The organism is Candidatus Eisenbacteria bacterium (genome assembly GCA_018831195.1).
GTDB lineage: Bacteria > Eisenbacteria > RBG-16-71-46 > CAIMUX01 > JAHJDP01 > JAHJDP01.
The window spans coordinates 1-41,661 of sequence record JAHJDP010000035.1; the positions used below are offsets into that span (position 1 = coordinate 1).

General features: G+C 56.6%; 39 protein-coding genes. 31 read left to right on the forward strand and 8 right to left on the reverse strand.

Annotation, left to right across the window (positions count from 1 at the left end; genetic code table 11):
* A partial coding sequence (locus KJ970_07305; protein ID MBU2690720.1) for a recombinase family protein occupies positions 1 to 1,099 on the forward strand: 1,099 nt, incomplete at its 5' end.
* Positions 1,100 to 1,144: 45 nt separating this feature from the next.
* Here the strand turns inward: KJ970_07305 and KJ970_07310 are convergent.
* The gene (locus tag KJ970_07310) at positions 1,145 to 2,320 is read right to left on the reverse strand and encodes an AAA family ATPase (GenBank protein ID MBU2690721.1); all 1,176 of its coding nucleotides are present in this window, start codon (positions 2,318 to 2,320) and stop codon (positions 1,145 to 1,147) included.
* 700 nt (positions 2,321 to 3,020) lie between these two features.
* On the opposite strand from KJ970_07310, the gene KJ970_07315 reads away from it, so the two are divergent.
* From KJ970_07315 to KJ970_07340, 6 genes are all read left to right on the forward strand, one after another.
* Positions 3,021 to 3,455 (forward strand): hypothetical protein, encoded by a 435-nt coding sequence (locus KJ970_07315; GenBank protein MBU2690722.1) that lies wholly within the window; start codon positions 3,021 to 3,023, stop codon positions 3,453 to 3,455.
* A 43-nt stretch (positions 3,456 to 3,498) separates the two neighbouring features.
* Complete coding sequence (locus KJ970_07320) at positions 3,499 to 3,732, forward strand: 4Fe-4S binding protein (protein MBU2690723.1); 234 nt, start codon at positions 3,499 to 3,501, stop codon at positions 3,730 to 3,732.
* 68 nt (positions 3,733 to 3,800) lie between these two features.
* Positions 3,801 to 4,874, forward strand: coding sequence for a 3-methyl-2-oxobutanoate dehydrogenase subunit VorB (locus KJ970_07325; GenBank protein ID MBU2690724.1), 1,074 nt, complete (start codon positions 3,801 to 3,803; stop codon positions 4,872 to 4,874).
* Between the two features lie 3 nt (positions 4,875 to 4,877).
* Positions 4,878 to 6,329 carry a 2-oxoacid:acceptor oxidoreductase family protein gene (locus tag KJ970_07330; GenBank protein MBU2690725.1) on the forward strand — a complete coding sequence of 484 codons (1,452 nt, stop codon included), beginning with the start codon at positions 4,878 to 4,880 and terminating at the stop codon, positions 6,327 to 6,329.
* A 90-nt stretch (positions 6,330 to 6,419) separates the two neighbouring features.
* Positions 6,420 to 7,793 (forward strand): sigma-54 dependent transcriptional regulator, encoded by a 1,374-nt coding sequence (locus tag KJ970_07335; GenBank protein MBU2690726.1) that lies wholly within the window; start codon positions 6,420 to 6,422, stop codon positions 7,791 to 7,793.
* Positions 7,794 to 7,806: 13 nt separating this feature from the next.
* The gene (locus KJ970_07340; GenBank protein ID MBU2690727.1) at positions 7,807 to 9,153 is read left to right on the forward strand and encodes a PAS domain S-box protein; all 1,347 of its coding nucleotides are present in this window, start codon (positions 7,807 to 7,809) and stop codon (positions 9,151 to 9,153) included.
* On the opposite strand, the gene KJ970_07345 is transcribed toward KJ970_07340, so the two are convergent.
* Positions 9,129 to 9,677 (reverse strand): hypothetical protein, encoded by a 549-nt coding sequence (locus KJ970_07345; protein MBU2690728.1) that lies wholly within the window; start codon positions 9,675 to 9,677, stop codon positions 9,129 to 9,131. The two genes, KJ970_07340 and KJ970_07345, sit on opposite strands and share 25 nt — an antisense overlap.
* A gap of 360 nt (positions 9,678 to 10,037) precedes the next feature.
* Here KJ970_07345 and KJ970_07350 point away from each other — a divergent pair, with 360 nt between their 5' ends.
* From KJ970_07350 to hflX, 9 genes are all read left to right on the forward strand, one after another.
* Positions 10,038 to 11,462 carry a sigma-54 dependent transcriptional regulator gene (locus KJ970_07350; GenBank protein MBU2690729.1) on the forward strand — a complete coding sequence of 475 codons (1,425 nt, stop codon included), beginning with the start codon at positions 10,038 to 10,040 and terminating at the stop codon, positions 11,460 to 11,462.
* 333 nt (positions 11,463 to 11,795) lie between these two features.
* Complete coding sequence (groES, locus tag KJ970_07355; protein ID MBU2690730.1) at positions 11,796 to 12,098, forward strand: co-chaperone GroES; 303 nt, start codon at positions 11,796 to 11,798, stop codon at positions 12,096 to 12,098.
* A gap of 96 nt (positions 12,099 to 12,194) precedes the next feature.
* A complete protein-coding gene (gene groL / locus KJ970_07360) occupies positions 12,195 to 13,826 on the forward strand; it encodes a chaperonin GroEL (protein MBU2690731.1) in 1,632 nt (543 codons plus the stop codon).
* A gap of 250 nt (positions 13,827 to 14,076) precedes the next feature.
* The gene (locus tag KJ970_07365; protein MBU2690732.1) at positions 14,077 to 14,862 is read left to right on the forward strand and encodes a hypothetical protein; all 786 of its coding nucleotides are present in this window, start codon (positions 14,077 to 14,079) and stop codon (positions 14,860 to 14,862) included.
* 305 nt (positions 14,863 to 15,167) lie between these two features.
* Positions 15,168 to 15,914 carry a hypothetical protein gene (locus tag KJ970_07370; GenBank protein MBU2690733.1) on the forward strand — a complete coding sequence of 249 codons (747 nt, stop codon included), beginning with the start codon at positions 15,168 to 15,170 and terminating at the stop codon, positions 15,912 to 15,914.
* A 303-nt stretch (positions 15,915 to 16,217) separates the two neighbouring features.
* Complete coding sequence (locus KJ970_07375; GenBank protein ID MBU2690734.1) at positions 16,218 to 16,841, forward strand: hypothetical protein; 624 nt, start codon at positions 16,218 to 16,220, stop codon at positions 16,839 to 16,841.
* Between the two features lie 23 nt (positions 16,842 to 16,864).
* Positions 16,865 to 17,641 carry a hypothetical protein gene (locus KJ970_07380; GenBank protein ID MBU2690735.1) on the forward strand — a complete coding sequence of 259 codons (777 nt, stop codon included), beginning with the start codon at positions 16,865 to 16,867 and terminating at the stop codon, positions 17,639 to 17,641.
* Between the two features lie 114 nt (positions 17,642 to 17,755).
* A complete protein-coding gene (locus KJ970_07385; GenBank protein ID MBU2690736.1) occupies positions 17,756 to 19,168 on the forward strand; it encodes a sulfatase-like hydrolase/transferase in 1,413 nt (470 codons plus the stop codon).
* 229 nt (positions 19,169 to 19,397) lie between these two features.
* The gene (gene hflX / locus KJ970_07390; protein MBU2690737.1) at positions 19,398 to 20,639 is read left to right on the forward strand and encodes a GTPase HflX; all 1,242 of its coding nucleotides are present in this window, start codon (positions 19,398 to 19,400) and stop codon (positions 20,637 to 20,639) included.
* Here the strand turns inward: hflX and KJ970_07395 are convergent.
* Positions 20,636 to 21,514: an MBL fold metallo-hydrolase gene (locus KJ970_07395; GenBank protein MBU2690738.1), complete on the reverse strand. Its 879-nt coding sequence runs from the start codon at positions 21,512 to 21,514 to the stop codon at positions 20,636 to 20,638. The two genes, hflX and KJ970_07395, sit on opposite strands and share 4 nt — an antisense overlap.
* A gap of 58 nt (positions 21,515 to 21,572) precedes the next feature.
* On the opposite strand from KJ970_07395, the gene KJ970_07400 reads away from it, so the two are divergent.
* The 4 genes from KJ970_07400 to KJ970_07415 all read left to right on the forward strand — a co-directional run bounded on the left by KJ970_07400 (position 21,573) and on the right by KJ970_07415 (position 25,531).
* Positions 21,573 to 22,811 (forward strand): endonuclease/exonuclease/phosphatase family protein, encoded by a 1,239-nt coding sequence (locus KJ970_07400; protein ID MBU2690739.1) that lies wholly within the window; start codon positions 21,573 to 21,575, stop codon positions 22,809 to 22,811.
* Positions 22,812 to 22,829: 18 nt separating this feature from the next.
* The gene (locus tag KJ970_07405) at positions 22,830 to 23,276 is read left to right on the forward strand and encodes a TrkA family potassium uptake protein (GenBank protein MBU2690740.1); all 447 of its coding nucleotides are present in this window, start codon (positions 22,830 to 22,832) and stop codon (positions 23,274 to 23,276) included.
* A 1-nt stretch (position 23,277) separates the two neighbouring features.
* A complete protein-coding gene (locus KJ970_07410) occupies positions 23,278 to 23,946 on the forward strand; it encodes a TrkA family potassium uptake protein (protein ID MBU2690741.1) in 669 nt (222 codons plus the stop codon).
* A 73-nt stretch (positions 23,947 to 24,019) separates the two neighbouring features.
* The gene (locus KJ970_07415; GenBank protein ID MBU2690742.1) at positions 24,020 to 25,531 is read left to right on the forward strand and encodes a TrkH family potassium uptake protein; all 1,512 of its coding nucleotides are present in this window, start codon (positions 24,020 to 24,022) and stop codon (positions 25,529 to 25,531) included.
* Here the strand turns inward: KJ970_07415 and KJ970_07420 are convergent.
* The 3 genes from KJ970_07420 to KJ970_07430 are packed head-to-tail and all read right to left on the reverse strand — an operon-like array spanning position 25,514 to position 28,809.
* Positions 25,514 to 26,404: a DMT family transporter gene (locus KJ970_07420; protein MBU2690743.1), complete on the reverse strand. Its 891-nt coding sequence runs from the start codon at positions 26,402 to 26,404 to the stop codon at positions 25,514 to 25,516. The genes KJ970_07415 and KJ970_07420 overlap by 18 nt on opposite strands.
* 49 nt (positions 26,405 to 26,453) lie before the next feature.
* Positions 26,454 to 27,017, reverse strand: coding sequence for a PH domain-containing protein (locus tag KJ970_07425; protein ID MBU2690744.1), 564 nt, complete (start codon positions 27,015 to 27,017; stop codon positions 26,454 to 26,456).
* A gap of 43 nt (positions 27,018 to 27,060) precedes the next feature.
* Entirely contained in the window at positions 27,061 to 28,809 is a 1,749-nt protein-coding gene (locus KJ970_07430; GenBank protein ID MBU2690745.1) for an HD-GYP domain-containing protein, read from the reverse strand.
* Positions 28,810 to 29,103: 294 nt separating this feature from the next.
* Here KJ970_07430 and KJ970_07435 point away from each other — a divergent pair, with 294 nt between their 5' ends.
* The 5 genes from KJ970_07435 to KJ970_07455 are packed head-to-tail and all read left to right on the forward strand — an operon-like array spanning position 29,104 to position 34,644.
* Entirely contained in the window at positions 29,104 to 30,465 is a 1,362-nt protein-coding gene (locus KJ970_07435; protein MBU2690746.1) for a peptidylprolyl isomerase, read from the forward strand.
* Positions 30,466 to 30,470: 5 nt separating this feature from the next.
* Entirely contained in the window at positions 30,471 to 30,782 is a 312-nt protein-coding gene (locus tag KJ970_07440) for a hypothetical protein (protein MBU2690747.1), read from the forward strand.
* Entirely contained in the window at positions 30,779 to 31,480 is a 702-nt protein-coding gene (locus KJ970_07445) for an ATP-binding cassette domain-containing protein (protein MBU2690748.1), read from the forward strand. Before KJ970_07440 ends, KJ970_07445 begins: the two co-directional genes overlap by 4 nt.
* A complete protein-coding gene (locus KJ970_07450; protein MBU2690749.1) occupies positions 31,449 to 33,488 on the forward strand; it encodes a permease-like cell division protein FtsX in 2,040 nt (679 codons plus the stop codon). The genes KJ970_07445 and KJ970_07450 overlap by 32 nt, the downstream gene beginning before the upstream one ends.
* 4 nt (positions 33,489 to 33,492) lie before the next feature.
* Positions 33,493 to 34,644 carry a hypothetical protein gene (locus tag KJ970_07455; protein ID MBU2690750.1) on the forward strand — a complete coding sequence of 384 codons (1,152 nt, stop codon included), beginning with the start codon at positions 33,493 to 33,495 and terminating at the stop codon, positions 34,642 to 34,644.
* On the opposite strand, the gene KJ970_07460 is transcribed toward KJ970_07455, so the two are convergent.
* Entirely contained in the window at positions 34,641 to 35,378 is a 738-nt protein-coding gene (locus KJ970_07460) for a hypothetical protein (GenBank protein ID MBU2690751.1), read from the reverse strand. The genes KJ970_07455 and KJ970_07460 overlap by 4 nt on opposite strands.
* 242 nt (positions 35,379 to 35,620) lie before the next feature.
* On the opposite strand from KJ970_07460, the gene KJ970_07465 reads away from it, so the two are divergent.
* The 6 genes from KJ970_07465 (at position 35,621) to KJ970_07490 (ending at position 41,120) form a co-directional block, all read left to right on the forward strand.
* The gene (locus tag KJ970_07465) at positions 35,621 to 36,400 is read left to right on the forward strand and encodes a TatD family hydrolase (GenBank protein ID MBU2690752.1); all 780 of its coding nucleotides are present in this window, start codon (positions 35,621 to 35,623) and stop codon (positions 36,398 to 36,400) included.
* Positions 36,397 to 37,290 carry a ribosomal RNA small subunit methyltransferase A gene (gene rsmA / locus KJ970_07470; GenBank protein MBU2690753.1) on the forward strand — a complete coding sequence of 298 codons (894 nt, stop codon included), beginning with the start codon at positions 36,397 to 36,399 and terminating at the stop codon, positions 37,288 to 37,290. The genes KJ970_07465 and rsmA overlap by 4 nt, the downstream gene beginning before the upstream one ends.
* A gap of 153 nt (positions 37,291 to 37,443) precedes the next feature.
* A complete protein-coding gene (locus tag KJ970_07475; GenBank protein ID MBU2690754.1) occupies positions 37,444 to 37,551 on the forward strand; it encodes a transposase in 108 nt (35 codons plus the stop codon).
* Between the two features lie 98 nt (positions 37,552 to 37,649).
* Positions 37,650 to 38,075, forward strand: a complete 426-nt coding sequence (locus KJ970_07480) for a GNAT family N-acetyltransferase (GenBank protein MBU2690755.1) — start codon at positions 37,650 to 37,652, stop codon at positions 38,073 to 38,075.
* 311 nt (positions 38,076 to 38,386) lie between these two features.
* Positions 38,387 to 39,394 carry a hypothetical protein gene (locus KJ970_07485; protein MBU2690756.1) on the forward strand — a complete coding sequence of 336 codons (1,008 nt, stop codon included), beginning with the start codon at positions 38,387 to 38,389 and terminating at the stop codon, positions 39,392 to 39,394.
* Between the two features lie 169 nt (positions 39,395 to 39,563).
* Positions 39,564 to 41,120, forward strand: coding sequence for a T9SS type A sorting domain-containing protein (locus KJ970_07490; protein MBU2690757.1), 1,557 nt, complete (start codon positions 39,564 to 39,566; stop codon positions 41,118 to 41,120).
* A 127-nt stretch (positions 41,121 to 41,247) separates the two neighbouring features.
* Here the strand turns inward: KJ970_07490 and KJ970_07495 are convergent.
* Positions 41,248 to 41,661, reverse strand: a 414-nt coding sequence (locus tag KJ970_07495; protein MBU2690758.1) for a hypothetical protein, incomplete at its 5' end; no start/stop codon positions are given.

Genomic DNA, 41,661 nt, shown 5'->3' on the forward strand with positions numbered 1-41,661 from the left:
CATCACCAGGCACTTAACGGACCTCGGTATCCCCCCAGCCTATGTCAAGGACGGCCGCAAGGTCGCGACGAGAGGCAAACGGAAGCAAGGTACCGCTGGGGTCTGGTGGCCGGGAAGGGTCGGATTGATCATCCGCAACACGACCTACAAAGGTGTCCACTACTTCGGCCGCCGGGCGAAACGAATCAAGGAACCTATCAAACGCCAGGTCCCCGCTATTGTAAGCGAGGAAACTTGGGACAAGGCTCAAAAGACCCTCAAGAGGAACCTCATGCGTTCCCCCCGCAACGCCAAGAATCGTTACCTGCTCAGGTCACTGATCAAATGCGGGATATGCGGCCTCAACTTTGGTGGCCTCAACGACCACAATGACACGCCATACTACCGCTGCGGAGGTAAGAGGAAACTGCGCGGCATCTATGGCAAGACCGGAGAGCCCTGTCGATCAAAATACGTCCCCCTCGCAATTGAGGATATGATCTGGGCCGACCTGGAAGAATTTCTGCGGAACCCGGGCGATGTGCTGAAGACGCTGGCCGAGAATATGGACGGCCTGGAGGATGATGACTCAATCGCCAAGAGAGAACTCGAACTGATCCAGGAGCAGCTCAAAGAGAAAGATATTGAAAGAGGACGCATCCTAAACCTTTATCGCCGGGGCACGATCGACACCGCCCTCCTGGACCATCAGATGGCTGACATTGAGACGGAGCGCCAAAACCTCACACAAGCCCTCGTGTGCGTGCGGGAGCGCCTGGGAGGCGTCCAGGCCGCGGCGACCCGAATTGACTCGGCTGAGGCCCTCCTGAGCGAGTTAAACGGCCGACTGGACGGCACTCTGACGTGGGAACTTAAGCGGGAGATCGTGGAGACGCTTGTGGAGGGGATTATTGTGGAGACGGTCGAGAAGAAGAACGGTAAGAAGGAAGCGATTGTACATGTAACCTACTGTTTTGATAAACCGAATTCCCTACTTACAAACCACACGCAGATTCGTGCGAGTCGCAGGTGGGGATTAAAAATCAGCCGGATGTATAAGATGGGAGCCGGGCGGTCAGCTTGGACAAGCAATGACAGCCTTCGATCGGCGGCGGCTTAACTCTGAATCACCGCATGAAATTGGTTCAGGATTAGAGCAACAAACTCAGATCAGAGTCCCCGCCCAGAGTTCCTTGCAGAACCGGAGCCACGGCACGATCTCAATCCCATCCTCAGTCTTGCGGGGATGTTCCACACGAGATACAACGAGGCTTCGTCGCGGCGCGAACTCCTCTCGCAGAGCCCGCATGCCCTTCAGATCGGCGCTGCGCACCTCCCGGGTGGACTTAAACTCGACGGCAAGTTCCATGGCGCCGATGATGAGATCGACCTCGAAGCCCGAACTTGTTCGCCAGTAGGCCAGCGGTTGGTCGCACCGCCGATACTCTAAGTAGGCCCGCACCTCGTTCAGCAGGTAATGTTCGAAGGCGCGCCCGAAGGCGTCCGTCCCTTCGTCGATGGATTTGACTTCGGGATGGATCTGGTTAGCTACGCCCACATCGAAAAAGTAAAACTTCGCCGTCTCGACCAAGCGACGCTTCTTCTTGCGCCGCCATGGATCGAGCGTGAAACCAAGCAGCGTGTCTTCGAGGATTTGATAGTAGTTGCGGACCGTACTGGCCGACACTCCACTCTCTCTTGCGACGTTGGCAAAGTTGATCTGCTGCCCGTGTCCGATTCCGGCGATCTGGAGAAAGCGTGTAAATGCCGGGATGTTGCGGGTAGCCGATTCGTCAATGATCTCTTCCTTGATGTAGTTATTAATGTAGGCGCGCAGCAGAAGTTTGGGATCGTCGATGAGATAATGCGCGGGGAGCGCACCATGGCGCAGGATGCGCAAGAGATCGACCTCTCCGATCTCATGGCTCGTTAACGGAAGCAGATGGTGATCGATTGCGCGCCCGCCCAGCAGATTGTGGGACTGGCGCCGCAACTTGCGCGCGCTCGATCCGCAGAGCACAAAACGTGCGCCTGTGTTTTCGAGAAGCCAGTGAACTTCTTCCAGCAGCGCGGGCACTTTCTGAATCTCATCAATGACGACGACTTCCGGGCGCTCGGCAAGGATCTCTTCGCGCAGCAGTCCAGGCCTCACGCTCAACTCAGCGCTGAGATCGGTGTCGAGCAGGTCATAGAAGCGAGCGTCGCGGAATCGTGCCCGCAAATAAGTCGTTTTGCCGGTCTGCCGTGCTCCCCAGAGAAAGGATGCGCTCGACCCAGTCGCTGGATTGGGAATCCAGACTAGATCAAGGCTGCGCTGGATGGGTACAAATCGTCGCTTCATGTGTGGATTCTCATGCAAATCCGTAACTTAGTCAACGATTATTTTGATTTGTAATTCTTCACGGCAAAACCATGTTGTCCTGATTCACGACAACTTGTGCTGTTTCGAGACACTGCTATGTCAACAGCTTCACTCTCCGAGAGATCGCCATAAATCCGCAACTCTTTGATACTTAAAGCAAAAGGTGCTATTTATTCACTTTTTAGGATTTGGCACAACCATTGCAATACTTAGTAAACACTGCTACGCGAGTTTGACCCCCCTTGACGGCCGAGGCGATTCTTATCGCCGGGGAGCGTGGCAAGGGTTTCGAGGTGAGGTGGTGTGTTGTCAGGTGCGCCGCGCTCCGCGTTTTGAACGAGGCCCGAGAACTGGGGCCTGGATCTTTGGAATTCCCCAACCCTCTGTGCGGGTTTTACCTGCCGGTGTGGTGGATGGATTCGACTGTACCCTGGGGCCCCGGTTCGCGGGCCTCGTTCTTTTTTTTGCTCTTTTCCCATCCTCGGTTTTTATCATTTAACTCTTTTTGTATCCCTTGTGACTACCGAACTGTCTTGTTTCGCGACACAGTTATTCTCGTTCACAAATGAAGTTTACGATGTAGACTTGTAACATGTTATTAAACAAGGGCTTGGGATTTCAAAAAAGGGCTAGTGAAGGGAACGGTTCTTGAACTACACTGAAACGGAGGATCGAATCGATGGAAGCTTTCACAACCGGTCCCAAGGTTAATTTTGGAAGGGTGACCGGCTCAGATCCAGGAATTCTGGTGGTTAGCCGGGACAGCGCCTTTCTGGACAGCTTGAGAGTCCGGTGTTCGGATATTGACCCGCTTCGCTTTCAGCGGGTCGAGACCGGCAGATCCGCGCTGGACTCAGTGGAGGCCCGTGAAGTCCGCCTTGCCTTGGTGGATGAGACGGTGGTTGATATAGCCGCCGACCACCTCGTCTATCTCCTTCACACCCTGAAGCGGGATCTCCCGATCCTGTTTCTGACCGCATCGCCTTCACTCCATCAGGAAAGAGCGGCCAGACGATCCGGCGCTCTTCTGTATGCCCCAAAAGGGGATTGGGATCTGATTCAAAAGGCCCTGAGTCATTATTCTTCAGGAGGTAAAAAACGTGTCGGCGGATGATGTCAAATCCAAAGCAGCTGCAAAGGAAAAACCGAATCGCAAGGTGGGACCGAAGGGGATCGTGGAGATCTTCCCCGATGAGTGCAAAGGGTGCGGCTATTGTGTTGAGGAGTGCCCGATGAATGTGCTCATGATGTCCGAGAAATTCAATCGGAAGGGTTATCACCCGTCGGTTTATATCGGTGATGGTTGTACAGGTTGCGGGATCTGTTTTTACGCCTGCCCCGAACCGGGTGCCATCCGGGTTCAGAAAATCAAGGAACCGCATCCGGCCTAAGTCCCGCCTGTGGGGTTCAAAGGGACCGGCTGACGCGTTGGCCCAATTACGGAAGTGAGGTGCAGACCATGCCCAAGATGTTGTTGAAAGGGAATGATGCCGTTGTACGGGGAGCCATCTTGGCCGGGTGCCGGCTGTACTTCGGTTATCCGATTACCCCGGCGAGTGAAATTGCGGAAACGGCCGCGAAGTTCTTTCCCCTCGTCGGAGGTTCGTTCCTCCAAGCCGAATCGGAAGTCGCCGCGATCAATATGGTCTATGGCGCCGCCGCGGCGGGTGTGCGCGCGATGACCGCCTCTTCGGGACCGGGAATCAGTCTGAAACAAGAGGGGATCTCATACCTTGCCGGATCGGAATTGCCTTGTGTCATCGTCGATATCATGCGGGGCGGCCCGGGGTTGGGGAATATTGCTCCCGAACAGGGCGATTATAATCAGGTCGTTAAGGGTGGCGGGCACGGCAATTACAAGACGATTGTTGTGGCACCCGCTTCCGTTCAGGAAATGTGTGATTTCGCCTTTCTCGCTTTCGAATTGGCGGATCGTTATCGCAATCCGGTTTGCATCCTTACGGATGGATTCATCGGCCAGATGATGGAGCCGGTCGAATTCCCCGAGCCGATCAAAGAGATTCCCAAGAAACCTTGGTCCGTCGATCCACAATACAAGATCCGCGAAAACCTCATTTCCTCGATCTATCTCAGCAATGTTGAACTTGAAGCCCACATCAATCATTTGCAGGACAAATACCGCGAGGTGGAGAAGAACGAGATCCGTTACGAAACGTATAAGACCGAAGACGCCGACCTGATCTTAATCGCCTACGGCATCGTTTCACGCCTGGCAAAAACGGCGATTGATCAGGCGAGAGCGGAAGGGATGAAGGTCGGTTTACTGCGGCCGATCACTCTCTGGCCCTTCCCCTCGCAGGCGATTCGGGATGTCGCCGGCCGCGCGCAGGCGATTCTCGTCTCGGAGATGTCGGTGGGTCAAATGGTGGATGATGTCCGTCTCGCCATCGAAGGCCGGGTGCCGATTGAGTTCTATGGAAGATATGGTGGCAGTGTCCCGTCGGCCGCGGAGCTTTATGACAAGATCTGCGCCCTGATCCGGAAGGATCAGGCTGCTGCGGTAAGGAGTTAAGCCATGGCGAAGGAAGTCTTCGAAAAATCATCATCGTTCTACGGAAGTTATGAACGACGTCCCGGCGCCGATAAGGTCACAACCCATTACTGCCCCGGTTGCGGTCATGGAAACGTTCACAAACTGATTGCCGAGACGATCGAGGATATGGGCATACAAGATCGCACCATCTTCGTGAGTCCGGTCGGTTGCAGTGTCTTCGCCTATTATTATTTTGCGACAGGAAACGTACAAGTCGCGCACGGCCGGGCTCCCGCGGCGGCCACGGGTATCAAGCGGGCCCATCCCGATTCGATCGTCATCGTTTATCAGGGTGACGGCGATCTGGCGGCGATTGGAACGGCTGAAATCCTCCACGCCGCCAATCGCGGTGAAGGAATCACCGTCTTCTTTATCAATAACGCCATTTATGGGATGACCGGGGGGCAGATGGCGCCCACGACATTGGTCGGACAGAAGACCACCACCACGCCCCGCGGCCGCACCGTCGAGAATGAGGGCCATCCTCTGCGTATAGCGGAGTTGCTTTCCGGTTTGGAAGCGCCGGTCTATATCGAACGCACGGCCGCGTCCGACGCCAAGCATATGAACAAAACGCGCAAGGCGATCCGCAAAGCGATCCAGGCGCAGATCGATGGCAAGGGATTTAGTTTCGTTGAAATTCTCTCTCCCTGTCCCACCGGTTGGGGAATCAGCCCGGTGAAGAGCCGTGGATGGATACACGAGGCGCTCGAACCCATCTTTCCCCTGGGTGTGACCAAGGACAGAATCCAAGAGCTTCCCGCTCATCCCCGGGGAAAGCGGATTGAGCCTGCGAATGATGAATTGTGGGACATTCTCGAGATCCCTTCCGGCAATGGGCAGGGTGAACAGGCTTCGACGAAGATGGATCATGTGGCGGCGAAATATCGGGATCCCTTGATCAAAGTGGCCGGTTTCGGCGGCCAAGGGGTTCTTATGCTGGGTGTGGCGCTGGCCGACTGCGGTATGCGTTATGGGTATAATGTCTCGTGGCTGCCGTCTTATGGGCCGGAGATGCGCGGTGGAACGGCCAACTGCCATGTTCGGATGGCAAGCGAACCGATCGGCTCGCCCATTGTTGCGGAGATCAGCGTGCTTGTGGCGATGAACCGGCCGTCGCTCGAGAAGTTCGAGAAGGATCTCATTCCCGGCGGATTGCTTTTCTACGATTCCACGCTGGTCGATGTCGAACCGACACGGACCGATGTGCAGGTTATTCCCATCCCGGCGACAAAGCTGGCTGACGAACTGGGACAGACACGGGCGGCCAATATGGTGATCATGGGCGCCTATATCACGATAACAAAAATATTCCCCTTGGAGCACGCCATTAATACACTGCCGGATTTCATCAAGAAAAGTTCGATGATTCCGTTGAATGTGGAGGCGCTGAAACGTGGGGAGAAGTTCATCCTGGAAGAGTATAAAAAGTAACAGTCATTTGAAATTGCATCGAAGGTTCAGCACGGGCGTCGGATTCCGACGCCCGTACAATTAAGCAACCGGCAGATCATCGAGGAGATTATGGCGCCGGTTCCTGTAAAAATCCTGATTGTTGAAGATGATTTGAGCATGGCTGACACCTGTGAAAAGCTCTTTCGCAGAGAGCGTCTGCCTGTCGAAAAAGTCTACTCCGGTGACGAAGCTCTTCAGCGCGTTCAAAACGATCCTTCCATAAACATTGTGCTCACCGATCTTCGAATGCCGGGAATGGATGGCACCGAACTTCTGCGGCGGATAAAAGAAATCCGGCCTGAAATCGATGTCATTATCATGACCGGGTATGGGACGATTCAAAACGCCATCCAGGCGATGAAAATCGGAGCGACAGATTACATTACAAAACCGTTCGACCGCGAAGAGCTGCTCCGAGCCATCGATCAGATTCTGGAAGCGCGGCAATTGAAACATGAGGTCGCTCGATTGAAGGAAGAGCTGGGTCAGACCTATGGATTCACCAATCTGGTGGGCCGCGGACCGGCGATGCAGCAGATTTTCTCGCAGATCCGGGCCGCCGCCCGGAATGAATCGAGTGTTCTTATTCTTGGAGAAAGCGGCACGGGGAAAGAACTCGTCGCCCGGGCCATTCATTATTCCAGCGATCGCAAAGATGGACCGTTTGTACCGGTCAATTGCGGAGCGATACCAAAGGAGTTGATTGAATCAGAGCTCTTTGGACACCGGCGCGGCTCTTTCACCGGCGCCAGTCAAGACACCGTGGGTCTGTTCCGCTCCGCCGACGGCGGCACCATCTTCTTGGATGAAATCGCCGAAATGCCGATCGAAACACAGGCGACGCTGCTCCGGACGCTTCAAGATAAACGGGTGCGCGCCGTGGGAGACGTCAGCGAAATCCAGGTGGATACCCGGTTTGTAGCGGCGATGAACCAGAAGGTCGAAACCGCTTTGCAGGCTGGAAAACTTAGGCAGGATCTCTATTACCGAATCGGTGTCATCATTGTGAAACTGCCTCCATTGAGAGACCGCACAGAGGACATTCCTTTTCTGATCCAGTATTTTCTCGAGAAATTCAACAAATCCTTCCGGAATAAGATCCAGGGCGTAGCCCCCCAGGCGCTGCAAAGGCTGCAGGAGTATTCCTGGCCGGGGAATGTCCGTGAGCTGGAGAATTTTATCGAGTCGAGTTATGCTATCGGGGCCGAAGGCCAGCTTGATGTCAGACATCTTCCCGATACGATCCTCAAGCCGGCGCGCGCGCCGCAGGACCGCCTCGAGGATCCATCAACCCTGCCTCTGGCTGATGTGGAGCGCGAGGCCGTCATCCGGGCCCTGGAGAGGGCGGGTGGGAATAAATCACGGGCGGCCGAGGCCTTGCGGATTTCCAGATCCCGCTTGTACAAAAAAATCCACGATTATGGACTGACCCAATGGCTATGAAGGGACGGCTCCGATGGATTCACCTTCCACTTTGCGCCGGGCCGCCTGGTGGGGATCCCTCCTCATTTTAATCCTCTGCTTCGCGGAGACCTGGTTGCTGGCCCGGGATCTTCCTGTTGTCACCCTCTTTCTCATCGCCGCCCTTCCGGCCGCCGCCTTCGCCCTTTGGGGGGGGTATCTCTCCCGGGAATCAGCGCGCCTCGCCGAGCGCCATCGGTCCGCTGAGCGCGAACTCCACAGCCGGTTGTCCCGAACGGAAAATACCCTCACCCCGATCCTGGATCAAACGGAGGAGGCGATTCTGATTTTGGATCTCAATGAGGTCATCCGAAGCTGCAATCCCGCCGCACGCGATATTTTCGGTTATCCGGCGGATCAAATGATCGGGCAGCCTTACAGCCGGCTGCTCCCCAATGGCGATCCCAAACACGAGGGATTTCTAAAGCGGCTGAATCAGAAGGGAAAGGTCCAGGATTTTCAAACCACACGATGTCTGGCCGATGGAAGTGAAATCGCCGTCTCCATCTCGCGCTATCTTGTGAAAGGTGACGAGGGGCTGGCGCTGGGAACCGTTGAGATTCTGAGGGACCTCTCTGAGTACCGCCGGATCGAACAGGAGCTTTTGACGACAGAGAAGATGGCGGCGGTGGGAAAGATGTCCTCAAAGGTCGTTCACGAGATTCGCAATCCCCTGGCCTCGATCAGTCTGAATGTCGATCTGCTCGGCGATTCGCTGCACCTTCTCCCTCCGCATGAGGAGAGCGAGGCCACGGAAATACTTCAAAATCTGAAAAGGGAAACGCGGCGCCTCCGGCAGATCACCGAAGAATACCTGCAGTTTTCCCGCCTGCTGCGAAAGGAATTCCGGCTGGAAGATGTCAACCAGGTCCTGCTGGAATTGGCGGATTTCGCGAGGCCCGAATTCCGCCGCAAGGGGATTCAGATCCTGCTGCGTCTCGATGAAAAGCAACCAAAGGCGATGATCGACGCCGGTTCCATCCGTCAAGCTGGATTGAACCTCGTACGAAATGCGATGGAAGCCGCCGATCCGCAGGGCCATATCCGCCTATCGACCTTGGATCTCGGTGATAGGGTTGAGATCCGTGTGGCCGATGACGGATGCGGCATCGCCGAAGAGGATCTTCCGCATATCTACGATCCGTTTTTTACAACAAAACGGGACGGCACCGGTTTGGGACTGGCCGTCGTCCGCCAAATTGTGGAAGAGCATGGCGGACGGATTCAAGTGCGTTCATTAGTAGGCCGGGGAACGACCTTTGTCATTTTCCTTCCCAAAAAGAAGGCGGGTGGGAAGGGGAAGGATCCCCAGAAGCCTCAAGCCGCCGACGCGGAAATATAGGGATTCTCCCGCCCCAGAACGCCGTCCCGCCAAACCAAATGCGTGGAGAGATTGCTGATCGGACAGGTGATGCTATCCAGCATCGCTTTCATCCCCTTGCGGCGCGGTGGGGATTCAGGCAGCGCATAAACGGTGCGCCCCAAAGATTCCAAATCTTCCAGTAACAGCAGATCGACTTCCAGAATTTCATCGACCCATTCCGACGACAGTGAGGGGGCTAAAAAGAAATTTTCGGCCCGCGGGCAGCAGTATCTGAGTTCCTCTGCAAGTCTTGTGAGATTCTTATCCGCATCGATCAGGGGCTGAATCCAGCGAGGATCGACGTCTTCGGTTTCCCAAAGATCCTGGAGGATACGAACACGATCCCGGGCTGCCTTGATCCCGGCTAAAACACGAGCCCTCATTCTTGAGTCTTCTCCCCGCCGCAGCGTCACGTCACGATAGGCGCGGTAACCAGGGACCAAGTAGGCCAGGTTTTGTAGGAACCGCAGGTCCGCTTTCGTTGAATCATGGTGTTTGGACAAGATGTATTCCTCCGATTTTGATGCTGAATTCGAAGGATGACACGCCGCGGAGCCCTTGCCGGTCCGCAAGTTGCCGGATCACCCTTGCATAATGCCGTACCGGAAATCCGATCCTCCCGGCTTGGGGGGAGTCTCCTGGTTCACGGAGGTCCGCAACAGACGACAAAGCAACAAGTTGCCTTCTTGCGGCTATGAAACAGGCTTTTCCGGTCTGGGCATCGGCGGGATAATGTGCAACAGCCATGCCGGAAGCGAGTCTGGGTTTCTTCCGGCAGGGAATTTTTCGGGCTCAATGAAAAGAAGAGTCGACAAATTCGCTGAGAAATGACATGAGATAAAGGTGCGGAATATGGAGAGGCCATGGCTCTACAGGATACGACACATCATCAGACCCAAATCCCTCAACTGCTTCTCTTGATTGAGAAGGAGGCGGAAGGAAGCCGCATCAAGGCCTTTCTTGAAAGAGAAGCCTTCCATGTCTTTTTCGTATCGACAAACGAAACCGCTTATAATGTGATCGACAAAGCGCAGCTGGATATCCTCATTACACAAATCGATGGGCATCATATCGACGGAATGAAACTCCTGGAGCTGGCCAGGCAGCACAATCCGGAGATTTGCATTATTCTTCTTGCTGAAGCCCAAGAAGTAGGAAAAGCAACGCGGGCCATGGCCGAGGGGGTCTACGATTTTCAAATCCGGCCCTTTAATCTTGAGAAGATGGCCGCGGTGATCCGCAAGGGGATCGATTATCAGCATCTGCAGGCGGAGAATGTTGAATTAACCCGGAGGCTCGACAGGAAATACGGATTCCACAATATCCTCGGCGATTCCGCCTCGATGTCCAAGGTTTTCAAAAAAATCCGCCAGGTCGCCCCCGGATCGGAGACGATACTGCTTATAGGCGAGGATGGAACGGGGAAAGACCTTATCGCCTCATCCATTCATCATAACAGCCCGCACCGCAGCGCGCCCTTTATCAAACTCAGTTGCGAGGCCCTCGCTGAGAATCTGATGGAAGCGGAATTGTTCGGTGAATTCTCGCGGAATGCCCCTGGTCTTGGGAGAACGGGCAAAGGATGTCTTGAATTGGTGGCGGGAGGGACCCTCTTTCTCGATGAGGTAACGAATCTGAGCCTCGCGATTCAAAAGAGGTTGTTGGATATTTTGGAGCGGGGGGAATATAAGATTCCCGGGCGTGCGAAACCGCAACCGGTGAAATTTCGTACCATTGCCACGTCGAGTGAAGATCTCCGGATACGGGTTGATGGGGGTCTTTTTCTCGAGAAACTTTATCAGCGGCTCTCCCGGGTGCAGATCGATCTGCCGCCCCTACGGCGCCGCAGGACGGATATCCCGCTCCTTGTACGGCATTTCCTTGAGGAAGCCAATCGCGCCCTCAATACCTCGGTTCAAGAGTTCACACGGCCATCGATGGATCGTCTGACTCAATATGATTGGCCCGGAAATATCCGGGAATTGAAAAGCATGATCCGCCAACTTGTCGAGGCGAAGAGAAGCGGCAAGATTGAGCTCTACGCCCTCCCGGTGAGGGTCCGGACCGCTCTTCCGCCCGGTTCCGATCTGCATCTTCGGGTCGGAATGTCCCTGACGGAGATAGAACGGGCGGTCATGCGGGAGACTCTGGTCCGGTGCAATTGGAATCGGCGGCAAACCGCGCGAATGCTCGGTATCGGGCTGCGCACTCTCTATAGAAAGATCAAAGAATACGATATTCGTTCTCCGATTGAGGAACTTCCCGGCCCGCCCCACGTGCCGGAATGACACCCCTCCGCCCGGATCCCGCCGTCTCAAAACGATGAAAGCGCCCACCCCACACGAGCTTTGCCGGATCTTCATTTTTTAGTAGGCGTATGGAGAATTAAACGGGTGCCAATATGGCACCATTAAAATTTCTATGGAACCTCTCAAGCTGGCGTTTGTATATTATTTAAGTTCACTTGGTTACAAAGGTGAATAAAAGATTTGACAGCTGAGCTTGATTTGTTAGTATCAAATCCATGAGTCGGGTGCCAAAATGACACTTCGATTCTTGGGGCGCTGAGAGGGCGCCAATTCATTTGTCTCCAATAAATCTGATGATGAGGAGGTTTAGCTATGGCGACTAAGAGTTTGAAGATTCGGCCTCTCGGAGATCGAATCCTGGTCAAGAGGATGGAAGAAGCAGAGCAGTCCCGTGGCGGGATCATTATTCCCGATACGGCGAAAGAGAAGCCGATGCAGGGTGAAGTCGTGGCTGTGGGCCCGGGCCGGACTCTCGAGGACGGAAAAGTTCAGAAGATGGAAGTCAAGAAGGGTGACCGGATTCTCATGAGCAAATATTCCGGCACTGAAGTCGCCATTGACGGCGAAGAGTTTCTCATCATGCGGGAAGACGACGTTCTTGGCGTCATTCAGTAATGATCCACCCGTATTGATTTAATCGTGCGATGTGATGAGCCAACGCATTTATAGATTGGATCCCATCACACATTTGAAATAGGAGGGAGTCTTAGAATGCCTGCAAAGCAATTACTCTTTCAAGAAGAGGCCCGGCGCAAAATCATGGAAGGTGTGGAGCAATTGGCCCATGCCGTGAAGGTTACACTGGGGCCCCGCGGCCGGAATGTTGTTCTCGATAAGAAGTGGGGTTCACCCACGATCACAAAAGACGGCGTCACAGTGGCGAAAGAGATCTCCTTGGAAGATCCCTATCAAAATATGGGTGCTCAAATGGTGAAGGAAGTCGCCTCCAAGACCAGCGATGTCGCCGGTGACGGTACCACCACGGCTACCGTTCTTGCCGAAGCGATCTTCCGTGAAGGTTTGCGGAATGTGACCGCCGGCTGCAATCCGATGCATATCAAGCGCGGGATTGAGCAGGCGGTATTGGCTATCACCAAGGAGTTGGAGCGGATCAGCCGCAAGGTGAACGATCGCGAGCAAATTTCCCAAGTCGCGACCATCTCCGCCAATGGCGACAGCTCGATCGGTAACATCATCGCCGACGCGATGGATAAGGTCGGCAAAGACGGCACCATCACCGTCGAAGAAGCCAAGTCGATGGAAACGAGCCTCGATGTCGTCGAGGGTATGCAGTTTGACAATGGCTATCTCTCGCCATACTTCATCACCGATAAAGACACGATGGAGTGCAATCTCGAGAATTGTTTCGTACTCCTTCATGAGAAGAAGATCTCCAGCCTCAAGGACATCCTCCCGCTGCTCGAGAAGGTGAGCCAGGCCGGACGTCCTCTGCTGATCGTCTCTGAAGATGTTGAAGCGGAAGCCCTCGCCACATTGGTCGTCAACAAGCTGCGCGGCACCATTCAAGCCTGCGCTGTGAAGGCACCTGGATTCGGTGATCGGCGGAAGGCGATGCTCGAGGATATATCAACCCTGACCGGTGGCATGGTTATCAGTGAGGAATTGGGCCGCAAGCTCGAGACCGTCACTCTCAGCGATCTCGGTACCGCGAAGCGCGTCAGCGTTTCGAAGGAGAACACCACGATCATCGAGGGCGCCGGGAAGTCGGCCGACATCAAGGCCCGCACCGAACTCATCCGCCGTCAAATTGAGGAATCAACCTCAGACTATGATCGCGAGAAGCTCCAAGAGCGTCTGGCCAAGCTGGCCGGTGGCGTGGCCGTCATCAATGTCGGCGCCGCCACAGAGACCGAGATGAAGGAAAAGAAGGCCCGCGTCGAGGATGCCCTCCATGCGACCCGTGCCGCGGTCGAGGAAGGAATCGTTCCTGGCGGCGGTGTGGCCCTGATCCGGTGCGCCCCGGTGCTGGATGCGATCAAGCTCGAGGGTGATGAGCTGGTCGGCGTCAACATCATCCGCCGCGCCTTGGAAGAGCCGCTCAGAATCCTGACCAACAATGCCGGTCTTGAGGGTTCCGTCGTGGTTCAGGAAGTGAAGAGGCAGAAGAAGATGAGCATGGGCTACGACGTCGATCGCGACGAGTATGTCGATATGCTCAGCTCCGGGATTATTGACCCCACAAAGGTCACCCGGACAGCGCTTCAGAACGCCGCCTCCATCGCCGGACTGCTCCTTACCACCGAGGCTCTGGTGGCTGAGATCCCGGAGAAGACAGCTCCGGCTCCGGCCATGCCCGGTGGCGGTGATATGGGAATGTACTAAACCTAAGCAGGACAAGCAGTACGAGAGAGGGACCGGTCTCAAGCCGGTCCCTCTCTTTAGTGCGTGCGCCCGGCAGGGCGGCCGGTCCCATGCCCCGTCGATCGGCTATCGCATTCATTCCAGAAAAACCGGAAGATCTCCAACGCTTCGCCCGATAATGAGCATGAATCAATGTCTGGCCAACAAGTGTGGCCGATATGGGTCTTATGGCCCATGGAATGCAGAGAGATGTCCAGAAAGAGGTGAAGCTATGAGAGGGTTCTGTCTTGTCGTTATGCTGCTGATCCTTACATCCGGGGTTGCTGTTGCGGGCCCCAACGCCGGGGTTGTACTTTCGGTGCAGGGCAACGTCGATGGCGCGGCGACGAATGGTTCTCCATGCACTGAAATTGCGCTTCCAGCGGCGTGTGAAGATTTGATCCCGAGCGCGACAGACGATGTTGATGGGGTTTCCTGGTACTTGGTTGTCGTCGTCTCGCCGCCGGAGAATACGCCCAATTTCAATACCGTTGTTTTTGGACTCGGCGATTATACAGCAAGCAATACCTATATTGGATTCTACGGTCCTTGCGTTACCGGAGCGCTCGAGATCTCGACGCAAGACTGGCCCAATCCGAACCAGGGTACAGCCGTGAGTTGGGCGCCCAATTGTATAAATGGGATCATGGAGCCGGTCTATTATTTTGGCGTCTACGCGTACAGCGCCGGAAACATCCCTCTGGCGGTCCATCCGGTGCAGGGCGGAGTAGTAGTTGATTGTTCAGCCAACCCCACGACCGACGATTTGGAGGGATTTGGCGTGATGGGCGTCGGCGGGAATGCCGGATCCAACCCGGAATGTCCCGGCGGTGTACAACCCGAGCCGGGCGCCTGCTGCTTTGGTCCCGACTGTGTCCTGCTGCTCGAGACGCAGTGTGTGGAGCAAGCTGGGGATTGGTATGGCGGCGCTTGCAATCCGGACGGCTCTCCCTGCCCACCAGACCCAAATCCAGTCCAGGAGACAACGTGGGGCAGCATAAAGGTCGTCTATGAGTAATTGTTAGTGAGTCATTGATAACCTAAACCAGTCGCCCCTGTTAGGGGTGCGTATCAAGTTTTATAAAGATCCCCGGCTCCATGGTGAGTTGGGGATCTCTTTTATGTGCAGGATAAGTAGGCTAACACTCAATCCCTCTGTGGATTGGGCATGCGCGCCTCAGATCGGCAGGCATCGATATCCCTTGTTTTAAACCCCGGAACAGACTATACTGTTCGTGGATGATGTGGGTGCGGTCTTTCCCCCTGAATTGTGACATTGGGGAGGAGTCGGCCATGAGGGTTCCTATCCATATATTTCGTACCATGGTGATTTTAGCACTTACCGTCGGAATCGTCTCAGCCGGGCCCAACCAAGGCGTCCGTTTATACGTTCAGGGTAATGTGAATGGTATGAATACGAGTGGCCATGTTTGCACCGACATCCCGATTCCTTCCACCTGTGAAGAAATAGATTCGAGCGCCATGCCGGATAGTAGCGGCATTAGCTGGTATTTGGCGGTGGTGCTTTCTTCCCCTGTGAACACACCCAATTTCAACACGGTGGTCTTTGGTCTGGGTCCCTATGATCCGCATACCGATGGCGATATCATCTATTGTGGTCCGTGCATTGCCGGCGCACTTGAGATATCCACGGCCGGGTGGCCCGGCCCCGGTGAAGGAACGGCCATGAGCTGGGCTCCTGATTGCTCGTACAGCTATATAGAGCCGATCTATTACTTCGGTACTTATAACTATGGCGGTGTGATTCCGTTGACTGCTCATCCCGTACAGGGTGGAGGGGTGGTGGACTGCTCGGCAAATCCGCAGGAGGATAGCTTTGAAGCATACGGTGAGATTGGAGGCGATAATCCCCTTTGCTGGGCTCCCCCGCCCGCCCCGGGCGCCTGCTGCTTTGGTCCCGACTGTGTCCTGCTGCTCGAATGGCAGTGTTGGGAGCAATCTGGGGTTTGGTATGGCGGCGCTTGCAATCCGGACGGCTCTCCCTGCCCACCAGACCCAACTCCAGTCCAGGAGACAACGTGGGGGAGCATAAAGGTCATCTATGAGTAATTAGTGAGTCATTGATAACCTAAACCAGTCGCCCCTGTTAGGGGTGCGTATCAAGTTTTATAAAGATCCCCGGCTCCATGGTGAGTTGGGGATCTCCTTTATGTGCAGGATAAGTAGGCTAACACTCAATCCCTCTGTGGATTGGGCATGCGCGCCTCAGATCGGCAGGCGCCCATCTCCCCTTGCTTTAAGCGCCGGAGGAGACTATACTGTTCGTGGATGATGTGAGTGTGATCTTTTCCGCTGAATTGTGACATTGGGAAGGTGTCGGCCATGAGGGTTCCTATCCATATATTTTGTACCATGGTGATTTTAGCACTTACCGTCGGAATCGTCTCAGCCGGCCCCAATGAGGGCGTTGTCCTTGCCGTGCAAGGAAATGTTCTTGGCCAGCAAGTTGATAGTCACAGCTCTCCCTGCGATATTGACATTCCAGTGGATTGTGAGGATATGGACACGCATGCGGTTCCATATTATGGCGCCAGCTGGTATCTGGCGGTTGTTGTCTCCCCTCCTGAAAACACACCCAATTTCAGCACCGTCGTATTCGGTCTAGGCGACTTCAATATGGCAGAAAATTATATCGCCTTCACCGGCTCCTGTGTCCATGGGGCTCTCGAAGTCACCACGGCCGGGTGGCCCGGCCCCGGTGAAGGAACGGCCATGAGTTGGGCTCCTGATTGCTTGTACGGCTATATGGAGCCGGTCTATTACTTTGGCACCTACAACTACAATGATGGCGTCATTCCCTTGGGAGTCCATCCTGTCCAAGGCGGAGTGGTGGTGAATTGCTCGGAAGATCCCGAAATGGATTCTTTCGAGGGATTCGGCGCGATGGAAGGCGACAACCCCGCTTGTCCATTCGTACCCGAGCCGACTCCAGCGAAATGGACAACTTGGGGGAGGATCAAGGGCATTTATCGTTAAACCAAACCTGAAAGGATGAAGCTATGAGATGGTTTATCATTTCGATTGTGATCACAGCACTTGCATCCGGCGCCGCTTTTGCCGGTCCCAACGCCGGTGCTCGCCTGATGGTTCAGGGTAATGTTAATGGTGTGAGTACGAATGGCTTTATTTGCGCCGACATTCCGATTCCTTCGACCTGTGAAGAGATGGATCCCAGCGCTATACCTGATTCAGAGACATCCTTGTATTGGTATTTAGCGGTTGTGGTTTCTCCCCCCGATAACACACCCAATTTCAATACCATCGTCTTCGGCCTGGGGGATTACATAACGGCGGATACATATATTGGGTATTGGGGTCCGTGTATTGCCGGCGCGCTTGAGATCTCCACAGATGGTTGGCCATTTCCTGGCGAGGGTACGGCGGTGAGCTGGACTCCTGATTGCGTGTACGGCTATATGGAGCCGGTCTATTACTTCGGCGTTTATGGTTATGCCGCCGGCGATATTCCGCTGGATGTTCATCCCATTCAGGGCGGCGTTGTTGTTGACTGTTCGGTGGATCCTCAATCCGACGATTTTTTTGGGTTCGGCGCCATGGGTGTGGCCGGCAGTCCCGGCTCCAACCCCTACTGCCCCGGCTTGGAACCGGCTCCCGGCGCCTGCTGTTTTGGCCCCACCGTCTGTGTGATGCTGCTCGAAGAGGATTGTCTGAGCGAGGGTGGTGAGTGGTATGGTGGTGACTGCGAGGATGCGCCTTGTGGTCCGAACCCAACTCAGACGACAACCTGGGGGAGCATCAAGAGCGTTTATCGTTAAACAGGTGGACCGCGCCGGCGATCTTGTCAGCCACCTTGCAGAGTGATCCGCTCCTGGATATGATACACAGGAGCTCCGCTATGACTTGATGGATTCACTCTAAAAGGGACTGAGATGAGAAAGAAGATCCTGCCCACACTCTTCATCACGCTCGCTCTTGCCGTGGGGGGATGGGGGCTGGCCTGTCAGATGGGCCGGGGAACGCCTCCTCAGATAAACGTGCTGCTGATCACCCTTGATACAACCCGTGCCGACTATCTCGGCATATACGGCCATGACAAGCCGACGAGCCCCAATATTGATAAACTCGCTGAAGAAGCCGCCGTGTTCGATTGCGCCATCGCCCAGGCCGCGGTGACACCCGTTTCCCACGCCTCGATTCTGACAGGTTTAAATCCCTACAATCATCGACTGCGGGTTCTTCACGGGCTGACGGAAAATGTCCTTGAAGAAGACCAGACGACACTGGCCGATTTTTGGAAGAACGCGGGCGGGCAGGCCTCAGCCTTCGTCAGCGCTTTCCCGGTCAGCGCCTCCTTCGGTTTGGATCAGGGGTTCGACCCTTTCGATCAGACATTCCCTCAGGCCGACGGGGAAGGGGTTGTCACCCAAGCCGGTTCGATCAATACGGGAAAGAGCCAGCGCCGGGCCGATGCGACGACCGACGCGGCGCTCGATTGGCTGCAGAACGGCATGACGCCGGACAAACCGTTTTTTATGTGGGTCCACTACTTTGATCCCCATGACACCCTTGTCCTGCCGCCGCAGGATCAGCTCGATGGCATGCTTGACGGCCCCTTCAAGGCTGCATCAGAAGAACGAAAGGATATTCTTCGAGCCATTTACAATTGTGAAATTCATTATATGGATGAGCAGATCGGCCGGCTCTTCGATGCTTTCAAGAATAAGAAGTGCTGGGAGACGACGATGATCGTTGTCGTGGCGGATCATGGGGAAGGATTGGGGGATCATAATTGGTGGTCGCACGGCCTGCTCTATGCAGAGCAGATCCGGGTTCCTCTTCTCATTAAGATCCCCGGGGCGTTGGGCGGAAAGCGGATCCCTTCTCTGGTGCGAACGATTGATCTGATGCCGACCATCCTGCAAGCGGCCGGAATCGAAGAGGAGCGATGGCCCGCAATGGACGGCGAGTCGCTCATACCGACAATGCAGTCCGGCCATACCCCTTCGGCGCTGACCGCCTATAGCGAGTCGGTGAACATCATGAATTATGGCCGGCCCGATATCATGAACATTTGGGATCGGAAAGACGACAAACTCTACTGCCTCACCACGGCGACGGGGAAGTTGATCTACCATCAGCTGAAACCGGAGAAGAGCGAGTTTTATAATTTAATAAATGATCCGCACGAACTGGCGAACCTGATTGGGCAGGATTCTCAAGAAAGAGACGCCCTGACCAGAACGCTGCAGGCGATGAATATCTTCTCTGAGCATATGCCGGGAATGACGGCTACCGATCTCGAGCGGGCCCGCCGTTTGAAGGGGCTGGGATACATTGAGTAACGCCCTGCCGCCGGGAACCGGCTTTTTATTGGAAAGGGCATATAATGGCGGCCACTCTTGAAAATCAATAAGCTCCACGGGTAATATATAGGTGCAGGTTTGGTTCAAAGGTTTTTTAAATCGATTCGCCGGATGAAGAAGGCCGGGGTTGATGTTGCAGGAGGAATAGAATACGTCCCGAACACCGGAATCCACAAAAGGGCTGCAGGAGAGAGCGATCCTTGTCGGCGTGAGTGACGGAACGACTTCGTTGAACAGCTTCGCTGAGGCCTGCCTCAAGGAATTGGATGAGTTGGCCTCCACGGCCGGAGCCAAGGTCGTCGGCCGTGTGATACAGCGACGTCAATCGATTAGACCTTCCACCTTTCTCAGCCGCGGCAAACTCGACCAACTCAAGGCGGAAGTAGAAAAGACAAAAGCCAATCTGGTCATTAGTGATGAGGATCTCTCACCGGCACAGGTCAAGAACCTGGAAAAGTATCTCGAGGTCAAGATCCTCGATCGCAGCGAGGTGATACTCGATATCTTCTCCCGCCATGCGCGGACGCGCGAGGCGATGACACAAGTTGAGTTGGCTCAGCTTGAATATCTGTTGCCGCGGCTGAGCGGCATGTGGGAGCACCTCTCACGTCTCGGCGGCGGGATCGGAACGCGCGGACCGGGTGAAACGCAGCTGGAGGTCGATCGGCGGCAGGTTCGCCGCAAGATATCCATCCTCAAACAGCATCTTGAGGTGATCGAGCGGGAGCGGGACACTCAAACGCGTCGCCGGAAGGATTGCTTCCGAATCTGTCTGGTGGGTTATACAAATGCCGGGAAGTCGACATTGTTCAATGCCATGACCCAGTCGGATGTGCTGGTGGAAGACAAGCTCTTCGCCACATTAGAAACGACGACGCGGCGTGTGTGGGTGGCGGGGGGTCCGGTTGTCCTCTTATCCGATACCGTCGGCTTCATCAGAAAGCTTCCCCACCACCTGGTCGCGAGTTTCAGGGCGACATTGCGCGAGGTAATCGAGGCCGATTTATTGGTCCAAGTCGTTGATGCTTCGCATGCCGATCTCGAGGAGCATATGCGAGCCGTTGACACCGTACTGGATGAAATCCTGCCGCGCCAGGTGATAAGGCTCCTCGTCTTTAACAAAACGGATCTCATCGATGATGAGGTCCGCGAACAATCCCTTCGCGCGCATCACACTCAAGCGGAGTTCATCTCAGCCTTCCGGCCGGAGGATGTCGCCCGTTGCCGTGAGCGCATCGGGGTTGAAGTCCGCTCTCTGCGATCGCGCGCCCTGGTGACCTATCCCCACGCCATGCGGGGAGCGCTAAGCCATCTGCTGTCCCGCGGACAGCGTGTGCGCCAAGCCTATCTGGAGACTGATGTGGAAGAAGAAATCTGGCTGGAGCCGGGTGATCTGGAGCAACTGAAGCAGAAAGGCGCCCGGATCGAAATGCTGGATGGCGCCGTTTAAGGCAGGTGAATCCAGTCAAGCGCGCGATTCTGATGGCCGATATGCAATGTTACTTTCCCGGTGAGTCCCAAATCTGAAAGACACCGCTCAGCCGCATATAATGCTGATTCCGGCGTATTATTGTTTTCGCTCAGGTGTGCGAGGACCACGTGGCGCGGGATATTTTCGGGGGAATGATTGTAAACCCGGCGTATAACATCCGTCATTTGTTCATTGGATAGATGCCCGTTGGGTCCATCGACGCGATGCTTCAACCACGTCGGATAAGGACCATTGTGTAACATCGTGGAATCGTAATTCGACTCAAGGATCAGAAGATCGCACCCGCTTATGATTTCCTCCAATCCGCCCGGCAGATGTCCCAGATCGGTCAATGAGACGATCCGGCGGCCGTTGAATTGTAAAGAGTAACCCACCGTTTCCGCCGCGTCATGCGGGAGCGGGATGGGAAATATGTCGATGGACCCGTGTCTGGTGCACCCGCCGGGGGTCAAATGAACCACTTTAGAGTGAACCGCGCCGGAGTGAACCGTTCCAGAATGAACCGTCGTGGAGAGCGCGAAATCGTCCCAGGTTGAGACCCGCTTGGCAAAAGACCGTGCCGCTGTGTAAACCGTCGCCCGCGACAGCTTCCGAAACTGGCGTAAACCTCGAATATGATCTGTATGCTCATGTGTAATCAGAATAGCGTCGATCTCTTCAGAAGATAGCCCGGCCTCCGCCAGATGGCCGTTTAAGGCTCGAGCGGAAATTCCCGCGTCAAGGAGCAGCCGATGGTCACCCGTGTCAATGAGGGTCGCATTCCCTTTTGAGCCGCTGGCGAGGATTTTCACGCGCGCCGTGGATACTTGAAGTTCAGGGTTTGACGGATGCATCCTGTTGTCTCTATCCTCATGAAAGATGTGATGCAAAAAATGGGGCTATGGAGGAAATATGTTCCCACCTGAAGGGACTCGAGTCCAGACCGGAGATCATCCATTTCCAACCGAGGGGGCCACAAAGGCCCTTCTTCAGGAAATGTCGCGTTTCAGCACCCTGGCCTCAATGGAGCGGTCAAGTTTCTGGAGGGACCATTCCGCCGAAGTAGAGCTCCTCTGCCATCAGGTCCAGCGGGGCGGGCCTGGCGCAAAGGCCCCGGTTCAGGACGATGCCCGGCATCTTCGCATCGTCCATTGGAACATCGAACGCGGTAAAAAGCTGCCGGTGATTCAGCATAACTTCCAGCAGCAGCGTGATCTTCAGGGCGCCGACCTCATTCTACTCAACGAAGTCGATGTGGGCATGGCCCGGTCCGGCAACCGGCATACGGCCCGCGAGCTGGCGAATAACCTCGGCATGCATTGGATCTTCAGCCCCGCCTATATCGAACTGACGAAGGGGATGAGGGAGGAGATCCAGGCCCCTGGGGAGAACAAAGATTCGCTCCATGGCCTTGCCGTGCTATCCAAGGAAGAGCCGATTCTCGTCGAGCGGATCGAGCTCCCGGAGATTTTCGACACCTTCGATTTTGTCGAGAAGCGTTATGGGTCGAGAATCGGGCTGCTCGTTCATTTCGGGCGGGCCTGGCAAGACCTGGTGGTCGCGATCGTCCATCTGGAAGTCCGTGATACTCCCGCAGGGCGCCGGCGCCAGATGCAGGCCCTCCTGAAGGCCATTGATCAATCGCTGAAGAAAAACGGCCGGGAAAAGTCTCCGGTTCTGCTGGCCGGCGATCTGAATACCCACACCTTTCCAAGGGGAAGTTTTAAGCATAAAGCCAACGCCGTGCGCCGGATACTGGGCACGCCGCTGGACCGGCTGGCCGAGGAGATGACCGAGCCCTGGCGGGACAACCGGGAACCTCTCTTCAGCGCCATGACCGACGCCGGATATCATTATGAAGACCTCAACGACCGGTCACCGACCATCACCGTTCTGCTGCGGGGGGTCGAAGAGGCGGAAATGCTGCCCGCCCTCTTCCGCCGCTGGATCGGCCGGGCCGCGGCCCTTGGTGAACGGGTCTTCCCCATGCGGCTGGACTGGTTCGCCGCGCGGGGTTTCGGCCTCAACGGCGACAAGCATCAACCTTTCCGCGTGACACGCGCCGCCACCGTCGTACCCTCTGCTTGGAGAGGGGATATCCCCTCCGATCACTTTCCGCTGCTGCTTGAATTGGAAATCTCCGGGACGTGACCCTTCACGGGGGGTGAGATGTTTGTTGTTGTGGTGGGTGCCGGGCGGTTCGGTAGTCTTGCCGCTCAGGCCTTGGCCGAGCAGGGTGTTTCCGTCACGATCATAGATCAGAGCCTGGACATCCTCGAAACGCTCCCCGAATCCTTCAGCGGTTTCCGTCTGGAGGGTGATGCGGCGGAATTGGAGACGCTGAAACGCAGCCGGATGGACGAGGCGGATGTCGTTCTCGCGGTCACGGAAAGCGACTCCCTGAATCTTCTGGTCGCGCAACTGGCCCGGGAGCTCTTCGGCGTGACCCGGGTGGTGGCGCGCATCTTCGATCCCGTCACCGAATCGGTCTACAAACATCTCGATGTCACTATTCTCTGCCCGACAACCCTGGGTTTGGACAACCTCCTCTCCGGCTTGCTCAACCCGGAAAAACCCGGCGGCTCGAATCCATCAAAAGAAAAGAAAGACGGATAAAATGGCTCGGCGCGTTCTCATCGCCGGTGAAGGCCGGCTGCTCTATTTCCTGGCCCGCCGTTTTCAGTCATCCCGATCGGAGGTGACGGTCATCTGTCCCCACCTCAAGGAAGCGGAACGGCTTTCCCGGCGCCTCAAATGTCTCGTTGTTCATGGGGATCCGACGCAACCCCGTTTTCTGGAAGAGGCGGGGGCGGGAAAGGCCGACGATGTGATCGCCGCAACGGGCAGGGATGAAGACAATCTCGTCATCTGCCAGCTGGCGGCGCAGCATTTTGAGGTTTTGCATACCGTCGCTGTTGTTCAGGATCCCGACTTTGTCGATGCGTTCCGCAAACTCGGCGTTGGAGCGGTAATCTCGACCACGGATATGCTGGCCCGCCTCGTTGAGAAACGAACGAGCTTGGAGGGGCTGGAGGATCTGGCGCCGGCGGCCGGGCAGGGTGTTATCGTTTCCGATGTCCTGTTGAAGGAAACCGATCACGCCGCGGGACACCGCCTCGACACGCTGGAATTGCCGGAATCCTGCCTGGTGGGATCGGTAATCCGCGGTGAAAAGATGCTCATTCCCAAAGGTGATTTTCTTTTTGCCCCCGGTGACCGGGCGATCATTCTGGTGACGCCGGAAGTGGAGGAAGAAGCGATTCGCATCCTGAAAGAGGGACGGTAATGCCGGGCGCGATGACGCCGGAAGCGGCGATGCGGGAAGCGGTAACGCCGGAAGCGGTTGCGGTGGAAGCGCCGTGAGATACCGGGAGCGCCTGAACGCCGCCTATCGGGCGGTGGGCCGGGTCACAGCCTCCATCCTCATCCTGCTCGGTTTCATCCACCTCGTCCCGCTGCTCGTTCTGCTTCCCTTTCCCCATGAATCGGCCGCGGCGACCGCCTTTATCATTCCCGCTGTCACAGGAATCATTCTCGGTCTCATCTTGTGGGTCTTGTTCCGGCGCGCTGATGTAACAATCCTCACACTGAGAGACGGGGTCTTGATCACCTTTCTCGTCTGGACGATCGCCTGTTGTCTCGGCGCCGTTCCCTACCATCTTCAGGGTCTGGGCTGGCGCAACGCCCTTTTCGAGTCGGTGAGCGGGTGGTCGACCACCGGGCTGACCGTCGTCGATGTCACCCGGGCGAGTCCGTTGATTCTATTTTGGCGCGCGTTTCAACAACTGCTGGGCGGCGCCGGGTTGATCCTCGTCATGTCTTCAGCCCTCGCCGGTCCCTGGGCGACCGGACTGTATCAGGCCGAAGGGCACGGCGAACCCCTGCTGCCGCATATCGGCCGTTCCACCCGGGCGATCCTCGGAATCTATCTCGGTTATACATTACTCGGCGTCGGGGCTTTCTTGATCGCCGGCCTGCCCCTCTTTGAATCGATCCTCCATTCAATGACCGCTCTGGCCACCGGCGGATTTTCCACGCAACCCGGCAGTCTTGGGGATTTTCATAGCATCAGCGTGGAAGGCGTGGCGATCGTTCTCATGGCGCTGGGCCAGTTGAACTTTCTCCTCCATTTCCTCATCCTGCGGGGGAAATGGCGGACGGTCCTCAAACACGGCGAGCCCCGCCTCTTTATCGGCGCTCTTCTCATCGCCGTGCCGCTGCTCTATTTCGGGGCGGCGCGCTCACTGTGGGGCATGGAATGGGGGATTCGCAGGGCGCTCTTCCAGGCGGTCAGCGCCCTCTCCGGAACCGGGTTTTCGATCGCCCCCGACGCCGAGTGGAATAGTCTCGGCGCGGCCGTGATTATCGGCCTCATGTTGATCGGCGGCGGCGTTAACTCTTCCGCCGGCGCGCTGAAGCAGCACCGGGTCTATCTCATCCTGAAATCGATGGTCTGGCAGATCCGCCGCTTCTTCCTCCCGCGGTCGGCTGTTTTTGTGCGCCAGATCTGGAAGGGGGAAGAGCGGGTCGTTCTGGAAGCGGAGCATCTTCAGGGTGTGGCCGGATACGTCATCCTCTATCTGTTCGCCTGGTCGATGGGATCGATCATCCTCATGGGATACGGGACGGGGATGCAGGCGGCCCTCTTCGAATTCGCCTCCGCCCTGGGCGGCGTCGGTCTCACCGTCGGCGTGACGAGACCCGATGCGCCGGGCGGCATTCTCTGGACCGAAATGATTGGGATGTTTCTCGGCCGGCTGGAATTTTTTGTGGTGATACTGGCGCTTGGAAAGATGATCATTGATTTCCGCGAGTTCGCCCGCTTTGGAATAAATCCCAAGGCGCCGCCGAAACTAGCGCAGGAAGATTAGGATAACACCCCCCACGGCCACGACGGCGCCGATGGCGGCCCGCGGGCTCACCCGTTCCTTTTGTATAAGAATCACCAGCGGCAGGATCAGGATCGGCGTCATCGCCAGCAAGGTCGCGGCGATACCTGTTTTTGTATGCCGCACCGCCACGAGGGAAAGCCAGACGCCGAAAACGGGTCCCAAGAATGAGGCGCCCGCCGTCGCCCAGCGGGCGGGCGGATCTTTTAAAAGACGGATGACACCTTGAACCCTGCCGCCGGCCAGCACCATGATCCAGACGCCGGCCGTCGCGGCGGCCATGCGGATCGCCGTCGCCGGCAGCGGATCAATGCGATCCGCCATCCCAAGTTTGGATAGGATCAAACCCAGGGCCTGTCCGAAAGAGGCGATGAATCCGAAAACGACACCTTGAATCCGGTGCCCTCTGGGAATCGGTTTGCCCGGTCGCTCCATGATGACCCAGGCGACACCGGTCATGGTGATGACCATTCCGATCACCGGAAGGAGGCCCAGTTTCTCACCGAGCAGGGGAATGGCGAGGATCGCCGTGAGGGGTGGGGCGAGGGTGAAGAGGGCGGTGGCGAGACGGGGTCCTAAACGCTCCAGGCAGGCGAAGTACCCCCAATCCCCCAATGTTAAACCAATCACGCCGGAGAGGGCCAAAATAAGAATGTCTCTCGTTTGAGCTTGAGGCGCCCATTGCAGGCCGCGGCTGGCCAGCAGGATCAGGGTGAGCGCCGCAAAAGCGATCGGAATTCTCACCGCGTTAAGCGAGAAGGCGCCCGCGCGCCGCGCGGCGATCGTGAAGAGGAGCGAACCGAAAGCCCAGCAGGTGGCCGTGGTTAAGGCTGCGATTTCTCCGATAAAGGGCATGGAGTGGATGCTAATTGAAAGGAGGGGGTGCTGTCTATTTTATAACCCGCTATAATCCCCGGATCCACTCCTTCAGCTGATCGGGGCGCCAGGAGGCCTGCGGGGCGCGTTCGAGGAGTGTTTCAAGCAGTGATTGAAAAGCGGCGTGGGGACTCGCCGTCCCCTCCGGCCCGGTCAGATTTTTCAGCTCGAGAAGATAGGGCGCCAGTGAAAGCCGGACACGCGGACCCTCGAGGATCAATCGGTTCCCATTGAGGCGGATCCACTGCAGGTCTTTCCAGGCCAGCTGATGAAGACCCGAAGGGTCCCTCAGGGTGAGACCGGCGTCATTGACCTCGAGCTGGGGATAGCCGAGGTGGCGCGCCAACCAGATGAGGACCAGGATCAGAAAGATGGAGCCGGCAAGACCCGGGAAAATCTGCTGGAAAGCGGTGCCGATGTTGCTGCTTTCCGCCGTCATCAGATGCCAGACGACAGCGGCGTTGAGGGCGAGCAGGCCGGCGGAAAGGCCGAGGGCGCCGCGCCGGAAGGAGCGGATCCGGCGTTGCGAAATATAGGGCAGTGACTTTGCCCCTGGCTTCAATGGAGTGTCGGACCTGTTTCCTGCTTCCATCTTCAAACTCCTCGGCGGTGAACCCTGGATCCAGTCCCGTAAGCTAGGCGGCGCGGCTTCCCGCTTGGATCATGATCTGATTCTCTTGTAAGAACGGGATGATCATTTCAAGAGCTTCAACCACATTTGGGTCGAGTTGGGTCCCCTTGACCCTTCGGATTTCCTCGATGGCGGATGTGACGGACCCCGCGGCGCGGTAGGGCCGGCTGGAGGTCAGGGCGTCATAGGTGTCGGCGACAGAGATGATCCGAGCGACGAGCGGGATCTCGTCCCCCTTGAGTCCGCGAGGATAACCCTTGCCATTATACATTTCGTGATGAGCCCGCACCCCTTCACTCGCCTCGCTGAGTTGCTGGATCGGCTTGATGACGCGGTAACCCCTTTCCGGGTGTTCCTTAACGACTTCGAATTCTTCCGGCGTCAACCGGCCCGGTTTCAGCAATATCGCTTCAGGCATTCCGATCTTGCCGATATCGTGAAGGATACTTGCCCACCGCAGCGTCTCCATCTCCTGGTCGTCCAACTTCATCGTTTTCGCCAGCAACATGCTGAGGATATTGACGCGCTCAGAGTGACCGCTCGTCGTGGAATCCTTGGCTTCAATCGCGTTGACCAATGTCTTCACCGTGGCCATGAGGAAGTCTTTCAGGCTGTCATAGAGATCGGCATTTGACAGGGTCAGTCCCACCTGGCTGCTCAATGATTGTAAAAGCCGCAGGTCGCTTCCCCGGTAGTTCCGCAGAGTGTTCCACCGGATGAGCGCCAAAAAACCTTCGAGGGGTCCCGTGGCGGGAAACCCCACCGCCAAAATCTGCGCTTTCTGGGAAAAGATGGGGTCCTGCTCGTCCAGCTCCCACGGCGTTCCCAAGAAATTCCGGCTTTCGGATTTGGCGAGATGCCTCCTGACGGCGCGGCCGAATTGATGCCATGCCCTGGGAGTCATTTCCAGGGTCTTCCCCTTTTCCGCCGCCTGTCTTGAGGTCTCCAGAATCTTCCGATCGGTAATGGAGAGGACCGCGGCGTCGGCCCCGATGGTGGTTCGGGCTTGATCAAGAATGAAGGTGAGCGTCTTATTCAGCGTTTCAAACTGCACTAATCGCCCTGTCACCGCGTAGAGCATATTGAGTTCTTCAAACCGGGTTGATAGCTCCTGGCTCATCGAACTCATTTCGGAAAACATATACATTTGGTCTGAAACGAGATTGGATATGTCTTTTAAAAAGAGGAGTTTTTCATGGAATCCGGCATCAGCCGGAAGGGTCGCGCTCGTCAGTGCGGGGGGGGCGCTTGATCCAAACGGCGACGGAAAGGGGATAATCCGGCCCACCTTCGGCTCCCGGCCATCCGCGGCTCCATCATCCACAACTTCCGGCAAAGCATCCAATCCCACCGGAGTCTCATCCGGCATCACCGTCCCTCTGCCCGGAAACTCGAGTCCTGCTTCCGCCCGCGCCTCATCCACGGCCAGCAGGCATCCAAGATTCCGCTCCATTGTCTGGATCGGCAGAACCGCCAGGTGTACGTCGAACGGACAATCCCATTGGCAGGTTTCTCCACTCCGCATCGCGTCCTGAGATTCGGCCCAGCGTTGGTTTTGGCATTCGGAGAAGGAATCGGGATTACGGGTACCACAGTGCAGGCATTTTTCGGGAGGCGCCAAGGAGAGCGCCGGGCCCGTGGCGTCCATCCAAACCTCCAGCTGGAGATGGAGGATATGAGCGGCATTTTCCAGGAGATTGTGAAATCTTGAAACGAAAGCTCTGGGGGAAACGCCCCCGGAAGATAGGGTCATGATGTGTTCCTTTTCAGTCTTCCGGGATGCCAACCGCATAACGCGGCCGCTGGAGCTGGAGGATGGCTCCACCCGGTCCCAGGTAAATCATTCTTATGGTGGTATTATCGGTTCCTCGGAAAGGGTTCTGGAGCCGTGAAGCGCATCTCTTTCGGGGAATCGACCCGCGTTGTGGAAGCAGGACAAGCGTGATAGCTTGAATCGCGTGGACCGGGTTCTCCCACACCATTCAAACGAGTCCTTGAGGTATATGGGTAAGCCTTTCAGACGGCATATCAGGAGGCGCATAGGGCGATGAAAGCAGGTTATCGAACGATGAAAACGAGCGCTTTGGGGCGTCATTTTTCCAAGGGGTTACGGCGGGGTCTTTTGGCGGCGATCCTCCTTCTGGTCGCGGCTTGGGGCGTTCCAAGAGCAGCCGACTACACAGAAACGATCGCGGCGGTTGTGGAGGACGATCCGATTCTATTGAGCGATGTGATGGAGCGCTATGAACTCCTTGTCGCGCAAGGGACTGTGGATTCTTCCGACACCACGGGGGCGAAGACGATCCAACGGCAGATCCTGGATCAACTGATTGAGGACAAACTGCTTCTCCTGGAGGCGTCGGCCCAGGAGATTCAGGTTTCCGAAGAGGAGATCGGCAGCGCCGTTCAGCAGACCCTGGATGGCCTTCTCCAGGAGTTTGGGAGCCGGGAGGCCTTTCTCTCCCAGCTGGAGAAGGAGGGCCTGACCGAGGAGGGGCTCCGGACCCAGTATCGGGAGGATGCCCGGAATCAGATATTGGCCAGCCGCCTCATCGGCAGGGAGATTCGATCGAAGACCGAGGTGACCGATGCCGATGTCAGGACATTTTTCGACGAAAACCGGGATCAAATCCCCCAGAAACCGAAGTTGATGCGGCTCTCGGATATCTACATATCGGTCCGGCCGGATGCGGCCATCGAAAACAGCCGCCGGCAGGAGGCCGCCGATGTCCGGAATCAGATACTGACCGGTCAGTCCACCTTTGAGAAAGCCGCCGGGCTTTATTCCGACGATCCCAGTGGAACCGAGGGCGGCGGCTTGGGGCGATTCCAAAAAGGGGATTTTGATCCCGCCTTCGAAAATGCCGCCTTTGCATTGAATGTCGGTGAGATCAGCCAGCCGGTGCGCACACGGTTCGGTTATCATCTCATCCGTCTCGACGAGGTCGATCCGCAAGGGGGATGGGCGGGGGTTCATCATATTCTCTTCGGCATCCCCCCGACGCGGGCGGATGAAGCGAGGGCTCGCCAGCGGGCGGATGCGGTGCGCCTGCGTATCTCCAAGGGAGAGACCTTCGCCGCGGTGGCCCAGACGGCCTCCGATGATACGTTGAGCGGCGCCCGCGGCGGCGACCTGGGCTGGCTGCCGATGGAAGCCTTTCAGGGGGCCGTCAAACAGACGATGGATACGCTCGCTGTCGGAGCGATCAGCGCGGTCGTCCCCGGCGATGGCGGCTTTCACATTATGAAGATCACCGGCATACAGGAACCCGGTGATTATACATTTGAAGAGATCAAGGAAGATCTTAAAGAGATGGCGCTCCGTTCAAAGATGGAGGAGATGTACCGGGCTTGGATGGAGACTTTGCGGGAGAAATTTTACGTCGAGGTTAATGTACTGGGAGGGTGATGAAGATGAGCCGGGCGGACAGGATGCTGAAGTATCTCTGTCTCTTCGTCACGAGATCCCAAGCGGCGGCGGCTTGCAAGGAAGGGCGGGTCCTTGTGGATGGAGCGCCGGTCCGGGCGGCGCAAGAGATCAGGGTCGGGCAGAGGATCCTCATTCGCGACCGGATGGGGATGCATGAAATGGAAGTCGAGATCCATCGTGTTCCCGAACGGCAGGTGCCCAGAAAAAACGTTGATGAGTATGCAACGGTGACAAGAAGGCAGAGGGAACCGCTGGATGGCGTGATCACGGATCAGACACCAGGGTCGGACAAATGATCGTATTTAACCATGTCTCAAAGCAATATCCAGGCTCTGGAAGAGAATGGGCTTTGCAAGACGTTCATTTTCAAATCCCCGCCGGCGAGATTGTCTGTTTCTTGGGTCACAGCGGCGCAGGGAAGTCGACGATCCTCAGATTGATCACCATGGAGGAACGGCCCAGCGAAGGATGGGTTTCCGTCGGCGATGCCTCAAGTGAGACGGTGAGGCCCTCAGAGATCCCCGCACTGCGGCGCCAGATGGGGGTTGTCTATCAGGATTTCCGGCTTTTGCCCGACAAGACGATTTGGGAAAATGTCGCCTATGCTCTGAGGATGACCGGCTGCCTCAATGGTCGTGTTATACAAAAGCTTGTAACCCGGGTGCTGGAAAAGGTGGGGATCCTTCATAAAAAACATGCTTATCCGCATCAATTATCCGGAGGTGAACAACAACGGGCCGCATTGGGGCGGGCGCTGATCCACGAACCGGCCATTATCCTCGCCGACGAGCCGACCGGGAATCTCGACAGGGAGATGGGGCGCGAGATCATGGGGCTTCTCAAGGACATCAATCAGCGAGGCACCACGGTCATTGTGGCGACGCATGATGAGGCGCTGGCCCGCGGCTGCGCCCACCGGTTGGTTTTTCTCAAGGATGGGATGAAAGAGAGGGAGGAAACTCTTGTTACGCGCCCTGCTGTTTTTTCTCTCTGAAGCTCTTGAATCGATGCGGCGCCACCCTGCCGCGACCATGGCAGCGCTGGTGTCGATGACATCAGTGCTCTTTGTGCTGAGTCTATTGCTCGTCATCACCTATAACGTCCGCGTTCTCACCGAGGAGTTGGAAAGCCGCAAGGGCATTGTCGTCTTTCTCGAGTCGGACCGGCCCGAGGGCCGCCGCAAGGAACTGGTCGATATTTTTAAGGGGTTCGGCGAGGTCGAATCAGTCCGATGGATTCCCCGGGAAGAGGCGCTGAAAGAGGTTGAAGAGGAGTTGGGCGGGCTCGATGTGGATGAGATCCTCGGGAGCAATCCGCTTCCCGACGCCATTGTTATACAATGTCTGCCCGATTCAAGGGACGCCGTAACCCTCTCATCGCTCTCCACTGAAATCGCCGCCTATGAGGGCGTGGAGGATGTGCTCTACGGCGAAGAGTGGGTTGAGTCGCTGGATCGCAGTCTCATGACGATGCGGCGCGTCACACTGCTCGTCGGATGTCTCTGCGCGGTGGCCGTGGTTCTGGTTCTCGGCGCGACGCTCCGGCTCACCCTCGTTCACAGGCAAGGCACCCTGGCCATCATGAGGATTATCGGCGCGACGTTCGGTTATATCAGGGGCCCCTTTATTGTGGCCGGTATTGTTCAAGTGACCCTCGCCGGCGCCATATCGTTGATCCTGCTGCGTCTGGTCGTGTCACTGGGGCACCGGTTTCTGCCGGGGGTATCGTATCTCCCCACCGGTTGGATCGTGATGTTGCTGGCCGGCGCGGCGGTTCTAGGGCTAGCCGGGTCGTACTTCGCTCTGGAACCGGTTCTGCGCGGCATGGAAAGCGGATCCCGCAAAAAGATGTGGGCCGGCGCCGCCATCCTCATCGGGTGTCTGGCGTTCGGCGGGTTGGCGGGCGCTCAGTCCAGCGGAACGATTGCGACGCATGAGGAAGACCTCATCCAGCTCAAAGCGCAGATCCAAACAAACCGGGCGCGAATCTTATCGCTGCGATCGCGCCAGGAAAACCTGAATGAGATGATCGAACGGCTCGACACCGATCTTCGTTTGTCACGCTCCTATCTTGAGAAATTGAACCAGCAGGAGGAGCGCCTGCGGGCCGACCTCGATCACAGGACCATTGAACTGGATGGAACGCGGGAACGGCTCATCCTTGTCCGGGAAAGACTCGCCGGAGGAGTACAGGACTATTACAAAAGGAGAAGGATTGATCTGGCGGAATTGTTATTGTCATCCGAGACATTCCCGCAGCTTTATGCGCGCGCACATTATTTGAGCTGGTCGATACACCAATACCGGAAGGATCTGCTGGATCTGGCCGAAGAAGAATCGGCGCTAATGGAATCGGCACAGGAACTCAGGGATCAGCAGGCCCGCCTGCAGAGGCTGCAACGCGAAAAGAAGGCTGAATCCAGCGGTCTGGAGGCTCGCTCCAAGGAAACATTGCAGGAGAAGGCGCAAGTTGAATCGGAGCTGAAAGATCACTTGCAGGTGTTGAAAGATCTGGAAACCCGGGAAGCCCGGACGACCCAGCTCCTGCGGGAACTGGAGTCTCAGCGGCGGGCGGCGGCGGGAGCCGGCAACGGCCTGGAGTCGATGAAAGGCCGGCTGCCCTGGCCGGTCGAGGGGGATGTACAGACCGGTTTCGGCAGCCATGTTCATCCGCGCTTCAAGACCCGGGTCGTGAATCGGGGAGTGGATATCAAGGCGCCCGCGGGACGGATCTTCAAAGCGGTCGCGCCCGGGCTCGTGGTCTATGCTGAGTGGCTGACCGGCTATGGCAATTGTGTCATCTTGGACCACGGCAGGGGATATTATACACTCTACGCCCACGCCCAGTCGATCCTTGTACAAAAAAATCAATCCGTGGCGCAGGGCGTTCCTCTTGGTGAAGTTGGAGAGACCGACTCCGTACGCGGAGCGGGGCTCCATTTTGAGATTCGGCAGGGGGCCGAAGCGCTGAATCCCGACTTATGGCTCTCAAAGGCAAGGTGATCCGGTGAGTCCTCGTTCTTCCCATGGTGAAACTTCCCCCGCGGCCGGCTCATCCCCATGGATCGGGCCCATCTGGGATCATATCCGCTTTCAGGACGAAGCGCTGGAGGCTATTCGCGAGCCGCTCCTGGCGGGGCGCCTGCCGCACTCGCTGCTCCTGTGGGGGCCGTCCGGCGTGGGGAAAATGCGCACGGCCCACGGGTTGGCGCAAGCGCTGCTGTGCACTGCGGCCACGCCTCCCTGCGGAGCGTGTGCGGGTTGCAGCAAAGTATCCCGCTTCCTGCATCCCGACTTGCACACTCTTCGTCCCTTGAAGTCGAAAGAAGATCCGACGGATGATCCGATTCTGGCCGCCTATGCCTCGGAACGGTTCGGCAGCATCGAGGCGATCCCCCCGGCGGCCGTGGGAATCGACAGGATCAGGGCGATTAAAATGGAGGCATCAAAGAGCCTGGTTGAGGGACGCTGCCGGGTGCTGCTGATCTCCCAGGCCGATCTTATGACCTCGGAGGCGGCGAATGCCGCTCTCAAAATTATGGAAGAACCGCGCGGGGAGACATTTCTAATTCTCACCGTCGCCGATCCGCGCCGGCTGCTGCCGACCGTCGTTTCACGATGCCGCCGCATCCGGTTCAGAGCCCTGCCCCAGGATTATATGGCGGCGGTGATTTTGGATGAGACCGGTTCCAGCGCCGAAACGGCGCGGTTGGCCGTCGCGCTGGCCGAGGGGAATCTCCCCAAGGCTATACAATGGGCCCAGGAAGAGATCATCCAGCGCCGCGATGAAATCCTGGAGCTCGTCGCGCCGACCGGCGGCGACATGGCCCGCGTCATCAAGAAGGCGGAATCCTGGGGACGGCGCTGGGATGCCGGAACGGCCCCTTTTTTGGCCGGTCTCCTGGGGTTGTGGCAACAGGATCTGATGCGATGCCTGGCCGGCTCTCCCGAGGAGGGAATCGTCCACCGGGATTGCCTTGATCGTCTCCATCGCGAATCCAAAACCGTCTCTATCGCGGAAATCCGCCGACGTCTGGAGCTGATCGAGGAACTGGTCGAATCGGTGCAGCACTATGTCAATCCGCAGTTATCTTTGAAGGCCTTTTTACTGGCGTGGGAGAAGGGCGATACACCGGACCGGATGCAGCGGCCAATTTAGTACAAGGACTTGATCGCTCCCCAGCTTGTCTCTACCGTGGGGCTAATACCGCAATTGCCGCCGCTATACTCCCTTATCCCCAAACTGACAATGCTTTCATAGATCGGAACGACATTCGGCAGCTGCCAGCCCGAGGGGTAACTGGTCGATGGGGATATCTTTGTGCGGGGCATTCCCTCGCCGGCGCCGTCTTCATCGGCGCCGACACTGAATTGGGAAACAGCGCCCGGCCAATTGGGCCAGAAACCGACGAAGTGAAGACCGCCCACATCACAGCACACCTCTCTCTCATAGGTCGAAAAATTGGGGTATTGCGCCACGGTGCCGATATGGACCCCGGGGAAGTAGCAAATCACATTGCCGGGAACCGGAATAAAGCCGCTGGTATCGCTATCCCAAATATAGATATCGATCGTTGCGCCGGTGTACTCGCCGACCTGCGCAAAGACCAACTGGATCCCGCAAACAAAGCTCGCCGTATACCCCTCCGCCCAGGCGCCGTAGTATTGAGGACCGCCCGATACTCCCTCATGTTGCCAACTCACCGCATTTTCAAAGGTTTGGTCGTCGTTTCTCAGAAAGGCCGATTCGGGGCAGATCGTCAGCCGTCCGGGATCGGGAAGGAAGGCCCCCTCGTCTCTGGAACCCAGGGCGGCGGCGGGATTTTGTGCCGCAAGGTGGGTTGCGGGACTCATGCAAAAGACGATAAGCAGAAGAGTGAGAGATCGAACCATGTCGCCACTCCTTGATGCGGTGCGGACTCTAAGATGCGGGTAGCTCCGGATGCTGCCATAAGGATACTCCGCGGGGGCCGAATAACAAGCGAAATCCCTTGCAATGGGCCCATACAAGCTCCAACGCTTGTATCGCAAGGGGCATCGGCGCGACAGGCTTAACCGTCAAGGAGGATGGATGTCTTGCACAATTTTAGGTAGGTTGGTCTAAAGACGGCTGAACCAGGAGTTGAACCGAAGCCATGATTGATACGCACGCCCATGTTCACACCAGGGATTTCGACGCCGATCGGCCCAAGGTCCTGACCCGCGCCTTCGCCTCGGGTCTGAAGGCGATTATCGAGATCAATATCCTCCCCAGGGGGTGGCCGGGCGTCATCCGTCTTGCCGAAAACGATCCGCGCATCTTCGCCGCGGCGGGGCTCCATCCCAATGATGTGACCGATGACTCATTTACCGATGTCCCCTGGATCGAGGAGGCCTTGCGGCATCCCCGCGTTCGCGCTATCGGCGAAACGGGTCTCGATACCTATCGCAAGCGGGCTTCTCTTGAAAACCAGAAGAAACTCTTCAGCGAACATATCGCCCTCGCCCGCCGCACGGGGCTACCCCTCGTGATTCACTGCCGAAATGCGCACGACGAGGTCTACGATCTTCTCGAGACGGAGGGGGCCGGGGTACGGGGGGTCATGCATTGCTTCTCCGGTGATATCCGCCATGCCCGGCGCGCGATCAAATTGGGATTCCTGCTCGGGCTGGGGGGCAGCATCACCTATGACGCGGATCGCTGGCGGCCGCTGGTGCGCAAGATCGGCCTTGAACATATTATCGTCGAGACCGATTGCCCCTACCTCTCGCCCGAGCCCGACCGGCGCGCGCGCAACGAGCCGGCGCGGGTGTGGCAAACGGCGGAGCGGCTCGCCGACTATCTCGGCGTTGATGTGGATGAGGTCGACGCGGCCACCGACCGGGCAGCGGTGGATCTCTTTAACATTTCCGATGATCTCAAGGATTTGAAATGAGCGACGCGCAGCCTGCCGGCGGATCGGAGCGGGCCTGGCTGCGGCATGCCGGGATCCGTCCTAAAAAGAGGCTGGGCCAGAATTTTCTGATCAATCCGAATTTCAGGGATCGTCTTATCGCGGCGATCGGCGTGGCCGAAGATGATGCGGTGCTCGAGATCGGACCCGGTTCGGGGTCGCTGACCCTGCCGCTGGCCCGCATCGCCAAGCGGGTTTGGGCGGTGGAGCGGGACAAGAGATTGTACGATCTTCTCAGCGAGCGGTCGGAAGCCGAGCTCCCCGGCGCCGCTTTAACAATGATCCATGAGGATATTCTGGCCGTTGATCCGGGGGTGCTCGCCCGTGAGGCGGGGCGCCCGCTGCTGCTTGTCGGCAACCTTCCCTATGCCGTCACCTCGCCGATCCTGCTTTGGATGCTCAAGCACCGCGATTCGTTCGCGGGCGCCGTGATCATGGTGCAGAAGGAGTACGGCGACCGCCTGCGCGCCACCCCCGGCGGGCCCGGATCGTCGAGCCTCACCGTCTGGGCCGCCTATCACGCCCGCGTGACACAGGAGATGCGCGTGCCGCCGACCGTTTTTTGGCCTCCGCCGGATGTCGACTCGCTGCTGTTGCGCTTACACTTTCATGAGCAGCCGCCCTATCCGCTCAGCGATCCCGGCTGGCTGGAACAATCGCTGCGGATCAGTTTCGGCAAGCGCCGCAAGCAACTCGGCGGCTGTGTCGCCGACGCGCTGGATCTTTCGCGCAACGAGGCGGTCGAACTGCTGCAGAAGCTCTCGATCGATCCCGCCCGCCGCGGCGAGACCCTGACGCTCGAAGAACACTGCCGCCTGGCCGAGGCGATCGGCCGCGGATGGCCCGGTCATCTGGCGCGGCACGGTCGTTGACGCTATCCACCTACCTTCCGCATTCGTCACTTACGGGGATTTTCGGAGGCTGGGCGCTTTTCGTTGAGGCTCCGATTCTGCATGTGCGCCGGCATCAAGGTAAACAGACATTCACAGAAAAGATGAAGCATAAGATTGACACGGCGGCAGGTCGTGCGATTTACCTTACGAGGCAGGAAGAAGGTCAATACTCAATGGAACCTATTCTGCATGGTGTACAATCTGAAAAAGGTACACCGATATGGAGAAGGGTTTGCATAATCCCGGCGTGTGCGCGTGTATGAGCTCTATGCCGGCGGCGCCCTGAAGATCGGGCGTGCACGGTGATTCGGCCCGCAATACGAAGCAGACGAGGAGAGATGATGACAACCATAAGGCGGGGCAAAGTGGCGGATGCGCCGGAACTGAAGGCCCTGGACACAGTAGTTCCTCGTGATCCGACGAGAGCCGAATGGATCGATCGATGGCTTCGCGAGGACACGGTGCTTGTCGCCGAAGTCGAGGGGCGCATCGTTGGCTACGGCGTCTTCAACCATGCGTTCTTCCACATGAGCCAAGTCGAGATGCTGATGCTCCATCAGGAGTATCGCGGCCGGCGGATTGGAGAACAGCTGCTCGCGGCGCTGGAGGAGCAGGCCGACACATCGAAGTTCTTTGTGACAACGAACCTGACCAACTATCGCATGCAAAGGCTGTTACTTCGCATGGGATACGCAGCTTGCGGGTATATCGACCAACTCGATCCGGGCGACCCCGAACTCGTATTCGTCAAAAGGGTGAAGTAGGGTATAGCGGTCGTGTCATCAGGATTCTCATCGCGATCGTCATCGCCGTCCTGTATTTCACGGATCGCATCGGGGGGCCTCGCCATCATTCTCGGGATCATTGCGATTGTCTTCTTGCTTACCGGTCTCCTGGGCCGGTGTCCGGCATCCCCTTTGATGTGAGGATTTCAACCTCACGGAGGGCAGTTTAGCTATTTTTGGTCGGTCTATTCTCACTTTGCTTTCATTATAATATTAGATTAAAGCAATTTTTACATTTTCCCGGGAAGAAATATTCCCTAAAATTGCACCAAATGCATGGAGGAACAATTATGAACTATAAACACAGATTACTTATCTGGCTGTCACTTGCCCTTTTGCTATGTTCCGGTCATAGTATTTACAGTGAAACGGACCATCCGGATGTCATCATAGATGGCATTGCCTACAATTTTTATCCGCAACTTTACAAACATATCCATCTGGAATCGCCCTTCACCACTCCCGAGGGGGATGTCGTGGTGCTGGTTGAGACCATCGATGGCGAATTCGGCCTTGTGCCGGTCACATTGGGCAATGATGACAGCCTTGACTATAAAGAACGCCTTTGGTTTGGCCGGGGCCGGCAATTGCTGGTTGATACGCTTGATTTTCCCACTCTGGCCAAAACCGGCCTGCATTCAGAAAAAGAACTCGGCGAGATCAAAACAATAACCGGCAAGCCGGTTGATGAAATTAACCGCATTGCCAAGCCGAATCATTCTTCCGGGGCGGGCTTTATCGCCGATGATGAAGATATCATTTCAGTATTGAAGGGAGACAACAAGCTGGTTCACACAATGGGGCTGACTCACACCGATATTGCAGAGTCGTTATTTCATGTCTTCAATGTTATTCAGGAAGTTGGGAAACATCAGGGCAAAGCCAAACAACGCGGGAATGTTTGTCGCATTTATTATAACAATCGTGATATCAATATTAATTATTTGGGGGCCAAAGGCTGGCAGGAGTCGATTTTCAACGATGAAATCCTCGGCTATTGGCAAATTGAAATGTCATGTGATTTAAAGCCCGCTGAATTGATCTATCTCGAACAAAAATATCAAACTTTAAGCGAAGATGATTTTAAATTTCTAACGGATAAACTAACTTTTATCCACACCGGCGAAATGGTTTTCTTTTATGCCATGCGTTATGGATTCTACGAGGGCCACACCAGCTATCGGGCTGATCCGCTGGCTGTGGCTGTAATTTTCGGCTTAAAAAGCATTCAGGAGCTTGATGAGGATTTTAATGGGAATCTTTACAATGCCTTGAGAAACCATTTTAGATCGAAATAGATTATTGAAGGATCTTTCTTTATCAAGGCTCTAGATCGAAAATTCTCACAGATCGGCATCGTTTGTTGCACAACACTCAACATACCCCGTATACTGACACTGTCGAGGAAATACTATCGCAAATTGATGCTCATGTGCTCCGTCGACACCCACTGCAAGGAGGCTCAATATGCCATGTAACAATTTAATATCAAGGTTCCTAAAGGTTACCGGACTCTCTTTGCTCCTCCTCTTGCCTACCCTCGCGACGGCAACAACCTGGAATGTTCCAGGAAACGCCGCCACGATTCAGGGGGGGATTGATCTTGCAAGCCTTGGAGATACGGTGCTCGTCGGTCCGGGAACCTATGCGGGTGCCGGGAATGTCAACTTGTCCTTTGGAGGGGTGGATCTCGTGCTCCGCTCCAGTGCCGGACGGGATCAGACCACGATCAACTGCGGCTTCAGTGCTCGAGGGCTGATCTTCACCGGGGGTGAAACGGCCTCTGCCGTGGCCGAGGGGTTCACAATCCGGAATGGAAGCGCGACAACGGGCGGCGGACTGCTCATTGACGAGTCCAGCCCCGTCATTCGGAACTGCCGTTTTGTTCATTGCTACGCTTCGGGCCACGGCGGCGCTGCAGATCTGCAGGATGTGTCATCACCGCAGTTTGAAAGTTGCGCCTTCGACTCCAACAGCACGAGTGGCGACTACCACACGGGAGGAGCCATCCAACTGCTGGATGATGGTTCGTTCATCGATTGCACCTTCCGTGACAACGAAGCCGGCGGCATCGGGGGTGCGATCCGCTTGACCAGCGCCGGCGATATCACCTTCGAAGCGTGCACTTTCGAGCGTAATCATGGGACCGACGGCGGCGCCGTTGCAAATCAGGGCGCTGTGAGCATGACCTACACTTTGTGCAGCTTCATAGGGAACAATGTGTCGAATTCCGGCGGGGCTATAAATACTACGGGCGGCCTCAATGCGTTTAATGAATGTTTCTTTGATATGAACTCGGGCAACTACGGCGGGGCGGTGTATGTTCTCTTGGGGGTTGCTGTCCTGAATAACTGCACGGTTGTTCGGACCACATCCCTTGCAGCATCGGGTGCGCTCTCGGTCACGAACGCCGGATCCCACATTGATCTCAACAACACGATTGTTTATGGGACCGTGACGGGACCCGCTGTTCGGTGTCTGAACTATGGGGATGTCACCCCCGTCTGCACAGACCTATATGGAAACGAGGGTGGGAATTGGGATGTTGTCTGCGGGGCCGGGGAAGACACCATGAACGGCAATTTCTCCCTGGATCCGCTCTTCACCGATCCGGACAATGGAGACTTCACGCTCAGCGCGGGGTCCCCGTGCCTCGATGCGCCCGACTGCGGGCTGGTCGGCGCTTTCGGGCAGGGAGGCGGCACTGATAGCGTCGACGAACCGGATGGGAATGACATCCAGATCGATTTCCTGGAACCCGCGACTCCCAACCCATTCGGCTCGGCCACCAATCTGACTTACACAATCCCTGCGGGGAATCATGAGAATGTTCGTCTCACGATTCACGATGTGCGAGGCCGGCTGGTGCGCGAGCTGGTGGATCGCCTCCAAACCCCTGGCCGGTACACGGTCCCGTGGGACGGGAACAATCAGACCGGCTGGCCCGTTGCGGGAGGAGTGTATTTCTACCAACTTACTCTGGATGGGAAGAAGCAGGCCAAGCGCATGATTCTCGTGCGTTAGTCCTCCCGTGCTGCGTGAGAACATCACGTCGAGCGGATCGCCCCCCCGATGGGTTCACGGAGCAGAGAGCATAGACCAAAGCTCCGCCCGGGCTCGCCGGCCGGTCCAACGGAGAGGGTGCCCCAGGTCATCCCCCGTTGCTGGATTGGAAAACGGCGCACAGGTAGTCATCGCCATCCAGCGTGAGGCTGTTGTAATAGATGCGCCCTTGCGAATCTGAATCCAGCACGGGATCTGACCGGAAAACCCCGGGTTCGATCACGCCGGTAAAAGTCCAAGTCTGGCCGGCGTCGGTCGTATAACCGTAGCCCGTCTGACGGAAGTCCCTCGCGATGGTGTCGAACTGTCTCCATCCGATCACGATCCTGTCGGGATCGACCGCGTCGACGGCGATTGACGGCTCGTTCGCCGCATCGCCGGTCACGACGCCGTGATGACACCCAGAATCCAATACCACCGACCCTGTCCATGTTGCGCCATGCCGAGTTCTTTTCTCATCCGTCCTGATTTTGGTAATGCCGCGGAAGGGTGCTAAGGAGCG

Coding starts and splice junctions, on each gene's coding strand:
- KJ970_07310 (MBU2690721.1), bottom strand. CDS start 2,320: ATGAAGCGACGATTTGTACCCATCCAGCGCAGCCTTGATCTAGTCTGG.
- KJ970_07315 (MBU2690722.1), top strand. CDS start 3,021: ATGGAAGCTTTCACAACCGGTCCCAAGGTTAATTTTGGAAGGGTGACC.
- KJ970_07325 (MBU2690724.1), top strand. CDS start 3,801: ATGCCCAAGATGTTGTTGAAAGGGAATGATGCCGTTGTACGGGGAGCC.
- KJ970_07330 (MBU2690725.1), top strand. CDS start 4,878: ATGGCGAAGGAAGTCTTCGAAAAATCATCATCGTTCTACGGAAGTTAT.
- KJ970_07335 (MBU2690726.1), top strand. CDS start 6,420: ATGGCGCCGGTTCCTGTAAAAATCCTGATTGTTGAAGATGATTTGAGC.
- KJ970_07340 (MBU2690727.1), top strand. CDS start 7,807: ATGGATTCACCTTCCACTTTGCGCCGGGCCGCCTGGTGGGGATCCCTC.
- KJ970_07350 (MBU2690729.1), top strand. CDS start 10,038: ATGGCTCTACAGGATACGACACATCATCAGACCCAAATCCCTCAACTG.
- groES (MBU2690730.1), top strand. CDS start 11,796: ATGGCGACTAAGAGTTTGAAGATTCGGCCTCTCGGAGATCGAATCCTG.
- groL (MBU2690731.1), top strand. CDS start 12,195: ATGCCTGCAAAGCAATTACTCTTTCAAGAAGAGGCCCGGCGCAAAATC.
- KJ970_07365 (MBU2690732.1), top strand. CDS start 14,077: ATGAGAGGGTTCTGTCTTGTCGTTATGCTGCTGATCCTTACATCCGGG.
- KJ970_07370 (MBU2690733.1), top strand. CDS start 15,168: ATGGTGATTTTAGCACTTACCGTCGGAATCGTCTCAGCCGGGCCCAAC.
- KJ970_07375 (MBU2690734.1), top strand. CDS start 16,218: ATGGTGATTTTAGCACTTACCGTCGGAATCGTCTCAGCCGGCCCCAAT.
- KJ970_07380 (MBU2690735.1), top strand. CDS start 16,865: ATGAGATGGTTTATCATTTCGATTGTGATCACAGCACTTGCATCCGGC.
- KJ970_07385 (MBU2690736.1), top strand. CDS start 17,756: ATGAGAAAGAAGATCCTGCCCACACTCTTCATCACGCTCGCTCTTGCC.
- KJ970_07395 (MBU2690738.1), bottom strand. CDS start 21,514: ATGCATCCGTCAAACCCTGAACTTCAAGTATCCACGGCGCGCGTGAAA.
- KJ970_07400 (MBU2690739.1), top strand. CDS start 21,573: ATGTTCCCACCTGAAGGGACTCGAGTCCAGACCGGAGATCATCCATTT.
- KJ970_07405 (MBU2690740.1), top strand. CDS start 22,830: ATGTTTGTTGTTGTGGTGGGTGCCGGGCGGTTCGGTAGTCTTGCCGCT.
- KJ970_07410 (MBU2690741.1), top strand. CDS start 23,278: ATGGCTCGGCGCGTTCTCATCGCCGGTGAAGGCCGGCTGCTCTATTTC.
- KJ970_07420 (MBU2690743.1), bottom strand. CDS start 26,404: ATGCCCTTTATCGGAGAAATCGCAGCCTTAACCACGGCCACCTGCTGG.
- KJ970_07425 (MBU2690744.1), bottom strand. CDS start 27,017: ATGGAAGCAGGAAACAGGTCCGACACTCCATTGAAGCCAGGGGCAAAG.
- KJ970_07430 (MBU2690745.1), bottom strand. CDS start 28,809: ATGACCCTATCTTCCGGGGGCGTTTCCCCCAGAGCTTTCGTTTCAAGA.
- KJ970_07435 (MBU2690746.1), top strand. CDS start 29,104: ATGAAAGCAGGTTATCGAACGATGAAAACGAGCGCTTTGGGGCGTCAT.
- KJ970_07440 (MBU2690747.1), top strand. CDS start 30,471: ATGAGCCGGGCGGACAGGATGCTGAAGTATCTCTGTCTCTTCGTCACG.
- KJ970_07445 (MBU2690748.1), top strand. CDS start 30,779: ATGATCGTATTTAACCATGTCTCAAAGCAATATCCAGGCTCTGGAAGA.
- KJ970_07460 (MBU2690751.1), bottom strand. CDS start 35,378: ATGGTTCGATCTCTCACTCTTCTGCTTATCGTCTTTTGCATGAGTCCC.
- KJ970_07465 (MBU2690752.1), top strand. CDS start 35,621: ATGATTGATACGCACGCCCATGTTCACACCAGGGATTTCGACGCCGAT.
- rsmA (MBU2690753.1), top strand. CDS start 36,397: ATGAGCGACGCGCAGCCTGCCGGCGGATCGGAGCGGGCCTGGCTGCGG.
- KJ970_07480 (MBU2690755.1), top strand. CDS start 37,650: ATGATGACAACCATAAGGCGGGGCAAAGTGGCGGATGCGCCGGAACTG.
- KJ970_07485 (MBU2690756.1), top strand. CDS start 38,387: ATGAACTATAAACACAGATTACTTATCTGGCTGTCACTTGCCCTTTTG.
- KJ970_07490 (MBU2690757.1), top strand. CDS start 39,564: ATGCCATGTAACAATTTAATATCAAGGTTCCTAAAGGTTACCGGACTC.